The organism is Streptomyces harbinensis (assembly GCF_900116145.1).
Classification (GTDB): Bacteria; Actinomycetota; Actinomycetes; order Streptomycetales; family Streptomycetaceae; genus Streptomyces; species Streptomyces carpaticus.
The window spans coordinates 57672-115342 of the sequence record NZ_FPAB01000012.1; the positions used below are offsets into that span (position 1 = coordinate 57672).

Consider the following 57671-nt stretch of genomic DNA (forward strand, 5'->3'; position numbering starts at 1 on the left):
CGACTGGACGGTGGAGTGCGCCGTGTACCTGGACGCCGGACACCACGGCCGCGGCCTGGGCAAGGCGCTGTACCGGCGGCTGTTCACGCTGCTGGCCGAACAGGGCTTCCACAGCGTCATCGCCGGGGTGGCCCGGCCCAACCCGGGCAGCGAGGCCCTGCACCGCTCACTGGGCTTCCGGCACGTGGGAACGTTCCGGGAGACCGGCTACAAGAAGGATGCCTGGCGCGATGTGGGCTACTGGCAGCGGATGCTGAGCGAGGACAGCGGCGCGCCGGCCCCGACCGGTCCGGTACCGGGCCTTCAGGACGCCGTGTAGAAGGGGCGGGCCCGGGCCCGCAGCCACATGGCCACCGGATCGTACGCGTCCGCCATCGCCACCGTGGCCACCGCGAGCCCGGCCGGCACCGCCTCGACGGCCCGCGCCATCATCCGGCGCACCGCCTCGGCGGCGGCCTCCCCCGGATCGGCCACCTCCAGGCCGATCACCAGGTACGCGGCGCCCACCGCCGGCCGCACCCAGCCGCGCCGCAGGCTGCGCAGCACCGGGGTGCGGCGCGCCTCGGCGGTCAGCCGCCGGTAGAACGGACCGGCCGGCACCGCGGGCTCGGTGATCACCAGCGGGCCGGCCGGCAGCCGGTCCAGACCGCCGGCGATCCGCCGCAGGTCGGCCCACGGGACGCCGAGCCCGCCGCCCGGGGCGTGCGGATTGAGCCACAGCCCCCAGTGGTCGGGGTAGAGCGCGGCGGCGATGTCCCGGCCGCCGATCACCTCGTGGTCCCGGGGCCAGCCGCTGGCGGCCAGCTCGGCCGGCGAGGTGACGGCCGGCGCGTAGCCGTGCCCGGCGACCTCGACGCTGCCGTACTGCGCGTCCGGGTCACCGGGCCGGCCGTGCCACAGCAGCATCCACACCTCGCCGCCGGCCAGCCCGGCCAGCAGTCGCTCGTAGAGGTCCGGGCGGCCGGCCGTCACCCGGGGGAGCAGTTCTTCGATCGCCCGCTGGGCTGCGCTCATGCGTCCCGCCGGTAGAACGGCTGCACGCTGTGGCGCAGCCAGTCCACGACGGGGTCGGCCACGGCGTCCAGCAGCACCAGCTGCACCGGCCAGGAGACAGCGGCCCGCGCCAGCGCCCGGCCCAGCGCGTCGTGGGCGCCCACCCGGTACTCCTCGGCCAGCTCGTCCAGCTCCACGCCGATGAACAGCGCCGGGGCCCCGCCCTCGGCGCTGGCCAGGCCGCGCCGCGCGGTGCGCACGTAGGGCAGCGCGGACAGCTCGCCGGACGCCGCCGCCAGGAAGTCGACCGGCTCCTGCTGCCAGTCCGGCTCGAAGAGCCGCATCCGCGCCCCGGACGGCGCCCCCGGGATCCGCTCGCCCGGCGTGTCGCGGCACAGCTGCGCCACGCCCTCCGGCGGCACGGGCAGGCCGACGGTGCCGCCGGGGTTGATGGCGATCCCGGCCTGCGGCGGCAGCCCGCGCGCGAATTCCTTCACCGGGGCGACGGTGAAGGACAGGTGCGAGCCGACCACCAGCTGGAACTGTTCGGCGGAGCTGAAGACCGGGACGTACACCCCGCCGTCCAGGTCGATGGTCGGCAGGTCCAGGCTGCGGCTCTCCGGGCCGCCGCCCTCCGGCAGCGGCACCCACACCGCGCTGCGGCCCAGGACCTGGAGCAGCCGGGGCGCCGCGTCCGCCACCCCGACCGAGGCGGCCAGCGCCTCCTCCAGCTCATTGCCGGGCCATCCGCCACCGCCGTGCCCGGGTCCCTGCCAACGCTCGTTCATCTCGTCCCACCACCATCTGATCCGGTCTGTAGGGCACCCTAATGGCTCAGTGCGGGCCGTCATGCGATGATGAGCCGCACAACAACCGCAGGACAATCGAACAATGGCCGTTCGACCTCGCGCGGGAGAGTTCCCGGTGTACGGCACCGGGGCGCCGAAGGAGCAAGTCCTCCCTTGAATCTCTCAGGCCCCGATACCGCGCGCGGGAGGCGAATCTGAAAAGCGGGCCCCCGAACGGGCCCCACCCACGGTGCAAGCCGCAAGGCGAACCTCTCAGGTGCCGATGACAGATGGGGAGGGCGAGCCGTACCCGCGCGACCGCGCCCACCGCCCGCCGCCCGTACCCCCTGGAGCCACCTCATGACCTCCCGCACCACCGCGCTCGACGCCGTCCACCGCGCCCTCGGCGCCACCATGACCGACTTCGCCGGCTGGCAGATGCCGCTGCGGTACGGCAGTGAGCGGGCCGAGCACCAGGCGGTGCGCACCGCGGCCGGGCTCTTCGACCTCTCGCACATGGGCGAGATCGCGGTCACCGGCGCGCAGGCCGGGCCCCTGCTGGACCACGCGCTGGTCGGCAAGCTGTCGGCGCTGGCGGTGGGCCGCGCCCGTTACACGATGATCTGCGACGCCGAGGGCGGCATCCTCGACGACCTGATCGTCTACCGGACGGCCGAGGAGGAGTACCTGGTCGTCGCGAACGCCGCCAACGCCCAGGTGGTGCTGGACGCGCTCACCGAGCGCGGCACCGGGTTCGACGCGCGGGTGCGGGACGACCGGGACGCGTACGCGCTGCTCGCCGTGCAGGGGCCGAACGCGCCGCTGATCCTGGGCGCGCTGACCGACGCCGACCTGGCCGGGCTGAAGTACTACGCGGGCCTGCCGGGCACCGTCGCCGGCCGCCCGGCGCTGATCGCGCGCACCGGGTACACCGGCGAGGACGGCTTCGAGCTGTTCGTCGCGCCGCAGGACGCCGAGCCGCTGTGGCAGGCACTCACCGAGGCGGGCGCGGCGCACGGGCTGGTCCCCTGCGGGCTGTCCTGCCGCGACACGCTGCGTCTTGAGGCCGGGATGCCGCTGTACGGGAACGAGCTGACCACCGCGACCACGCCGTTCGACGCGGGTCTTGGCCGGGTGGTGAAGTTCGACAAGGACGGCGACTTCGTGGGCCGGGCGCCGCTGGCGGCGGCGGCCGAGCGGGCGGCGCAGGAGCCGCCGCGCCGGCTGGTGGGCCTGGTCGGAGCGGGGCGCCGGGTGGCCAGGGCCGGCTACCCGGTGGTGGACGCGGCGGGCACGGTGATCGGCGAGGTCACCTCCGGCGCCCCCTCCCCCACCCTGGGCACGCCGATCGCCATGGCGTACGTGGACGCCGCGCACGCCGAGCCGGGCACCGAGGGGGTCGCGGTGGACATCCGCGGCAGCCGGGAGCCGTTCTCGGTGGTGGCGCTGCCGTTCTACCGGCGCGAGAAGTAGCCTCCGGCACACGGCGCGCCCGGCGCCCGGGGCACCGCGTGCCGCGCGCTCCTTTCACCTCTTCCTCCCCCTGCCGTTCCCTCCCTTTGCTCCCGCATTGTCACCATCGAGGAGAATCGATCCCATGAGCAATCCTGTCGAGCTGCGCTACAGCAAGGAACACGAGTGGCTGTCCGCCGTCCAGGACGGTGTGGCCACGGTCGGCATCACCGCCTACGCCGCGGACGCGCTCGGCGATGTCGTGTACGTCCAGCTGCCCGAGGTGGGCGACACGGTCAGCGCCGGTGAGACCTGCGGCGAACTGGAGTCCACCAAGTCGGTCAGCGATCTGTACTCCCCGGTCACCGGCGAGGTCACCGAGGTCAACGCCGCGGTGGTGGAGGAGCCGGCGCTGGTGAACTCCGAGCCGTTCGAGGGCGGCTGGCTGTTCAAGGTCCGCATCGACGGCGAGCTGCCCGGCGACCTGCTGGACGCCGACGGCTACACCGCCTTCACCCAGGGCTGAGGGGGGCCGCCGTCATGTCGTCCGTACTGAACCGTTCCCTGCACGAGGTGGACCCGGAGGTCGCCGCCGCCGTCGACGCGGAGCTGCGCCGCCAGCAGTCCACCCTGGAGATGATCGCCTCGGAGAACTTCGCGCCGGTCGCGGCGCTGGAGGCGCAGGGCTCCGTCCTCACCAACAAGTACGCCGAGGGATACCCGGGCCGCCGCTATTACGGCGGCTGTGAGCACGTCGACGTCGTCGAGGATCTGGCTCGCGAGCGGGTGAAGGCCCTGTTCGGGGCCGAGGCCGCGAATGTGCAGCCGCACTCGGGCGCGTCCGCGAACGCCGCCGCGATGGCCGCGCTGCTCCAGCCGGGCGACACCATCATGGGCCTGGACCTGGCGCACGGTGGCCACCTCACCCACGGCATGAAGATCAACTTCTCCGGCCGGCTCTACAACGTGGTGCCCTACCACGTCGCCGAGGGCACCGGCCTGGTGGACATGGACGAGGTCGCCGCCCTCGCCGCCGAGCACCGGCCGCGCCTGATCATCGCGGGCTGGTCGGCCTACCCCCGGCAGCTGGACTTCGCCGCGTTCCGCCGTATCGCGGACGAGACCGGCGCGCTGCTCATGGTCGACATGGCGCACTTCGCCGGCCTGGTCGCCGCCGGGCTGCACCCCAGCCCCGTCCCGTACGCCGACGTGGTGACCACGACCACGCACAAGACGCTGGGCGGCCCGCGCGGCGGGGTCATCCTCTCCCGCAAGGAACACGCCAAGAAGATCAACTCGGCGGTGTTCCCCGGGCAGCAGGGCGGCCCGCTGGAGCATGTGATCGCCGCCAAGGCCGTCGCGTTCAAGATCGCGGCGGGCGAGGAGTTCGCGGAGCGGCAGCGCCGCACCGTCGAGGGCGCCCGGCTGCTCGCCGAGCGGCTGGTGCAGGCGGACGTGGCCGGCGCCGGGGTCTCCGTGCTGACCGGCGGCACCGACGTCCACCTGGTCCTGGTCGACCTGCGGGACGCCGCGCTGGACGGGCAGCAGGCCGAGGACCGGCTGCACGGCATCGGCATCACCGTCAACCGCAACGCGATCCCCAACGACCCGCGTCCGCCGATGGTGACCTCCGGGCTGCGCATCGGCACCCCGGCGCTGGCCACCCGCGGCTTCGGCGCCGACGACTTCCGCGAGGTCGCCGACATCATCGCGCAGGCCCTGCTGCCCGGGTACGACGCGAGCACCGCCGAGAAGCTGGCCGCCCGGGTGAGCGCGCTGGCCGACCGGCACCCGCTGTACCCCGGCCGCTGAGCCGGGCGACGGGACGGGCCGGGAGCATGCCCGGTCCGGTCCGTCCCGTCCCACCCACCCGGAAAGGAGTGGACCCCATGGCACTGTCCGCCTTCGACCTCTTCTCGATCGGCATCGGCCCGTCCAGCTCGCACACGGTCGGCCCGATGCGGGCGGCGCGGATGTTCGCGCACCGGCTGAAGAAGGAGGGCGTGCTGGCGCCCACCCACGCGGTACGGGCCGAGCTGTTCGGCTCGCTCGGCGCCACGGGGCACGGGCACGGCACCCCCAAGGCGGTCCTGCTGGGCCTGGAGGGGTACGCGCCCGACACGGTGGACGTGGCCGGCGCCGACGCCCGGGTGGCGGACATCCGCGCCGGCGGCCGGCTGCGGCTGCTGGGCGCCGACATAGGGGACACCCACGTCATCGCCTTCGACGCGGACGAGGACCTGGTCCTGCACCGGCGGACCTCCCTGCCGTACCACGCCAACGGCATGCGGATCACCGCCCGCGACGCCGCCGGGTCCGTCCTGCTGGAGAAGACGTACTACTCGGTGGGCGGCGGCTTCGTCGTGGACGAGGACGCGGTCGGCGCCGACCGCATCAAGCTGGACGACACCCGGCTGCGCCACCCGTTCCGCACCGGGGACGAACTGCTGCGGCTCACCCGCGACACCGGCCTGTCGGTGTCCGCGCTGATGCTGGAGAACGAGCGGGCGTGGCGCGAGGAGGCCACCGTCCGCGCCGATCTGCTGCGCATCTGGGACGTGATGGACGCCTGCGTGACGCGCGGCCTGACCCAGGAGGGCATCCTCCCCGGCGGCCTCAAGGTCCGCCGCCGGGCGGCGAGCGCGGCGCGCAAGCTGCGCGGCGAGGGGGCGCGGGCGGAAGCCGCCATGGAGTGGGTGACGCTGTACGCGATGGCCGTCAACGAGGAGAACGCGGCGGGCGGCCGGGTGGTGACCGCCCCCACCAACGGCGCGGCCGGCATCATCCCGGCGGTGCTGCGCTACTACCTGGACTTCGTGCCCGGCGCGGACGAGGACGGCGTAGTGCGCTTCCTGCTGGCGGCGAGCGCGATCGGCATGCTGTTCAAGGAGAACGCCTCGATCTCGGGCGCCGAGGTCGGCTGCCAGGGCGAGGTCGGCTCGGCCTGCTCGATGGCGGCGGGCGGCCTCGCGGAGGTGCTGGGCGGCACCCCGGAGCAGGTGGAGAACGCGGCGGAGATCGGCATCGAGCACAACCTGGGCCTGACCTGCGACCCGGTGGGCGGCCTGGTGCAGATCCCGTGCATCGAACGCAACGGCATGGCGGCGGTCAAGGCCATCACGGCGGCCCGGATGGCGCTGCGGGGGGACGGGCGGCACCACGTCTCGCTGGACAAGGCGATCAAGACGATGAAGGAGACGGGGGCCGACATGAGCGTCAAATACAAGGAGACGGCACGCGGCGGCCTCGCGGTGAACATCATCGAGTGCTAGGGCCCGTCCGCTGGAGGCCGCCGGGCGCCGGGCGGAGCGGGCGGGAGGCGTCCATCTCGTCGGAGAAGGCCGCGGTGAGCCGGTCGAGGCGGTAGGTGCCGGGCGCGGTCCGGTGCAGCAGATGGACCTCCGCCAGCGCGTCCAGCAGGACGTGCGCCTCGTGCACCCCGGTACCGAGCAGGCCGGCCGCGGTCGCCGGCGAGACCGTCTCGCAGCCGCCGGCCGCCAGGCGTCGCAGCGCCTGCGCCGCGGCGGGCGGCACCGTGCGGTAGGACCACGACAGAACCGTACGCAGGGTGGTCGCCTCGTCCGCCCCGCCGCCGGGGCCGTCGAACGGCGAGCGGTGCCACCCGGCGATGTCCTGGGCGGCGACCCGCAGGGCCAGCGGCACACAGCCGCAGGAGTGCGCGATGTCCGGTGCGGCCGACCGGTCGAAACCCGGTCCGGCAACGGCCTCGAGCAGCCGTAACGCCTCGTCCTCGGCCATCGGTGGCACCGTGACCCGCTCCGCGCCGTCCCGGACGACCAGCCCGGAGAGCCGGTCCCGGCTCGTCACCACCACATGGCAGCCGCCGGCTGCCGGCAGCAGCGGCCTGACCTGGCCCGCGCCGGCCGCGTTGTCCAGCACGACCAGCGCCCGCTTACCGGTCATCAGGCTGCGGTACCGGGCCGCGAGGTGTTCCGCGGGGACGTCCGTGCCCGCCTGCGCGCCCAGCGATGCCATGAAGTGCCGCAGGACATCGCTTACCTCGGCCGGCCGACCGGGCCCGAAACCGCCCAGATCGGCGAACAGGACGCCGTCGGGGAAGCGCCGGGCCACGCCGTGGGCCCAGTGCAGCGCCGTGGTGGTCTTGCCGATGCCCGCCGGTCCGTCGACCACGACCACGGTGCACTGCGCCGCGTCCCGGCGCGTACCCGCCGCTTGGAGCGTACGGTCCAGCGCGGCCACGGTCTCCGCCCGCCCGACGAAGCCGGGTGCCGTCCTGGGCAGCTGGTTGAGCGAGGGGCCGCGGCGGCCGGGCCTGCCGGCGTCGACGAGACCGCTCAGCCTGCCGCCGGTGCGCAGGGCCTCGTCGCACCGCCGGGCCAGCATGTCGGTCGGCGCCTTGCCTCCGGTCTCCACCCGGCTGAGGTGGCTCTTGCTGTAGTTGACGAGCAGGGCCAGCTGTCCGAGGGAGAGCTGCTGGTCACGTCGTGCGGCCCTGAGGGCCGGCCCGAACGACCGCGGGGGGCTCGTATCGATCTCCATGCGCGACTGCTCCGGTTTCCTGTGGTCGGCTGGTCTCCCCTGCGCGGGTCGTCCGGAACGGACCGCGCGGCACTCCCCCGATCGTCATGAACACCCGTGGGTCCGGCCCGCGCTACACGGGCTGGGTCCATTCACCGGGCAGCAGGGGCGGCAGGCCGAGACGGTCGACCGTGTCGGTCCAGCCGCGCACCAGCCTGAGCCCGCCGAACATCCCCTGGGGGGAACGCAGCTCGGGCAGCCGCTCGCCGGGGCCGTGCCCGTCCTGCACCGCCCTCGTCCACGTCTCCAGCCGGGTCAGCCACGGGCCGGCCGCCGAGGGGTCGGCCGCGAGCCCGTTCGCCTCGCGCAGCAGCTCGTAGCCTTCCGTCCTGAGCTGCTCCGGCGCACAGGTGACCGGGTCGAAGGCGCCGCCGTTCTCCAGCCAGTACGGCTCTCCGCCCCGCTCCAGACCGCTCACCTGGAGGCCGGCCAGCACCAGCTGACGGGTCTGTGCGGCCACCATCCGCCACTGGCCGGCGCGTACGCCGCCGCCGATGTCCTCCAGCGCTCCCTGGATGACCAGCAGCGTGATCACGGAACCGTGGCCGACCCGGGAGACATAGGACTGCAATCCACTCGTGCTTCGGACGTTCACAGAACACCTCGGAATCCGTCGGGACAGATGATGAAGGGACGCCGGCTCGCGCCGTCCGGTCTCCCGCGGGCACCGGGAGACCCCGGTCAGGCCGCCCGTTGCACGCCGAGCCAGAGCATGTCCTCGCAGAACAGCGCCTCGACGTCGGGGTCCCACGGCTCCGACAGCGAGTAGGTCCAGGTGCCGGGCTCGGCGGCCTCGCTCTTCTGCGGGACCACCGCCGCCCGCAGCCCCCACCGGGACACCAGGCGTTCCTGGCCGAAGGACTCCCAGGAGGTCCCGGTGGCCGGCCGCAGGCACAGCCGCCAGGAGCCGGTGTCGGCCTCGCCGAGGTAGGCGGGGAGCGCGTCCGTCACGCGTGCCAGGTAGGCGGGTACCTCGGCGGCGGACAGCGGCGGGACGATCGCCTGCTCGTACGCCGCCAGCGCCTTCCGGTCCCCCAGGCGTTCCAGCTTCTCCCCCAGCCACTTCCCCTTGAAGTACGGTTCCCCGCGGACCGCGGCGTGCCGTTCGAGTGCCGCCAGGAGCGCCTCGCCGGCCCGGATCCCGGCCACCAGCGGCTTGTGGGCGAGCAGCGCCCCGGCCGCCGCGTGCAGGCGGTACGCCTCCACCGTGTGCCAGTCGGCGATCCACTCGCCCGCCTCGGCCTCCAGGCGCCGCTGCCAGGCCGGCCACGGCCCCGTACCGGACAGCGGGAGGCCGAGACCGTACCGGGTGACGACATCGATCGCCTTGCGCCGCGTCCCGATGTCGCCCGGCCCCACCTCTTCCGGGGGCCAGCTGCTCGCCGTCATCTCCCGGTGCCGGTCCGTCAGCTGCCGCGCGCCACAGGTGATCCCGTCGACGCGCGCGCCGTTCGGATAGGACATCAGCGGCAGTGTGCTGGCCACGTCGTCCTCCACCACGGCGTAGATGTCCAGGTCGCTGGTGTCGTTGCCGAATCCGGCGATGACCGATCCGGCGGCGACGATCAGCAGCGGCTCACCGAACGTGGTGTCCACCTGATCGAGTATCTGTCGCTCCGTGAGCCCAAAGCGTTCGATGTAGCGCTGGAATCTGCCGCGCCTCGGATCGTTCATCGGGCCGCCCCCTTTTCCTGCGGTGCGTGGCTGAGCATGGTGTCGGTTACGGATCGTCCGGGCCCCGTTGGGTCCACCGGCCGCCTCAGGCCCGCCAGGGGCGCGGCACCCGGCGGGCCGAGGTCGCGTGGGTCTGCGCCCAGCGCCGGATCGACCGGTACAGCACCTCCCGTGTCGGCGGCACCCGGACGGTGACGTCGAAGGGGTCGGTCACCGACAGGTAGCCCTGGTAGGCGCGGAACGCGGTCACCCTCAGCAACTGGACCCGGTCCAGGTACTCCTCCGCGAACGGCAGGTAGAACCGGTTCCACTGCTGGGGTGTCACATGGGGCAGCGGGTCCAGCTGGGGCACCCCGTGCTCGGCGCGCCACGTGTTCAGGGCCTTGAGGACCGTGTCGAAGGCGTCGCCGACCCGCTGGGCGCCGTCGCCCCGGCCGAGAACGGACAGCCGGTGCCCGTCCGGCGGGCCGCCGTCGAGCAGCTGGACGACGTGGGTGGCGACATCGTCGCTGCTGACGATGTCCAGCAGGCCCTTCTCCTCCACGACGAGCGCGGGCACGGCGCCGTTGCACATCGCGGCGGGCAGCCAGAAGAAGCCGCTGTAGCGGTCGAGATGGCCGTCCGCCCTGGCGCCCATGACGATGGGGAAGCGGACGATGTCGGCGTGGCCCCGCTCGGCGTGGACCAGCCGCTCGGCGGTCGCCTTGGACCACTCGTAGGAGTTCCGGTAGGCGTCGCGCGCGGGTGAGGAGACGTCGCCCTCCAGGCCCGTGGCGAAGGACGAGGAGAGATGGACCAGGTGGGTGTTCCGGCCGGCCAGGGAGAGCACCGCCCGCAAGGGGCGGACGTTGGCGTCCTCGGCCTCCGCGTCCGGCAGGTTGAAGCGGGTGTCGGCCACGCAGTGGACCACGGCGTCCCAGGGGCGGCGCAGTTCCGCCGGCGGCTCCTCCTCGCCCATGCGCCACACGGAGTGGTCCCGGCCCGGCACACCGCCCCGGCTGACACCGTGCGCTGGGCGGCCTGCCGCGTTCAGCGCACGGAGGACGGCGCTGCCGACGGCGCCGGTGGCGCCGGTGACCAGGGTGCGGGCGGGCCCGGTCACGAGAGCGCCGTGATGCGCCGCTCGATCGCCTGGAGCATGTGCTCGGCGTTCTCGCGCAGCGCCTTGGTGGCGACCGGGTTGAGCATGTCCGCGAGCAGCGGAATACCGATCTCGAACTCCACCGAGAAGGTGACCACCGAGGTGTCGTCCTCGGCGCGGTCGACGCGCCAGTAGCCGGTGAACACGTCGAGATCGCCGGAGATCTGGTCGAAGGACATGACCCGGGAGTCGTGGTCGAGGGTGTCCACCTCGACCCACTCCAGGACGGAGCCCTTGAGCAGGACGGACCACTCGCTGGTACGGGTCCCGCTCGCGGTCTCCCCGATCACGGTGACCGATTCGACATTCTCCATGTAGCCGGCGTAGTCCTCCAGGCGGGTGACGGCCGTCCAGGCCTCGGCGGCTGGTGCCTTGATCGGCAGATTGACCTCGACATGCGGCATGGTGGGGTGCCTCCTCGGTTGGTCCTGTGCAGGGTGGGCGCGGTGCCCCGCGGACGGGGGCGGGGTCAGCCGGCCGGGTCGAAGGTGAGGGCGCGCCCCGTGCAGAAACTGCCGACGACCTCGTCGCAGACCAGGAGGGACGGCGGGTGGTGGTGGGCGGCCAGCGAGTCGAGGGCGAGCCCGGCCGCTTCCTGTCCGCGGCCGTAGAGGCGGCTGCCGACGACCGGGGTGACGGCGGCCAGTACCCGGTCACGGGTGTCGCTGAGGGTGGCGCGCAGGCCCACCGCACAGGCCATGGCCGCCTCCCCGGCGAGCGCGCCGGTGTCGATGTCCGCGGCGAGCTGGCGGCAGGCGCCGCCGAGGGTCAGCAGTTCGCGGGCGGCCCGCCCGAGCAGGGCGGTGCGCGGGCCGAAGCGCTGCGACGCCGTCACTCCCCGACAGGCCGCGTCCAGCAGGCCGCTGAGCACACCGTGGTAGGTGGCGGTCAGCAGGACCGAGAACCAGGCCATGCCGGCGGTGACGTTCTCGTCGATGACGTCGGCGGGGCCGCGGTGGAAGACGAGCCGGTCATCGACCTCGACGTCCCGCAGGACCAGCCGGGCGGTGTCGGACTCCCGCATGCCGAGCGAGGGCCACTCTCCCTCGGCCCCCAGTCCCGGCGCGTTGCTCGGGATCAGGGCGAGGATGGTCTCATCGGTGCCGGTGACGCGGGCCGTCAGGCACACCAGGGTGGCGGTGGTGGCCAGCGAGCAGGGGTACTTGACGCCGCTGACGCGGTAGCCCTTCCCGGTCGGGACGGCCTCGGAGCGGCTGGTCATGAAGTTGGGGCTGCCGCCCGGCTCGGCGAACGCGGACGCCACGAGGGCGCCCGAGGCCGCGATGCCCTCCAGCAGCATCCAGGTGGTGTCACGGTGCCGCTTCCAGTAGTCGACCATCAGGCCGACCGTAAAGGCGTGCATGTTCAGGGCGACGGCGGCGGAGGGATCGACCCGGCCGAGGGCGCGCTGCGCCCCGGCCATCTCGGTCAGGCCGGCGCCCGCGCCGCCGAGTTCCTCGGCGATCGGCAGCGCGGCGTAGCCGCCCGCGGCGAGGTCCCGGATGCGTTCCGCTCCGGTGGCGCCCTCACGCGGTCGCGCCGGTGTCCAGGCCGTGCTCCAGCCGGCGTCCAGCAGCGCCCGGTGCGGCGCTGCGCCGTACCCGGGGTTTCCTGTCGCGTCTTCGGCAGCCGTGCCCATGGTTCTCCCTTCGCCGGTCACGGGAGCGGCCGGCCCGGTGTTCGGTGTGCTCGGCGCGGTGTGACGGACCGACTCTAGGCAGCGGGGGCACGGTGGTTCAGGGAGTGTTCCTTTGTGCGGAACACGAGATCGCGCGGGCTCCGGGCGGGGCCGGGCGAGCGGTGGGCGGGCACCCCCGGGCGCGCCGGATCCGGCCGCCTGCCGCTCAGGACCAGGAGAGTTTGCGGTCCTCGGCCCGGAAGAAGACAAGGGTGACGGCGGCGAGACCGGCCGCGAAGAGGCACAGGACCCCGGCGGGCAGCAGGACGTCCGGGACGCCCCCGCCGTGCAGGATGGCCTCGTTGAAGCCGCGCATCGCCCAGTGGCTGGGCGCGAAGGGGGCGAAGGGGACCGCCCAGTCCGGCATCGCCGACTGGGGGGTCAGCGCGCCGCCGAGCCCGGCGAAGACCAGGGCGAGGATGTTGGCGACGACGCTGAGCTGGGAGATCGTACGGCACAGCACGACGAGGGCCATGCCGAGCATGACGACGCTGAGCGCCAGCGGCAGCGCCACCACCACGAGGGCGAGCCAGGAACCGGAGACCCGCAGGCCGAACAGCAGTCCGCCGGCCACGAAGATGACGGTGAGCTGGAGCACGGCGGCGGCCAGCAGGACGACCAGGCGCGCGGCCAGCAGTTCGACCGGGCGGGCGGTGCCGGCGCGCAGCCGGTCCCAGGTGTTCCAGCCGTGCTCGCGGAACATCGCGAAGCCGACGACGTTCATCATGAAGAAGAGGAACATCACCGCCATTCCGGGGACGCCCTGTTCGGCACCGTTGACATCGGTGCCCGCGCCGCCCGCCTGCAGAGCGGCCCGGAACAGGGGCTGCATGAAGCCCATGATGACCAGCGGCATGACCGTGCGGATCAGCAGCGGGGCGGGGTCGCGCAGCAGCAGCCGGATGTCCTGCCGAACGAGGGCGGTCATCCGGTTCAGCGCACTGTCACCCATGGCGCACCGCCCCGGTCCTCTCGTCCCGGTTCCGGTCCTCGCCGGCGTCCGGCCCGGGGGTGCCCGCGGTGAGGCGGAGGAAGACGCTGTCCAGGGTGGGTTTCACCACGCGCAGGGCGGACAGGCCAGCGGCGGCGTCGCCCAGGGCGGCGAGGATCCGGCCGGTGACCAGCTGGGGCTGTTCCACCCGGACGCGGAGCCGGTCGCCGTGCCGGGTCACCGGCCACGGCAGGTCGAGCGCGGGCGGTTCGCCGGAGAAGACCAGTTCCACGGCGCTGTCGCCGTGCCGCCGGACGAGTTCGTCGACACCGCCGCGGGTGAGGACGCGCCCCCGGTGCAGGACGACCACGTCCGCGGCGAGTTCCTCGATCTCGGGGAGGTAGTGGGTGGAGTAGCAGACCGTGGTGCCCTGCGCGGCCAGTTCCCGCACATGGGCGAGGATGCGGGCGCGGGTCTCCACGTCGACGCCGGCGGTGGGCTCGTCCAGGAGGACCAGCCCCGGCCGGTGGACCAGCGCCATCGCGGTGTGCACGCGGCGCTGTTCTCCTCCGGAGAGGTGGGCGGCGCGCCGGTCCATCAGCGCGTTCAGGGCGAGGGGTTCGGCGACCTCCTCGATCCGCTGCCGGGCGGCCCGGCCCCGGAGCCCGGCCAGCTCGGCGAAGAACCGCAGGTTCTGGCGTACCGTCAGCGGCGGATAGATGCCGAGCTCCTGCGGGGCCAGGCCGAGTTCCCGGCGCGCGCGGCGCGCGTCGCGCGCCATGGAGCGGCCCAGCACCTCGATCTCCCCGGCGTCCGGTCGCCGCAGGCCCGCGACCAGGGACATCAGCGTGGTCTTGCCGGCGCCGTTGTGCCCCAGCAAACCGACGATCGTGCCCTGGGCGATCTCCAGATCGACCCGGTCCAGCGCCGTCGTGTCGCCGTAGCTCTTGCGCAGTCCGCGTACGGACAGGGCGGGTGTCCCGGGCGCGGCGCCGCCGGCCGGTCGCCGGTCAGCGGGCACGAGGGGCCCAGGCGTCCGGACCGGGGAACGCCACAGCGCCGGGGGGAGTCATCTCCATGCGTCGGTGCACCTTTCCGCGTCGGACGGCGACAGCGGTCACCCTGTCAAGCGCGCCGTTCCCGGTTCAACGCACGTTCCGGTAGCCGGAACACCACTTTCCCGCGGCGGACGCGGGCGGCTAGAACTGGTCCCCGACAGCTGCGGACCGCCGCTTCCGCCGCCGGGCGGCGCACGCGGGGAGGACACCGCCTCGTGCGGTTCCACGGTCCGCCGGACCAGGGAGAGGACGGCCCCGGACATGACCGCGAACGTCGGGGCGGGGACGGCGAGGGAGACACTCACCGCGATCCGCCGGCATCTCTCGCCGCAACTGGCCCTGCTGTACGGCATGAACGGCTCCGACGCCATCGAGGCATACGGCGAGGGGGCCCGGGTGCGGCGCTCCGACGGCCGTACCCTGATTGACTTCGGCAGCTACGCGGTGACCTTGCTGGGGCAGCGGCATCCGGCCGTGGTGGCGGCGGTGCGCGCGGAACTGGACGCGATGCCGGTCTCCAGCCGGGTGCTGGGCAACCGGGCGACGGCGGCGTTCGCCGCGGCGCTGGCCGGCTGGGCCGACCCCGGCCGCCTGACGAACGTGTGGCTCGGGCTCAACGGCAGCGACGCGGTGGAGGCGGCGCTGAAGCTGGCACGCCGGGCCACCGGCCGGCGGCGGGTCATCGCGGTCGAGGGCGCCTACCACGGCAAGTCCATGGGTGCGCTGGCGGCGACCTGGAACGCCCGCTACCGCGAGTCCCTGGAGCCGCTGCTCGGCGGCGTGACCCACATCCCCGCCGACCCCCGCGCGGTGCCCGGCGCCTTCGAGGGCGAGGAGGTGGCCGCGGTCCTGGTGGAACCCGTCCAGGGCGAGGGCGGAGTCCGCCCCCTGGACCCGGCGTTCCTGACGGCGCTGGCCGGCGCGGCACGCGCGCACGGCGCGTTCGTCGTCGCCGACGAGATACAGACCGGCATGCGGCGCTGCGGCCCCCGCCTGGTCAGCGTGGACCTCGGGCTCGAACCCGACGCCGTCCTGCTCGGCAAGGCGCTGGGCGGCGGGGTCCAGCCGGTGTCCGCCGTGGTGGCGACGCCGGAGCTGTACGCCCCGCTGGCCGCGGATCCGTTCCTGCACACGACCACGTTCTCCGGGCACCCGCTCGGGGCGGCGGCCGGTGTGGCGGCCCTGCGGACGGCGGAAGCGCTCGCCCCCCGGGGCCGGCACCTGGCGGAGGTCTTCGGCTCCGGCCTCAGCGGGCTGGTGGCACGCCATGCCCCGCTGGTCACCGCGGTGCGCGGCCAGGGCCTGCTGTGGGGCCTGGAGTTCGCGACCCCCGCGGCGGCGGGCGAGGTGCTGATCGAGCTGGGGCGCCGGGGCCTGATCGTCTCCCCCTGTCTGGGCCGCCCGGAGACGCTGCGGCTGCTGCCGCCGCTGGTCGCCACGGACGAGGACGCCGGGGAGGCGCTGGACCTCCTGGACGCCGTCTGCGCCGCGGTGCCCGACGACTTCCGCACCCCGGCCGCCGCGGCCACGACCTGACCCGACCCTCCGGGCCCGCGCCGGAAGGTCACGGCCGGGACCGGCGACGCCAAGGAGGACGATATGAGCGCGGAGCCCGGCGCCGCGGCCGGAACGCGGGACACGCACGAACAGACCCGCGCCCAGTACCGCTACCACCGGGACCTGTTCCCGGCGCTGCACGACTGGGAGAACACCGAGCGGGCCATCACGGACTTCACCGGCCAGGACGGGCCCGACGGGCTGCTGGGCCTGGACCAGATGGGCCACTTCGGTCCGCAGGGCTGCGACCTGGTGGTCCGCGCCGTGGCCGCCGGCGCCGGGTCGGGCCGTGCCGTGGAGCTGTGCGAGCTGGGCAGCGGTTTCGGCGGTGCGCTGCGCTACACCGTCGACAAGCTCACGACCGCCGGCGTCGGGGTGTCCCGGTCCTACGGCGTGGACATCGTCGCCGAGCACTGCGAGGTCAGCGCCCGGATCAACCGTGCGCAGGGCCGGACCACGACGACCGATCTGTGCGCCTCGGCGACCGCGGTGCCGCTTCCCGACGCCTCGCTCGACGTGGTGCTGGTCACCGGCTCGATGCCGCACTTCCCCGACCCGGGCGCCATACTGCGCGAGGCGGCCCGGCTGCTGCGGCCGGACGGACTGCTGGTGCTCACCGAGGAGGTGAGTCTGACGCCCGCCGGCGAGGAACCCTCGGACGCCTTCCGGGTGACCCACCCGCGCGGAATCTTCTTCACCACCCCGCTGGCCGGCCGGAGGGAGCAGCTGGCACGGGCCGGCTTCGGCGAGGTGCGGCAGGAGGATCTGACCGCGTGGGCGGTGGCGCTGCTCGCCGACCGGCTGAAGGTCGTCCGCATCTTCCGCGGGAGCGTCGCGAACATCTACGGGGGCCCGTCGGCCGATCTGATCCGGGACACGCTGAGCGCGGCCCGCGAGGAGTACCTCGCCGGCCGGCTGCTGCCCACTCTGTTCACCGCCCGGAAGGCCCCCGCTCCGGTGGGCTGAGCGGCCTCACACGGCACTCATCAGGGCGGGGCTGCGCCGCAGTTCGCGGGTTACGGCGGCGCAGGCGGCCCTGAGATGGGCGGCGGCCCGGCCCGCGTCGAAGCCGGACGGGGTGCCGGCGACGGCCAGCGCCCCGGCCGCCGTACCGGACGCCGCCAGCACGGGTGCGGCCAGACCCGTCACCCCGTTCGCGCCGCGGACGACCGCGAAGCCCTGGTCCCGGACGCGGTCCGCCTCGGCCGACCGGGCGGGTGCGTCGCGGTGCGCGACCGCCCCGGTGCCGAAGGCGCGGAAGACGCCGGTCGCGGCCCACTCGGAGGCCCGGGCCTCCTCCGCACGCTGCCGGCGGCCGGGCCGGTGGGGGTGCCGTACGGTGTCCACCAGGGCCGGGTCGGCGCCGGTGGGGTCGGCGATGAAGACGTAGGCGCTGCCCCGGGTGAGCTGGTACAGCTGCTGCGCGTGGGGCAGGGCGATGTCGCGCAACATGAGCTGGCGGGGCACCCGGGCCCCGAGCAGGAACAGTCCCATGCCGAGCCGCAGTCCCTTCTCGCCGCGCTCCAGCATGCCCTCCTTGACCAGTTCGGTGGTGATGCGGTGGGCCGTCGCCTTGGGCATGTCGGCCCGGCGGGCGATCTCGGAGAGGGGCAGTTCCAGCTCGCCGGGCCGGAAGGTGCGGAGGACGCCGAGACCGCGCGCGAGCATGGAGCGGGAGTTGTTTCCTGCGGGCAAGGGAACTCCTCTGGGTCGTGACGGGGCCGGGAACGGTGCCGCCGTACGGGCCGGCGCGAGGGGTGCTGTGGTGCGCCGGTGCGCGGACGGCCCCGGTCGTGCGGGAGGAGAGGGCCGCCGGCGTACCGGGCGCGTGGATCCTCCGGCGTGGACCGGGCGTGCACCGGCGCGGACCGCCGGCGGGGGCGGGCGGCAGCGGTGGACGCGGTGGGGCGGGGTCTCCCGGGTGCTGCGGGGCCCGGTGCCGGGCCACGTCGTACGGGGCTCCGCCGCCCGGCGCGGGGCGGCGGGGCAGCCCGGGGAGCTATGGAACGCCTTCAGGCCCGGCGGCAGGCCGGACGCGGGGTTCTTCGGCGTCGCGGGGCACCGGATCGGGCGGCAAACGGGCACGGATTCCCGCCGGTGAGGCAGCATCGGCCACCGGGGTGCGCCCGGACTTCGGGTTTCTTCCGGCGGAGCCGTATTTCTCGGTCACGGTCACGCCGCATTGTTCGGGTCTCGCCGCATAATGCCAAGACACAATCCCTTCGTGATGCAGAGAGGTTGCCGTTCCGCTCCGGAAGAGCTCTGCTTTCCACGCGGGGAGGGTCCATGGTCACCTTTGAATGCATAGCGGCCCGTTCGACGGCCGGTGGGGGGAAGTGCTTGGCGTCCAGGCGGCTTCTCAGCCGGGGGCTGATCGTCTCAGACTCTTTCACTGATCTCAATACGCACGGGTGCGGCTGATTCTTCACCGGAGATCCCCGGTCTTGTGTTTTCCGTGACAGCGGCCGGGGCCACCGCCGGCGGATCCGCGTGACGGGGAACTCCGCCCCGATCGTGCCAAGGGGGCCCATCAGCGAGCTGACGGACCCTCCCGCACGATCGGGGCTAGAAGGGCAGAAAGTCGCCGGACCGGGGCTCGGAGACGACCTCGGGCAGCCGCAGGGCCCGGCAGCGCGGCACGGACCCGCCGCCCGCGTCGTCGCCCAGGCGACGCCAGGTCCCGGCCGCGAACGGGTCGGGAAGCGCGGTCCAGCCCAGATTCACTTCGAAGTAGTGGGCGGCGGTGCGGACCGAGGGCTTGTCGTCGTCGTCGAGGATCACCAGCCCGCCCGGCTTCACGACCTTGCGCAGGTAGTACAGGTCGAGAAAGACCTCGTGGAACACGTGACTGCCGTCGACAAAGGCGGCGTCGGCGACCAGCCCTTCGGCGATGAGCTGGGGAAAGGCGTCCGAGGACCGTTCCGGGACCAGCGTGGAGATGAGGTCGAGACCGGCGGAGCAGAGCAGGTCCCACCCCGTGTTGGCCCACATGTCCTTCTGGAACGGATCGATCAGGATGTGCCGGGGTTCGGCATGGCCCTGAGAAACGAGGGCTTCTCCCACGGCGAGCGCCGAACTTCCGTAGGCGAGGCCGACCTCGACGACGGTCCGGGCCTGCTCCGCGATCAGGAGATCACGAAGAAGGTCGCAGTCGCGCTCGGGAAGAGTGATGTACTCGAAATCCCCGTCGAAATCACGTGTTCTGGCAGGCCCGTTACGCGCCAACTGACGCCGGACTTCCCGGACTCGAATCGCACGGTCGTCTGTTTTCATGGAATCGATCGTAGGCTCTCTCCATGCATAGGACAAGAGTCCTTTTTCGCTTTGTACGCAGGCATGGGAAAGGCATGTTCCGCTCTGTTTCAGGACAGGCGGAAGCCAGCGGCCGGCGACAATAGCCGACCGCTGGAACGAGCGCCTCCACCGAATTCCACAGCCTTTCCCGAAAGGCTTCCCTTTCCGGGCGGGATCGGCGGAGTCATCGAGAGGAAAATACGGCGGTGTCATGCGGCGCGGGTGGAATGCGCAAGGCAGCGGCACCAGCGCGCCGGCACGCCGCCCGGACCACCGGACCCACCGGGGAAAGCCGCTCCCTCACTGCTCCGCGAGACGCGCCAGCACGCGCTCGCGCACCGCGGGATCGAGCATGTCGGCGTTGACGGAGAACCGCCGCGCTCCCCGGACGAGATCGCCCATGCGGCGCTTCATCGCCAGGAACGCGGCGCTGTACCGGTGCACGTCGTTGTCCAGATGGGCCAGCATGTCGTCCTTCAGCCCGTAGGTGCCGGGCGCGCAGGCGAACAGGTCCAGGAACGCCGTGAATTCCTCCTCGCCGACCTCGTCGAAGGAGGGGGCCCGGTCCGGGTTGTAGTCGATGATGCACAGGTTGCGGACCGTGGCTTCGTCGACCGATGCCCGGCCGAAGATCGTCTCCGGGTCGAGCCGGTACTCGGATGCCTCCAGGTGCTTCTCCAGCCGGCCGGACGCGATGAGCCGGTCGAAGCCCGGACCGTTCCGGATCCGCATCGCGGACGGCACGCCGTACACGGTGGTCCCGCGCGTGAGGACATGCGTGTTGCTGACGAACCGCGCCCCGGCGGCACAGGCCTGGGTGAGGAAGACGGTCTTGCCGCCCTTCTGACGGCCGAACAGCAAAGTGGCGCCCGAGGGCTGGACGAAGGCGGCGGCCTTGAGGTGCACCAGGTCACGGTCGACGGCGAAGTCGGTGAGCAGACGCTTGGTGAAGTACGGCCACAGCGTGCGCTCCAGCTCACGGCCGAAGACATAGATCCGGTTGCCCCGGGTCACCAGGTGGGCGGGCGGGCCGAAATGGTGGGTGATGTACGAGCCGCCGCGGAAGCGGTCGGCGCGGTATCCCCGGTCCGCGAGGGGTTCGATCAGCGCCGGATCGATGGGGTCGTGGTCGAGATCCACGAGGACCAGCTCGTACGCACAGGACCGCTCGGGAGGGGCGAACCGGGAGAAGAAGGCGTACCCGGCGAAGTCCGTGATGTTGCTCAAGACGCGTACCGTGAACACATTGAGGTCGATCACCCGGGATGACCTGATGGTGTAGTGCGGGCCGAGAGCCGCACGCACATCGTCGTCGGTGTCCGGTCCGGCCGAAGCCGGGATGATCGGTGACGTCACGCTGCCCTGCCTTTCACGAGTCTCACGAATTCTTCCGGCCGCCCGGAACGAACGGCCGCAACGGCCGCGCCGCCGCGATACGGGCGATGGCCGGTCCACCCGGGACGTGCAGCGTGTGCGGGACGTCCGGAGGATTCCCGGGCCGCGGCGTCCTCGGCCGCGCACGGCGCCGTCGCGCCGGATCCGCGCACGCCGCTCCGCTATCCGCCGCCCGGGTCGACCGGGACGGCGGGGATCCGGTCCCCCGCCGGGACGGGGGAGCCGGGCGACCAGAAGGACCGGTTCACATCGGGAATGACGGGTTCGGCCGCCAGGTGCCGGGCACTCAGCTGAGCCGCCACCGCCACCCGGTCCCAGTGCGACCACCGCAGCCCCAGCGCGTCCGCCAGGGCGAGCAGCGACCGCCAGTCCTTGCTCCGGCCGGAGCGCACCCGCTGGAGCAGCGTGGCCAGTTCCGCGCCGTCCGGACGGCCGGACAGCTGCGCTTCCAGCCGGTCCAGCGCCGGCTGCCAGCACAGGTCGGACGCCTCGGTGCCCGCCTCGACGTCCGCCAGGGCCGCCCGCACCTGCCGGGTGACGTCCTGTCGGCTGTCGAGGGCGGCGAGGAGGCGTCTGCGTTCCGGCCCGTCGAAGAAGACGCCCAGCTCCCGCAGGATGTCGGCGGGCTCGTCCGACACATGGATGTAGGTGAGCACCGATGCCCGCGCCGCTCCCGGGATCCACCGCAGGTGGTGGGGTTCGCGGTCCTCGGGGCGCGTCGGTCCCTTCATCTCGCTCAGCCGGGCGGTGGCCGGCACCTCCGACTCCACGGTGTCCCTGAGCAGGATGTACAGCGACTCCCCCACCGGCATGATCATGTCCATCACGTCGATGCGCTCGCGGGTGGCGATGTTCAGCTGGTACCGCCACAGCTCACGGGTGATGTGCCGGTTGAAGCGGAACCTGCTCCAGGCGACCGGGACGAAGCCCGCGGCACGCACCGCCGGCAGCAGCCCCGCTCCGCCCCGGACGGCGACCATGTCCGCTTTCACGATCAGCGGGGCGACGCGGTGCAGCCGCTCGGCGGTGTCCCTTCCGGCCCCGAGGAGGGTGGTCAGATCATCCCAGGCGTCCCGGTAGTAGGGGTCGCCCGGGTAGATGTCGCGCTTGCGCCTCTCCCGGCTCAGCCATTCCGGTACGACGCAGGCCGCCTCGGGCCGATCCCCGGTCAATGCGCCTCCCGGGACGTGCCGCCGCCCGCCGGCACCCGTGGAGAGGCCGCTCTCCCCGGCACGACCGCCGCCCGTGGGCTCCGCCGCGTGCTGACGCCGGGCCGCGGCGCGGCCCCGGCGCAGCCCACCGGAGCGAACGGCGGGGGAACGGTGCGGGTGACGGACGGCGAAACAAATGTGCCGGTGGTGTGCGACGTCATGGATCAACTGTGGGAGGAGCCGCCCTCCGTCTCAAGGCGTTGTCCATTGTCCGCCCCAGAGGCACCGGGCAACCTCCGCCGTCACCTCCGCTTCTTCTCCCCCGCCCGGCGGCGGTGACGGGCCGGGCCCGCCCGTACCGGTGGCCGGGCCCGCGGGCGGGGTACGGCCGCGCCGCTCACCATCGGTACCAGGTGGTGCGGCGGCCCTCGCCGGTGAGGGGGCGGACGATGAAGCCCAGGAGCCACACCAGCAGCACCAGGACCGCGATCCACCACAGGACCTTCGCGGCGAAGCCGACTCCGAAGAGGACCACGGCCAGCAGCAGCACGAGAAGCATCGGAACCATGACGTGTACCTCCTTGACCGTGTCGGGTCGCCGGGATCGGCCGGGTTTAAACACCGCTGATCACGGTCAGGCGGGGGATACGTTGCAGTCGAGCACGACAGGACGTGAGCGCCGTGAGCGAGAGGACCGACAGGACCAAGCAGAAGGCCCGTGGCATGGCCGAGCAGGCCGGCGGCAGGACCAAGGAGCTCATGGGCCGGGCCCGCAGCCGGGTGGCGGACGAGCGGGCCAAGCGGGCCCGGGGTTCCAAGGGTGAGGGCCGTCCGCTCAAGGAGCGGTTCAAGGACGCCAAGGACGCGTTCAAGGACTGACGCGCCGCCGCCGTCGCCCAGCACGGGCGGCCGCACCCGGACGCGAGCCGCGCACCGTCCCCGCAGGGGAGCCGGTGCGCGGCTCGCGTTCGTGTGCCGCCGGGGCCGTCCGGCGCGTACGGGCCCGGGCGGCGCGGCGGCTACCCGCCATTCGCCGAGCGTTCATCACCTGCCCCCAACGGGCAGGAGTTTTCTTGTTGTTGAGCGACCACCGTCATAGTTTGCGCCCTTACCCTGAGACCAGGTCTCCTCATGTCCCCCACACCAGGAGGTTCAGTTGTGCATGCCCACGAGATGGCGGTCTTCGGAATCTCCGCGGCGGATGAGACCGTGTACCGGCATTTCCTCCGCAACCCGGACACCACGCCCGGCCATCTCCACCGGCTGCTCGACCTCGGCGAGGAGACCGTACGCTCCGCCCTCGACCGGCTCGCCGGGCTCGGCCTGCTGAGACCCGGGACGGCCCCGGGCCGGATCACCCCCGCCACTCCGGAGACCGCCGTCGCCCGGCTCGCCGAACTGCGGCTGCGCGAGCTGTATCTGGAGGTGCAGCGGCTCACCCAGAATCAGCACATTCTGGCCACACTACGCGCGGAGACCACGGTCAGGACGAATGCCCCACGCGGCATCGAACAGCTCGACGGCTGGCCGGAGATCCGGGACCGGATCGACGATCTGGCGTTCTTCACCCGCCGGGAGGTGCTGTACGCCGAGCCGATGGGCGAGGTGCCGGCCGAACGCGTCGCCTACTGCGAGCCGCTGGCCCTGCGCGCCCTGCGTCGCGGCGTGCGCATCCGCGCCGTCGTCCCGGCGTCCGCGCTGGAGTGCCGGCCGACCGCCGCCATGCTCAGCAAGCTCGTCTCGCACGGCGCCCGCATCCGGGTGGCCGACACCGTCGTCGAGCACGTCCTGGTCTTCGACGGCCACTCGGCCCTGATGCCGCTCGACCCGTGGGACTCGATCCGCGGCGCGCTGCTCACCCGGGGCACCACCCTGGTGGCCAATCTCGTCGGGCTGTTCGAGAAGACCTGGGAGGGCGCCGAGGACATCTCCGTCCGGCTGGAGCGCCCCGGGGAGGAGGGTGCTCCGCTGTCGGACGGTGAACTGCGCGTGCTCCAGCTCATGTGCACGGTCGGCAAGGACGAGGCGGGGGCCCGGGGGCTCGGCGTGTCGGTCCGTACCTACCGCCGCTACATCGCCGATGTGATGCGCAGGCTCGGCGCGACCAGCCGCGCGCAGGCCGCCCTGCTGGCCCGCGAACGCGGCTGGATCTAGGACACGCTCCAGCCGCTGCGCTACTCCTGGGCCCAGCCGCGCAGTGCCGTGTCCGCCAGCGCCCGCCGCACCGCTTCCCGGGCCGCCGCCGCGCCCACCTCGAACCGCAGCCGTACCCGGTCCGGCTCCACCCGCACCGCGTGGCAGGGCAGCTGGGCGGGCAGCAGCCACAACAGCCGCAGGGCGGTCGTCTCGCCGCCCGGCACCCGTGCGTCGCGGCGGACCGCGGTGATGTCCACGGGGCGATCGTGCCCGTTCCGGCGCTGTTCGTACTCACGGATCATGCGCTTCGATGCCTCCGACCGTCTCCCGGGAGTGCCGCAGGGCACACCGGAACGCCGCGGTCATCGCCTCGATGCCGGTCGGCAGGGCGGTACGGACGTCCGGGGCGAACCGCGGCGAGTGGTTGGGCGGCAGTGCGGGAGGCTCTTCCCCCTCGCCGGCCGGGGCGTGGGCGGCGCGCCACGCGGCGGCGCCGACCGTGCCCAGCATCCAGTAACCGCACCGGATGCCCCGTCCCCCGTGCAGTCCGGCGTCCGCTCCCGCGGGGCCGAACCACGGGAAGTCCTCGGTGGCGGTGCCCGGCGGCAGGCCGGACACCCGGGACTTCCCGAACAGTTCCCCGTGCGCGGCGCGCAGCGCCGCGGTCAGCCCCGCGTCGGGGGCCAGCACCGGTGACCGTGAGGTCTCGGTGAACTCCGGAGGCCGGGCCGCGCCCGACGCCTCGCTCTCGGCGCGCACGATGCGCCGTACCGCCGCCGTCATCCGCTCCAGCACCGGTTCGCGGAACGCCCGCAGGCTGATGCCGAGTTCGGCGCGGTCGGGCACCACGTTGGCGCGGTCCCCGGCCCGCAGCCTGCCGACCGTGAGGACGGCGGGTTCACCCGGGGCGATCTCGCGTGCCACGACGCTCTGGAGCCGCAGGACGGCCGCCGCCGCGGCCACCACCGGGTCCACCGTCAGCTGCGGCGTACCGGCGTGTCCTCCGCTGCCGTGCAGGACCGCGTCCAGGGTGCGGCTGCCGGCCAGGACGGGTCCGCCCGGATGGGCGGCGTGTGCGAGGTGCCCGGCCGGCAACGGCGCGGCGTGCTGGGCGAGTACGGCGTCCGGCGGGCCGCCGATCCGCTCGTACAGGCCGTCGGCGAGCATGGCGCGGGCGCCGGTCAGGGTCTCCTCGGCGGGCTGGCCGACGATCACGGCGGTGCCGCCGTGCCAGGGGGTGCGGGCCAGGGTGCGGGCGGCCCCGGCGAGCGCGGCGAGGTGCAGGTCGTGGCCGCAGGCGTGCATGACGCCGGGGACCCGGCTGGGGTAGGCGAGGCCGGTGTCCTCGGTGACGGGCAGCGCGTCGAGTTCGGCGCGCAGGACGACGACGGGGCCCGCGCCGCGGCGCAGTACGCCGGCCACGCCGTGTCCGCCGATGCCGCGGGTGACGGTGTAGCCGTCCTCGGCCAGCCGGTCGGCGAAGAGCGCGGCGGTGCGTTCCTCGGCGCCGGAGAGTTCGGGGTGGGTGTGCAGGGCGAGATACAGCTCCAGCGCGGGGCGGAGCACGTCCGGGGTGACGGCCACGGCGGCTCCCTCCTCACTCAGCGGGGCATCGATCATCGCGGTGCGGCACCCCAGCGGCCGGTCAGGGCGCCGACAGCGGGTGTCAGCGTTCTGACAGCGGTTGAGGGGGCCATCTGTCGGCGGCCGGGGCTGGAATGAGCGTCGGGTTCCCCAGCGTACCGCCGGACGCGGCGGTGGCCGGATCCCCAAGCGCCCTTTCCCTGAAGGAGATTGCCATGTCGAACAAGCCCGAGCTGGCCACCCTCGCCGACGAGATCCTGGAGCTGGAGTCGGAGACCTTCGAGATCTCGGACTACTCGGACGAGGCCGAGGTCGTGCTGGCCGGTTCCACGTCCTCCTCCTCGACCTCCACCTGCTCCAGCACCACGAGCACCACCTCCTGCTCCGCCTGATCCCGGGCACCGAGCACACGGCGGGCGGTCCCCGGACGGGGGCCGCCCGCCGTGCGTCCGGGGCGGGGCAGGGCGGGCGGGGCGGGGGCGGCGGAAATCCGGTCGCGCCGGGCCCGGCGGGCGGGCAGACTGCCCCGATGGCGGACCGACAGTTCGAGGATCATGAGATCGCCCAGTGGTACGACCTCTTCTGCCCGTGGGACCCGCGCGGCGACTTCGCCTACTACTTCCCGCTGGTGATGGCGGCGGAGCGGGTGCTGGACGTGGGCTGCGGCACCGGGATGCTGCTGCACCGGGCCCGTGAGGCCGGGCACACCGGGCGGCTGACCGGCCTCGACCCGGCCGCCGGCATGCTGGAGGTCGCCCGGCGGCGCGCGGACGTCGAGTGGGTGCACGGTGATCTGTCCACCGTGTCCTTCCATCAGGAGTTCGACCTGGTGGTGATGTCCGGTCACGCCTTTCAGGTGTTCGTCACGGACGAGGCGGTACGCACCAATCTGGCGGCGATCCGCGCCGCGCTGCGCCCCGGCGGTCTCTTCGCGTTCGACACCCGCAACCCGGCCTACCGCGCCTGGGAGCGCTGGACGCCGGAGTATCCGCGCGAGGTGACCGCTCCGGACGGCCGGCGGATCCGCTCCGAGCACCGGGTGACCCGGGTGGGCGGCGGCACGGTCAGCTTCACCACCACGTACACCACCGACGGGGCCGACCCGCAGGTCAGTGACAGCACCCTGCGCTTTCTGGAACGCCCGGAGCTGGCCGGTTTCCTGGACGGCGCCGGGCTGGAGATCGTCCACCAGCACGGCGACTGGGACGGCTCGCCGGTGACCGAGGACTGCATGGAGATCATCACCGTGGCCCGCCCCGCCGCCCGGGAGTGACGGCCGCTACGGGAAGGGGTGCGGCGCCGGGTTGAGGCCGGTGGTGCCGGCCAGCCGGTGCAGGCGGGGCAGCAGCGGGGCGCGCTGACGGCGGTGGCCGAAGTCCAGCGGAAGCAGACCAGGAACGAGAGTGGCGACCGTGTGCAGGCCGATGGCGGCCTGTTCCGGAGTGGTCTGGTCGACCGCGATGACGTCGTGGCCCGCCGCCGTCAGCGCGTCGCGCACGGTGTGCAGGTCGTCCAGCAGATCGCCGGTGCGCGGCCGGGCCGCCTCCCAGTCGGCGAACGCCGCATGGACGGCGGTGGCCGGCGAGGAGGCGAGGAAGTGCGCGGCGTGCCGCGCCATCTCCGGCAGGCCGTAGAGCTGGGCGTGGTCCTTGAGGTGCTCGACCCTGTCGTAGTCCTCGGCCATCGCCCGCAGTTCCGGCAGCCGCTCCCCCACCTGGTAGGGCAGATGCGGGATGTAGGTGAGCACTTCGGAGAGGGCGCCGTCGACGGCCGCCTCGGCATCCAGGCCGGCCGCCGCGCCGAAGGACAGGTGACCCAGGCCCCCGTCGCGCCGTACCGCCACGCCGGTGACCACCGGGACCGGCAGGTCGGCGCGGGTGTCGAAGGCGTGGACGTCGTAGCCGAGCAGCGCGGCCCGGTCCAGGGCGGTGCGGATGGCGGGGTCGCGGCAGGTGCCGAGGTCGAGGCGGACGGGCGGCCTGCGCCCGTACCAGGCGACCAGGAACGCGTCGCGTTCGATCAGTTCCAGCAGTCCGAAGAGGACGGCCTCGGTGAGGGTGCCGCCGGTGGCGCAGCCGTTGGAGCATTCGAAGACGAAGTTGTCGGACCGCTCCCCCGCCCCGTAGTGCGCGAGCCGGGCCGGCACCAGCACCGGGCGCTCCGCGCGCAGCGAGTACCCCCACAGCCAGGGCAGTTCGCGGTCCGGGTCGAACGGGGACAGCAGCGGGTCGCTGCGGTAGGTCTCCGCCGGGTAGAAGCCGCAGGCGGCCGGGTCGAGGACGGCCGCCGCGCCCTCGGTGCGCAGCAGCCGATGGTAGGAGGCGCGCACGGGGGCGGTGCCGCGCCGTGCGTGGGTGCCGGCGTACCGTTCCAGGCCCTCCAGGTGGGCGAGGCGGCGGCTGGTGTCGTAGCGCGTGGCCTGGCCGCTCCAGGTGACGTCGTTGAGCCCGGCGTAGCCGCGCACGAAGTGGCTGCCGGAGACGGGGGCGGTGGTGGTGGAGACGGGGTTGAGTTCGGTGCGGGAGCCGAGGGCGCCGCACACCGGGTTGGCGAGCGCGGTCTCGGGGAGCCGGTAGGAGTCCAGCGGGCGGGTGCGGTGTCCGGCGGTGCGCGGTGAGGGGGAGAGCCGCATCCGGGCGGCCTCGGCGGTGCCGGGGGCGGGGTGTACGCAGTGCGGGCACAGCGGTTCGGGCAGCAGCGGGAAGGTGGCCAGGGCGAGGGTGGCCAGGTCGAGGCGGGTGACGCGGGCGGGCTCGCCGGGTGGCAGGGTGCGGCCGGTGAGGGCGGCCCGGGTGGCGCGGATCGCGTCCAGCGCGTGGTCGGTGAGGACGGGCCAGCCGGTGGCGCCGGCCGGGTCGAAGCCGAGTTCCAGCGCCTCGCGTTCGGAGCGGGTGCGCAGCCGCTGCCAGCGCATGGCGAGGCACTGCCCGCAGCCGGTGCCGTCCGCGGTGGCGCCCCAGGGGCCGAGCAGCACGGCGCGGGAGCTGAGGTGGACGGTGGCGGCCGGCCGCCGGCCGGCGTACGGGTCGGGTGCCGCGCACTGGAGGGCGTCGGTGGCCCCGAGGGTGACGACGGTGGTGTCCAGGGCGTCCGCCAGCTGTGCGCGGGCCGCCTCCAGGGGGGTGGCGGTGGTGACGAGCATGGGGGCCCTTTCTCAGGTCCGGTCGCTCCAGCGGAAGGTCTTCAGCGCGACGGCGCCGAAGACCAGGGCGAACGCCGCGAGTCCGGCGGCGCCCAGGGCGATGTCGGCGCCGCTGCCGGAGCCGGTGAGGGCGGTGGAGACGCCGTTGTTGAGGTACTTCAGCGGGAAGATCCAGGACAGCGTCTGCATCCAGGACGGCATGGCGTCCAGCGGGAAGAACGAGCCGGACAGGAACGCCATCGGCACCATCAGGCAGTTGGCGATCGCGGCCACCGCCTCGGGGGTGCGGGCGTAGGTGCCGACGATGGCGCCGAGCGCCAGGAAGGCGGTGACGCCGAGCACCAGCAGCGGGACGGCCAGCCACCAGCCGGCGGCGAGTTCGAGGCCGAAGGCGGGCAGCAGGGCGACGGCGACGAACAGCACCGCCTGGACCAGGCCGATGCCGACGGCCAGGACGTAGCGGGAGCCGAGGACGGAGGTCAGCGGGGTGGGGGTCATGCGGATGACGCGCAGCAGGTCGTCGCGCCGCCACTGCATGAGGACGAAGCCGACGCCGAACACGGCGGCGTTGGCCACGCCCCAGGACAGGACGCCGGGCGCGATGTACGCGATGTAGGGCCGGCCGCTCTCCTCGACCGTCTGGCCGCTGAAGATCAGGCCGAAGACCACCAGGAAGAGGAGGGGGAAGGCGAAGGTGAAGAAGAGGGTGGTCTTGTCGCGGGTGTAGGCCCGGTAACCGGCCGCGCTCAGGGCCGCGTAGGCGCTCATGGTGTCGTGCTCCGTCGCTTCAGGGCTGGTTGGTCAGCTGGAGGTAGACGTCCTCCAGGGTGGCGGTGCGGGTCTGGACGCCGTGCAGGCCGCCGGCGGCGCGTTCCACGGCGGCCAGCAGCGGGCCGGCGTCGGCGGTTTCCAGGATCACCGCGTCGCCGTCCAGCGTGGCGGTGGTGACGCCGGGCAGGGCGCGGGCGGCCTCCAGGGTGAGCCGGTCGGCGGGGACGACCAGCCGGGTGGCGGCGGAGCCGGCGGCGATCAGCCGGTTGGGGGTGTCGAGCGCGGTGACCTTGCCGTCCACCACGATGGCGACGCGGTCGCACAGGGCCTCGGCCTCGTCGAGATGGTGGGTGGTGTAGACGATGGTGCGGCCGGCGCCCTTGAGTTCGCGCAGCACCTGCCACAGTTCGCGGCGTGCCTGCGGGTCGAGGGCGGCGGTGGGTTCGTCCAGGAAGATGAGTTCGGGGTCGTGGACGAGGGCGGAGGCGATGGCCAGGCGCTGCCGCTGGCCGCCGGAGAGGTCCTCGACGCGGACGCCGGCCCGGTCGGTGAGGCCGACCCGGGCGAGGGTACGGTCCACCGCCGCCGGCTCGGCGCGGTAGAGGGCGGCGACGGTGGCCAGGTGTTCCCGGGCGGTGAGCCGGACGAAGAACGCCGAACTCTGGGTCTGGAGGCCGATTCTGGGCAGCAGGGCGGTGTCGCGCGGCCAGGGGCGGTGGCCGAGGACGGTGACGGTGCCGCGGTCGGCGCGGCGCAGTCCTTCCATGATCTCGATCAGGGTGGTCTTGCCGGCGCCGTTGGGGCCGAGCAGTCCGAAGAACTCGCCCCGGGCGATGGTGAAGGAGATGCCGTCCACGGCGCGTTGCGTGCCGTAGTTCTTGTGGATGTCCGACAGTTCGACGGCCGGGTCGGCGGTGGGCACGGGGGGCTCCTTCAGCGGGTGAGCAGGGTGTGGACGAGGGCGGCGAGGGTGGCGAGCAGGGCGGCGACGGTGGTGGCGGCGAGCGCGGTGTACGCGGCGTACACCCGGCGGGCGCGGCGCGGGTAGCCGGCCAGCGCGGTGCGGTCGCGGCGCAGGGTGGCGGCGAGGTGGGTGCGGCTGGAGGTGGCGAGGGCGGCGGCGCCGGCGGCTTGGCTGACGATGGTGTAGCCGTCCAGTGGGGGGAGCGGGATGAGCATGGTGAAAGCGTGCAGGGAGCCGAGGAACAGGAGCCCGGCGAGGGCGTTGCTGGTGCCGCCCGCCGGGGCGAGCAGCCACCACAGGAAGAAGGGCAGCAGGACGAGGGCGTTCATCACGGCCCCGGCCGCCGCGATCTGGATACGGCGCCAACGCGTCGCCAGGTAGCGGTAGTTGTCAACCGTGCAATACATGATCACCATCGGTAGCCGCCAGCGCAACCCGATCGCGGAAACCGTTCCGCCGTGGTGGTGGGCGACGACGCCGTGGGCGAGTTCGTGCAGGGCGGTGCTCAGCCACAGCAGGGCGAAGACGGCGGCGAGGAGGACCGGGTGGCCGAGGACGGTGGCGGCGCCGTCCAGCAGGGCGCCGAGGTGCAGGGCGAGGGTGAGTTCCATGGCGGCGATCAGGCCGAGCAGCGGCAGCACGCAGCGGGCGGTCAGCAGCGGGCGCACCGCGCGGTGCAGCCGGGCGGCGGTGGCGGCGGCGTCGGCGACCAGCGGCAGGCTGCCGCGCAGCAGGCGGTTGGCGGGGCGCGCGGCGTCCGGCGGCGGGGCGGCCTCGCCGGCGGGTTCCGGGGCGTCCGCCAGCAGGCCCTTGGTGCCGAGCAGGGCGAGGAGCTGCCGCCAGTTGGCATCGCCGAGCCGCCGGCCGTACGCCTCGGCGTACGCCGCGCCCAGGTCGCCGAGGGTGCGCCGGCCGTCCATCCGGGCGAGCAGGAAGTGTTCGCGGACGCCGATCTCGAACGACTGGCCGCTGCCGGGGTGCCGGACCAGGTGCACCGTGCGCGGCCCGTGCAGCAGCGGCTCGCTCAGCAGGACGCCCTCGCGCAGGACCGGGCGGTAGTCGGCCGGGGCGGCGGCGGTCACGAGGTCATCACCCAGCCGCGCAGGGCGCGTCCCAGGACGTGGGAGAGGTACGCCTCGTCCTGGATGGTGACGTGCAGCCGGTTGTTCGTCATGTGCATGTAGGGGGACAGCAGCCGGACCAGCGCCGCGTCCGGGTCGGTGATCCGCTCGTCCCGGTCGCCGTCCCAGGACCGGAACACCAGCCGCCCGTCCACCGCCAGCGCGTGCGCCCGCTCCCGCAGCGCCACGCAGTGCTCCGCCCAGCCCGCCAGGAACCCGGGCAGCCGCCCCGGCTCCCCCGCCGTGAGCGCGGCCCGGATCCTGGCGTACCAGCGGGCCAGCTCCGGGCCGACCTCGTCGGCCTTGCGCTCGTACTCGGTGGAGCCGATGAACCCGGTGCCCGGGAACGCCCGGTGCCAGAACGTGTAGTAGCTGTCCAGGTAGTCGGCCAGCTCCCGCTCGCCCGGGATGAACGCCGCCGCCATCACCGTCATCAGCTGCGCCGAGGTGCCCAGCAGCACGGTGCGCAGATGCAGGTTCTTGGTGCGGAAGGCGTCGATGACCAGTTCGCTGGAGTGCCGGAAGTGCCACTCGGCCAGCTCGATACCGGCGGGGCCGCCGTACTTGCCGTACTCCGGCTCGTAGGGCATCGGCGCGTGGCTGTTGTTGGGCCGCAGGTTCATCCGGCCCTCGGCGTCCAGGTATCCGGCGCGCTCGTCCGCGCGGAACTCGATCTCGAAGAGCTGGTTGTAGAAGTCCTTGAGGAACCCGGCGTCCACCTCGTACAGCGCGGGCCGTTCGGCGAGGAACGCGTCGACCGCCGCGCCGGTACGGCGGCGCACCTCCGGCCCGGCGGCGGCGTCCACCGGCTTCAGGCGCAGCCGGACGTGCGGGCCCTCCAGCCAGTAGTTGATGAAGAACCAGCCGGCCAGCAGCCCGTCCGCCTCCAGTTCCGCGACCAGCGGGCGCACACAGTGCAGCAGCAGCGGGCGCGGGTTGGCGGCGTAGTGGATGTGGGTGGCCTGCCAGGCGCCGGACGGGGCGGCGGGTGCGGTCATCAGAAGGTCTCCACGGACAGCTCGGCGACATGGGTGCCGCGTTCGGTACGGGTGTGGGCCGCGTCCTCGTCGGGCAGCGCCTCGCGGAAGACGGCGCGGGCGGCCGGGGACTTCAGCAGCGCCTCGAAGGCGGCGAGCGACAGCGGGCTGTCGAAGTCCAGGTACTGCGGCTTGGCGCCGGTGGCGCCGCGCGCCCCGCTGTCGGCGACGGTCACGAACACCCGCGCCGGCAGCCGGTGCCGGCGTCGCCAGCGGTGCCAGCCGAGGAACCACTCGGGCTCGGCGGTGCCCGGGGCGCGCAGCGGCAGGACGGCGGCGGGCGCGCCCCAGCTGCGGCGGGCCAGCACCAGGTCGCCGTGGCGCACCCGGGGGCGCCGGGTGACGCCCTCGTCCGGCTCGGCGGCGGGCACCCCGCCCCACACGTCGACCGGGGCCATGGAGCTGGGCGAGAGCAGCAGCAGGGTGCGCGGGATCTCCGGCAGGGCGAGCGGCACCAGATACCCCAGGTAGACGGGGATGACCTCGGTGCCGCCCAGCCGTGCGGAGCGCAGCGCGAGCCGGTCGGCGGCGGTGTCGTGCTCCAGGTAGAGGTCGTCGAGGTGCAGCCGGTCCGCTTCCGGTACGCCGCTGGTCTCGCCGGGGCAGACGATCTCGTAGTCGGTGAGCCGGGCGTGCAGATTGAGGTTGGAGGTGACCGGACCGCCGGTGACCTCGGCGAAGACCGCGCCCTCCGGGGTGAGGGCGCGGGTCCGCTCGCGCAGCGCGGCGGTGGTGGCCTCCCCCAGGCAGTGGGTGAAGCGGCTGAACGGGAAGGACAGGCCGCCGTAGGAGCGGTTGAGGACGGCCAGGTCGCCGGCGAGCTGGACGTGGTGGCTGTAGAGCGGACGGGCGGGGGCAGCGGGCGCGAGCGCGGCGGCGACGTCGTCGAGCAGGGCGGCGTCGAGGACGAGTTCGTCCCCGTCCCCGGCACCGGGCCCCGTACCGGTGCCGGTCCCGGTGTCGGTGGTGTGCCGCTCCCAGCGGGCCCGCATGCCGTCCGCGAAGGCGCGGCGGGCCGCGTCCACGGCGGTGAGGGCGGGCAGCCCCAGCCAGTTCGGCTCCGGGACGTAGCGGCCCTGCTCGTCGAAGGCGGTGCGGCGGGAGGTGAAGGAGAGATACTGGTCGAAGAAGTCCTCGTGGAAGTCGTGCACCAGCTTCAGCAGATCGTCGCAGCGCCCGCCGCGCCCGTACCGGGCCAGGAAGAAGCCCTGGAAGGTGATGCGCTGGGGCAGCGTCAGATCGAACGCGGGCAGGACGCGTTCGACGGCGCGCAGCCCGGTGGCGACCGGCCGCTCCCAGGCGGCGCGCGGGGTGCGGACGTCCGGGGCCAGCGCGTCCTCGTACAGCAGGGTGCGCGGGACGCGGGGCGTGGTGGCGCCCAGCTCCCGCTGGAGTCCGGCCAGCTGTCCGCGCAGTTCGGCCAGGAGCGTACGGCGCTCGGCGGGCGCGGCGTGCGGGTAGCGGTCCAGGGCGGCGGCGGGCGCGTCGAGCGCGGCGGCGACGCGGTCCGCCCACGGGCGGCCGAGCGTGCGCAGGGAGTCCTGGAAGGCGCGCAGCGGGTCGGTGTCGTGCACCTGGGTGCGCAGCGCGGGGATCTGCACCATGCCGACGTCGAGGAGGGCACCGAGGTACCGGTCCACCTCGGCGGGGCCGGCGCCGCTGACCTCGGTGAGCCAGGCGGCGAGTTCGCCGTGCCGCAGGACGGGGCGGCGCTCGAAGAGGCCGAGCATCCGCTCCAGGGCGCCGCTGCGGCGCAGGAAGAACAGCCGGTCCTTGACGGTGTCGAACGTGACGGCGGTGTCGTCGTCCCCGGCGGTCACCCAGCGCCGTACGTACCGCACCCGGTCCTCCTCGCGGCCCCAGCCGGAGGCGAGGGTCACCGGCAGATCGGCGCGGCGGGCCGGGTCGGCGGCGATGGCCTCGGCGACGCGGCCGAGGGCGAGCACGTTGAGGCGCGGGTGGCTGCGCCACGGCCCGGCGGCGTCCAGGACGCGGCCGGTGGTTCCGGCGGCGCGGTCGGTGCCGTCGGTGCCGTCGCCCCCGGCCGGGCCGGTGAACTCGCCGAGCGCGACGCCCGTGAAGGTGGCGAACGGGCTGGTCTTGGCGGCGGTGCGGTACAGGTACGCGAGCAGGGACCGTTCGATCTTGCGCGCGCGTTTGTCGTCCTTCGGGTTCCGCAGATGGCCGTCCAGCTGCCCGTCGAGCGCCGGTGAGGCGAGCAGCAGCCCGGCGCGCAGCCGCTCCTCGGCGGCGAGTTCGCGCAGCGCCGCGCGGGCGGCGGCGGTCTCCTCGCGCAGCAGGTCCTCGCCCTCGGCGGTGCGGCGTTCCAGCTCGCGGCGGGCGGTGAGCCAGCCGGCCAGTGCCGCCCCGGTGGCCGGGTCGAGCCCCTCGACCAGCGCCAGGCCCGTCCCGGCCGCGTGCGGCAGCCGGTTGTTGAACACCTCGCGCCGCAGCCGCAGCAGCGTCCGCCGGGCGGCGGCGTCGGTGTCGGCCGTGCCGGTCCGTCCGACCAGCTCGTGCAGGAGATCGCCGACCCGCTCGCCCTCGGCGGCCAGCCGCGCGGTGCGCTCCAGTACCTCGTCCGCCCACGCCCGGGCGCCCGGAGCGCGCAGCCGGCGCACACTCTCCACCGGCAGCCCGCCGAGGCGCAGCATGAAGTGCCGTCCCAGGGTCATCGTCCGCACCTCCCGCCGGGACGGGCAGCGGGGCGCCCGGCAGGTGCCGCACGGCGCGCCCCCGCGCGGCCCGGCGCGGCGGCGGCCGGGTGTGCCCGCCCGTCTCCGCCCCGGGCGCCGCGCACCGCGCCGGTGCCGGGCCGTGCGGCAGCGGCGACCGGACCGACCGCCGATGGACGCGCCGCTCCCGCGGCCCGGACGGCGCCCGGTGACGCCGGAACGCCGGGCCTGCCGGAAGCACCCGGCAGCCCGGGGCGGTTGCTGCCGGAACCGTCCACCGGCGGTGGGGCCGGGGCCGGGGCCGGGGGGTGGGGGTTGCTCCGCACGGTCTGGTCTCCTTCGGGCGGCGGTCAGGCGATCTCGTAGCGGAAGTCGGCGGGTGCGGGGCGTTCGTGGCCGAGGAGCATGATCAGCAGCGGGGCCTCGTCCGTGCCCTCCAGGTCGAGTTCCTCGCGGTAGGAGAGGTTGTCGAAGCCCAGCGCGACGCCGCAGCCGATGCCGAGCGCCGCCGCGGCCGTGTAGGTGGCCTGGGCGATGGCGCCCACCGTGGCGTTCACCAGCCGGTACCCCCGGTCGCCGACCGCCTCCAGGACGGCGCGGGTGCGTACGGTCGGCACCAGGACGACGCCCGCCTGCTCCAGGTTGTAGTTGGACAGGAAGTAGTTCTTCTGGAGGAAGGGGCCCGGCGCCCCTGCGCTCACCAGCCGCAGTGCGCGCCGCTCGGGGTCGTAGGCGTACGCCCCGGGCTCGACGCCGTCGACGTGGTTGACGAAGGCGTACAGCGTGGCGAGGCGCGCGCCGCCGCCGGCCGCGCCGCTGTCGCCGCCGAGTTCCGCGCCCGCGTGGGCGGCGGCCAGCGCCGCCGTCAGCTGGGCGGCGCTCAGCCGGCGGTGCGCCGCGAACCGGCCGAAGCTGCTGCGCCGGGCGCGCAGGGCCCGCCGTACGTTCATGGTCAGCGGCGCGGGTTCCGGCAGGTCCTGTGCGGCGGCCGGCCGCCGGGCGGGCGGGTGCGCCGCGGCCGGGGCCAGCGCGCCGGGGGCCGGGCGGTCGGTGGCACCGGCGGCGGTGGCCCGCTGCATCGCGCGCAGCGCATCGAAGGTGAGGACGCGGCGGGAGCGTTCGGCATCGGTACGGCGCACCGCGACCGGCGCGGCCTCCGCCGCCCGGCCCGCCGCCCGGCCCGCCGCCGCGCGCGGCTCCCCCGCCCAGGCCAGCGGCACCACGGCGAAGACGCCCTCCGCCTCCGGCTCCACGCCCAGCAGCCGTTGCAGCCGGGCCTCGTCGAACCACAGCGCCGGCTCGATCTCCAGCCCGCGCGCCCGGGCCCACAGCCGCCAGGTGCCCAGCAGCGCGCCCAGGTCCATGCTCACGGCGTGGAAGGAGAAGCTGTTGTACTTGAACGCGTTCTGCCAGTACTTGATGCCGAGCACCAGGTACTGGTCGGTGGCGGCGGCCCCCGGCGCCTCCGCGCCCAGCGCCGCCCGGATCTCGCCGGTCACATCGCCGGTCAGCAGCCGCCGCATGCCGTGGTGGCGCGCGGAGTAGTAGTGCAGTCCGGGCAGTCCCGGGCCGGCGGCACCCGACGCCCAGTACACGGCCACCGGGTAGAGGCCGCCGCCGGAGGCGGTGCCGCGCGACCAGTTCGCCATCGGGTAGTTCGGCAGCGCGCTCAGATCGGTGTTGGCCTGCACGCCGAGCCGGCGGCCGGTCAGCCCGTACGAGTCGCGCAGCAGCCCGGAGAGCGCGGCGAGGTCGAACCGGCCCGGGGCCGCCTCCGTACCGCCGCCGAACAGCCCGTGGGCGACGGTCGCGCCCGCCGGCACGCCGCCGTCGTCGGCGGGCAGCGGCACCGTCCCGGTCCCCGGGTAGAACTTGGTCTTGCGCGGCCCGTCGCTCCAGTCGGGCACGAAGTCCACCGGCTCCATCGGGACCCGGCCGCGCGCCATGATCGCGTCCGCGTAGGTCTGGGCGTACCCCATGGGTTGGCTCCGATCAGGGGAAGGGGTGGGGGGCGGGGTTGAACTCGGCCGGGGTGAGGTCGGTGGTGCGCAGCCCTGCCTCGCGCAGCGCGGTGCGCAGCCGGGGCATGCCGAGCGCCCGCTGTCTGGCCCAGCCGAAGTCGATGGGCAGCAGCCCGGGGACCAGCACCGAGACGGTGGTCAGGCCGAGATCGCGCTGTTCCGGCATGGTCTGGTCGACGACGATCACATCGAAGCCGGCGGCGGTGACGGCGGCCGTACAGGCGGCCAGGTCCTCGCGGATGTCGCCGGAGACGGCCGGGACCGTACCGTCCCCGAACCGGTCCGCCAGCGGATGGCGCCGGCCGCGCGGTCCGTCCAGCAGGAAGGCGGCGTGCTCGCCCATCTCCGGGACGCCGTACACCAGCGGGTGGTCGTGCAGGGCCCGCACCAGGTCGAAGTCGGCGGCCATGGCGCGCAGCCGTGCCTCGTCGCGCTCGGTGCGGCCGGTGAGGTTGACGGCGTCGGTGGCGATCTCGCACAGCGCGGAGGCGAGCGCGGACTCCGGGTCGAGGCCGGCGCCGGCGCCGAAGCACATCCGGCCCATGCCACCGTCTGGGCGGGCGGCGACGGCGGTGATCACCGGGACGGGGAAGCTGATCCGGGTGTCGAAGAACCGCGCCTCGTAGCCGTACATCGCCAGCCGGTCCACCATGTGCCGGGTGGCGGGGCGGGTGCTGGAGTACGGGTCGAGTTCGGGGAGGGCGGCGCGGCCGTACCAGGCGAGCAGGAACGCGTCGCGCTCGATGACCTCCATGAGCCCGAAGTAGACGGCCTCCTCCAGTGAGCCGCCGGAGGCGCAGCCGTTGGAGGACTCCTGGACGAAACGGTTCTCCAGGCCGGGCGCGTGGTAGTACGTCAGCACCTCGGGCACCAGCAGCGGGCGGTCCTCGCGCAGCGAGTGGCCCCACACCCAGGGCACGACGCGGTCCGGGGCGAACGGCGGGATGTGCGGGTTGGCGCGGTGGAACGCGTCCGAGTACAGCCCGCAGAGGCGCGGATCGAGCGCGGGCACGCCCCGGGCGCGCAACCCGTCGAGGCTGTCGCGGACGGCGGCGGTACGGGCCCGGGCGCGCATGCCCGCGTACCGTTCCAGTCCCTCCAGGATCCCGATGCGCACGCTGTGCCCGAAGGTGTCGGCGTGCCCGCCCCAGAACGTTTCGCGCAGGTACGCGCCCGAACGCAGCGAGAAGCAGCCGATGGTCGCCGAGGTCGAGGTGGAGGAGATGTCGTGGACGACGCCGGGCCCGAGCGCCCCGCACACCGGGTTGGCGTAGGCAGCGGTGGGCAGGTCGTAGGAGCCGATGTCCCGGACCCGGAAGGTGCCGGGCCGGTGCTTGGGCGCGGGGCGCAGGGTGAGCGTGGCGGCCTCGGCGGTGTCGGGTTCGGTACGGCCGCAGGCGGGGCATTCGGGGTCGGGCAGCAGCGGGTAGCGGCGGACGCCGAGGGTCTGGAGGTCGATGAGGTGGACGGCGGCGCGCGGCCCGCCGGCCGCCTCGCGTGCGGCGATGAGCGCGGTGACGGCGTCGGCGGCGAACGGCGTGGCGTACGGGGAGGGGCCGGCGGCCCGGGTGGCCGGCGGGGCACCGGGGGCGGCCGGGTCGGTGGGCAGTTCCAGGGCGTCGCGCAGGGCGACGGACCTGACGGACTGCCAGCGGCGCTCCAGGCAGCGGGCGCACGGGCGCGTCGTGCCACCGTCCGGGGCGGGCAGCGGGCCGACGACCGCGTAGCGGCCGTAGAGACGGACGGGGACCCGCCGCCCGTCGACCGGGCTGGTGTCGGTGAGCGCGTCGCGGAGGCCGAGCGGCGCCACGTCGGTGCCGGGGCGGGCGCGGTCGATGAGGGCGGCCAGGTCAGCGGTGGGCACGGGGCACCTCCGGGGCGCCGGGGCGCGGGGCGTGGCGACGGGCCGGGGCAGTGGGACGGGGACGGTGGCGGCGGCGGTCAGGGGCGGGCATCGGCGGCCTCCGTCAGCAGGATCCGGGCCGTGTGCAGGCCGCCGGCCGCGAGGTCGGCGGGAGTGGTGTCGGCGTACAGGACGTCGCGGCCCGCCGCGCGCAGCCGCTCCAGCACGGTGTCCGGGGTGGTGTCCGGGGCGGCCGGGGCGGGGGTGTCGGTGACGGCGAGGGCGCCGGGGGCGAGGTCGGGCAGCAGCGGGTCGCCGGAGTCGGCGTCCGGCAGCTGGGCCTGGCCGAGCAGATCGCGCAGCGCGGTGACCGCCGCCGCCCGGCGGCCGAGGTCGGCACCGATCGCCCACCGGCCGTCCGCCGCGCGGGCCAGCACCACATGGGCGCCGGAACGTTCCGCCTCGCCGAGATCGAGCAGCTCGACGGCGAGATCGAGCCGCCGCGCCGAGGTGTACAGGAACGTCAGCTCGGCGTCGTCGGCGTCGGCCACGCCGCTCCCCCCGGTCTCGCCCGCGCCGTCGCCACCCGCCGCGCCGTCGCCCGCCGCGTCAGCGGCTCGCGCGCCGTCGCCCGCCGCCCCCGTGCCGTCCCCGGTCACCGGCTCCAGGGGCCGGATGCGGGTGGTGCCGCGCAGCGCGTGGGTCAGTGCGTCCAGTGCCAGCGCCGACAGCAGCGCGTGCCCGGCCGCCTCCGCCGCACTCTCGCCCGCGCCGGTGCCGCCGCTGCCCACCACCTGCCGCCCGTCGCGGTTGTGCGGGCCGTAGGGGCGCAGCGCGGCGGCGGGGACGGCGGTCCGTTCCTTGGTCAGCAGCGAGGTGGCGGCGCTCCACGCCGCGACCTGCTCCGTCCGCCCGGCGAGCGCCACCGGCAGGGCGCCGGGTCCGCCGGGCAGCAGCGGCGCCGGGACGACGCGTTCCACGTACACGGCCGCCGCCGTGCGCAGCGCGCGGAGCCGGGCGCCCGCCAGGTGGTGCACGTCGAAGGCGGCGAGGGTGCGGCGACCTCCCGCGCTGCCCAGCGGAAGTTCCAGCCGGGCCACCTTGAGCGGCAGCTGGGTCAGCGATTCATCGTCGTAGCGGGCGAAGACCCCGGCGTGCGGCCGGACCAGGGCGGTGGCCAGGGTGTTCAGCCGGTCCACCAGAGCCTCGGCGTCGCGTGCCGAGGCCACTGTCGCGGTCCGGGCCACGCTCAGCGCGTCGGGCAGCGGCGCGGCCGTGGCGCCGGTCGTCTCCGTGCCGCCGCCCGGCACGCTGCCGGGGCCGCACAGCTGGCAGCGCGGGTGGGGGCGCAGCGGTTCGGCGACGACGTCCAGCGAGTCGAGATCCTGGATGAGGATCTGACCCTCCGTCTCGGCGGGCAGCGCGCCGGTCGCCGTGCGGAAGACCTCGTAGCCGAGCAGGTTCCCGGTCATCGCGGCGATCGGCCCGGTGAGCGGTCCGCCGTCCGGCGCGCCGGGTTCGGTGACGGCGCCGGAGGCGATCTCGCTCCAGCGTTCGGCGGCGGCCTGGGCGTCCACCGAGGCGCCCAGCCGCAGCAGGGCGCAGGAGACGCAGCCGCTGCCGCCGGGCACGGCGGCGGGGCCGGTGACGACCCGCTCGCCGAAGGTCCACACCGGGATGACGCGCTGTCCGGCGGGCAGTCCGGCCGACAGCAGCGCGTGGGTGCGGATCAGCGCGTCGGCGCCGGTGACCAGGACCACGTCGGCGTCCGCCGCCCCGGCCCCGGCGGTGACCCGCGCCCCCGCCTCGGCGGCCTCCTCCCGTACCCGCTCGGTGACCTGCTCCGCCGTGACGGCGGCGGCGCCGTTGCGGATCAGGCTGAGCTGCGCCCACTCGGCCGTCTCCCCGGTGCCCAGGACCAGCACCCGGGTGTCGCGGAACCGGGCGAACCGCCGCCGCGCGTCGTCCGCGTAGTGGTCGACGTAGGCGATCTGGGCGGCGAACCGCTCGGCGACCTCCGCCGTCAGCACGTCCGCGTCGCCCGCCGCCGGTTCGCGGGCGTCGCGCGCGAAGTCCCGTTCGAGGAGCTGGCCGACGAGCGAGGCGACCATCGCGCGCTGCTGGTCGCCCATGCCGGCGCAGATCTCGCGCAGCGGCGTGCCGCCGTCCAGGTGCGGTACCAGCAGGGTGGCGAACTTGTAGGCGGTGCGCCCGGTCAGGTGGAAGCCGCCGTCGGCGTTGTGGAACAGGACCCCGCCCGGGGTCCGGGTGTACAGCACGTCGCGCCGGATGCGCGGACGGGTGCCGGCGAGGTTGTCGAACGCTGCGGCCATGCCTGTCTCACACCTTCTGTCGGTCTCGGGTTCTGGCGTAGCCCCGCAGCAGTGGATGCATGCGGTACGGGCCGGGCGGCCCGTCCTCCAGCAGGCCGGCGTCGGCCAGGCGCTCCAGGGCGGTCTCGGTCTCGGACTCGGTCAGGTCGAACGGGCCGGCCACGGCGCCCGCCGCGTCGGCGGGGTGGAAGCGCTCGCGGCCGAGCCGGCCGAGCGCCGCGAACACCTCGGGCAGCGGCGGGGCGAGCCGGGCCAGGGCGCCGTCCAGTACCCGGGGGACGGACAGCCGCGGGTCGTCGGGGAGGGCGAGCCGGGCGAGCGGGTCGTCGGTGAGCCAGCCCACCGCGTCGGCGAGCCGCAGCGCGGGGCGGGTGAGCAGCCGGGCGGCGGCGATGCGCAGGGCGAGCGGGTGACGCCCGCACAGCAGGGCGAGTTCGGCGGCGGCGCCGGGTTCCGCGGCGACCCGTTCGGGGCCGAGGGCGGCGCGCAGCAGGTCGTGGGCCTCGGCGGGGGTGAAGGTGTCGAGCCGGGTGACCCGGCCGCCGTGGGTGGCGACGAGGGCGGCGAGGTGGCGGCGGCTGGTGACGAGGGTGGCGGCGCCGCGCCGGGCGGACAGCAGCGGGCGGACCCGGTCGGGGTCGGTGACGTCGTCGAGGACGAGCAGGGTGTGCGGGTCGGCGTCCGCCCGCGGTTCGGTGGCGGGGTCGGCCAGGTCGAGGAGCCGGCAGCCGCCGGGGAACCGGTCGCGGACGAGGTCGGCGACGTGCCGGGCGAGTGCGGTCTTGCCGATGCCGGGGGCGCCGCAGATGAGTTCGGTACCGGGGCGGTCGCCGGTGAGCCGGGCCACCAGGGCGGCGGTCTCGGTGGCGCGTCCGGTGAAGGAGGGCACCGGTGTCCAGTGGCCGGGGGCGGTGCTGTCGGCGGCCGGCGGCGCGTCGGCCGCCGCACCCGGTACGGGCAGGGCGGGCGGTACGGGCTGCCGGGGCCGGGCCGGGGCGGCCGGCGGCAGCGCGGCGGTCTCCGGCGCCGCGGGCAGGGCGGGTGGTGTGCTCGCCGGGGCCGGGCCGCCCAGGTCCTCGCCGCGCAGGATGGCGAGTTCGAGTTTCTGGAGCGCGGGCGAGGGATCGACGCCGAGTTCGTCGCGCAGGTACTCCTTGAACTGCCGGTACTCGCTCAGCGCCTCGGACTGCCGCCCGGTGCGGTACAGGGCCTCGATCAGCTGTTCGCGGAACCGGCCGTGGCTGGGGTGGTCCCGGGTGGCGCTCCACAGTTCGACCAGGGCGGCGCCGCAGTCGCCGAGCGCCAGTTCCAGGTCGCACACCCGCTCCACGGTGCGCAGCCGCTCCTCCACCAGGCGCGGCACCTCGTCGCGGTGCATGGTCGGGGAGCGGACGTTGGCGAGCAGCGCGCCCTGCCACAGGGTCAGGGCGTGGCGCAGCGCGGCGAGTTCGGCGGCCGGGTCGTCGCCGAGCGCGGTGGCGTGCCGGACGCGGGCGCGGAACTCGATGAGGTCGAGCGTCCGTTCGTCGGCGGTGATGCGGTAGCCGCCGGGCGCGGCCTCGATGGGGGTGTCCAGCACGTGCTGGCGTTCGAAGAGCCGGCGCAGCCGCAGGACGCAGGTCTGGAGGGCGGCCTTGGCGGTGGCGGGCTGGTCGTCGCCCCAGATCATCTGCTGGAGGTAGCCGGCGGAGACGATGGTGTTGGAGCGCAGGAGCAGGGCGGCCAGCAGGTTGGTGGGTTTGGAGGGACCCAGGACGACGGTCTCGGTGCCGTCGGTGATGCTGAGGGGGCCCAGGAGCTGGAAGCGTACGGCCACCGCGCTCCCCCTCCCCGTTCCGTCCTGCCTGTTGTTCGGTGTCCCGAACGGTACGGACGGCGTGTGCGGCGCGGGGAGGGGCGGCGGCGTCAGCTTCTTGCAGGGGTGCTGCTCAGGTTGCTGTCAGAAGTGGCACAAGCGGGTCAGTTCCGCCAGGGCGCGTAGTGCGGGTTGTCCACGCAGTCCGACATGATCTCGGTGTTGGTGGTCTTGTCGATGGGGCAGGCGCCTGCGATGAAGGCGGGGTCGATGCCGCCGGGGAAGGCGACTTCGGCCTGGTGGGCGTACTTGTGGTCGTCGCCGATGGTGGCGTTGACGTCGATGCCGCCGGGCGCGTCGATGTAGTAGTTGTAGGCGGCCTTGCGCCAGTCCTTGTACAGGTCGTGGTCGTAGGTGGTGCTGACGAACGGCGAGGGCTGGTTGTTGAGCACGTACGCCTGGAGGTCGTACTGCCCGGTCGCGGTGTCCCAGGGCAGGAAGCCCTCTTCGAAGATGATCTCGGGGCCGCGGGATTCGGCGCGGTACAGCTGGCGGCAGTTGTCGCGGTAGGACGGCTCGGGGGTGATCCGGTCGAGGTCGACGTCCTGGACGGCGGCGGCGTGCAGCCGGTCCTCGACGACGGGGCAGACCACGGCGGTGGCGGTGGCCGCGCCGGTCGTGGCGCCGGCGGTGGTGAACAGCAGGGCGAGCGGCAGCGCAACGGCCGCCGCGCGGCGGGTGATCCGGGTGGTGATCCGGGTGGTGAAGGTCATGCCGCACACCTTGGCGCCGCACCGCGCGCCCGTCCCGCAACGTCACCCGATCGGGGGCGTGTCGGCGCCCGGCGGCAACGCCCGCAGCAGCAGCACGGAACGGGCCGGCAGCCGCAGGGCGGTGCCGCCGTCGTGGTGGCTGCCGGGCGGGGTGCTCTGCTCCTCGCGCGAGGTATCGACGAGGAGTTCGTACGCGTGCGCCCAGGGCGGTCCCGGCAGCGGGAAGGTCGCGGGTTCGGCGCCGGCGTGCAGCAGGACGAGGAAGCTGTCGTCGGTGACGGGCCGCCCCTGAGGGTCGCGCTGCGGGATGTCGCGGCCGGAGAGGAACATGCCCAGGGTGCGGCTGGGCCGGTGCCAGTCCTGCTCGGTCATTTCGGCCCCGTCGGCGGTGAACCAGCCCAGGTCGCGCATGCCGCCGGGGCCGTGCCGCCGGCCGGAGAAGAAGGCGCGGCGGCGCAGGACGGGGTGGGTGCGGCGCAGCCGGATCAGCCGCCGGGTGAGGTCGAGCAGCGGGCGCCAGGCGGGGTCGCGGGCCAGGCTCCAGTCGATCCAGCCGAGTTCGTTGTCCTGGCAGTAGGCGTTGTTGTTGCCGCGCTGGGTGCGGCCCATCTCGTCGCCGGCCACCAGCATGGGCACGCCGGTGGAGAGCAGCAGGGTGCTGATCAGGTTGCGCAGCTGGCGGCGGCGCAGGGCGGTGATCTCCTTGTCGTCGGTCTCGCCCTCCGCCCCGCAGTTCCAGGAGCGGTTGTCGTCGGTGCCGTCGCGGTTGTCCTCGCCGTTGGCCTCGTTGTGCTTGCGGTCGTAGGAGACGAGGTCGCGCAGGGTGAAGCCGTCGTGGGCGGTGACGAAGTTGACGGAGGCGTACGGGTGCCGGCCGCCCCAGGCGTACAGGTCGCTGGAGCCGGCGAGCCGGGAGCCGAGGTCGCGGACGTCGGGGAGCGCGCCGCGCCAGTAGTCGCGCACGGTGTCGCGGTAGCGGTCGTTCCATTCGGTCCACAGCGGGGGGAAGGCGCCGACCTGGTAGCCGCCGCTGCCGATGTCCCAGGGTTCGGCGATGAGTTTGACGCGGCGCAGTACCGGGTCCTGGGCGATGACGGCGAGGAAGGGGGAGAGCATGTCGACGTCGTGCATGGAGCGGGCGAGGGCGGCGGCGAGGTCGAAGCGGAAGCCGTCGACGCCCATTTCCTGCACCCAGTAGCGCAGGGAGTCCGTGATCAGCCGCAGCACCTGGGGCTGGACGACGTGCAGGGTGTTGCCGCAGCCGGTGTAGTCGGTGTAGTGGCGGGGGTTGTCGGCGAGCCGGTAGTAGCCGGGGTTGGCGATGCCGCGCAGCGAGAGGGTGGGGCCGCGCTCGTCGGCCTCGGCGGTGTGGTTGTAGACGACGTCGAGGATGACCTCGATGCCGGCGGCGTGCAGGGCGGCGACCATGTTCTTGAACTCGCCGACCTGCTGGCCGCGGGTGCCGGTGGCGGCGTAGCCGGCGTGCGGGGCGAAGTAGCCGATGGAGTTGTAGCCCCAGTAGTCGCGCAGTCCGCGTCGCAGCAGGTGGTCCTCGTGGGCGAACTGGTGGACGGGCAGGAGTTCGACGGCGGTGACGCCGAGCGAGGTGAGGTGGTCCAGGGCGGCGGGGTGGGCGAGTCCGGCGTAGGTGCCGCGCAGTGCGGGCGGGATGCCGGGGTGGCGCCGGGTGAAGCCGCGGACGTGGAGTTCGTAGACGATGGAGTCGGCCCAGGGGGTTTTGGGGCGGCGGTCGTCGGCCCAGGGGTCGGTCCACGGGGTTTCGCGGTCGTCGGTGATGACGCCCTTGGGGACGTACGGGGCGGAGTCGCGGTCGTCGCGGACGGTGTCGGCGGCGTCCTGGCGGTGCCAGTCGCGGGCGTGGCCGTACACCTCGGGCGGCAGGGCGGCGAATTCGCCGTCGACGGCGCGGGCGTAGGGGTCGAGCAGCAGTTTGGCGGGGTTCCAGCGGGCGCCGGCGGCCGGGTTCCAGGGGCCGTGCACGCGGTAGCCGTAGCGGGTGCCGGGCCGGACGCCGGGGAGGAAGCCGTGCCAGATCTCGTGGGTGACCTCTTCGAGCGGGTAGCGGGTCTCGTGGTCGGTGGCGTCGTCGAAGAGGCAGACCTCGACGCCTTCGGCGCCGCCGGCCCACAGGGCGAAGTTGGTGCCCTCGGTGCCGCCGGGTCCGGTGTGGAAGCGGGCGCCGAGCGGCTGGGGGCGGCCGGGCCAGACCTGGGTGCGCCGTTCGTCCTGGGGTGTCCTGGACACGTCCGGCCTCCTGAAGTCGGGTGGGGCTGTGGGGTGCTGACGGTTCTCCCGGTGCGGGGGAAGACCACCGCGGCAGGTCCCCTTTGCCGGGATTAGGGCATTTTGCCATGGCGGTCGTCAGGACTGTTGACATCGGGGCGCGGAACTGCGACGGAACGGTGACAAACGGCGGCCGTTCCCCCGCGCACGGTGTGATTACCTGGCCGGAGAGGGGATTTCCCGCGGGCTGGACGTCCCCGGGCGTGTGGGTTGAGTGAGGGAGAACGTGAGCATGGTGCGCAAGCGGCCAGGTGGCAGACGTGCTTCCGGCGGGGTCGCGGCACTTCTCGGTGTGGTGCTGCTGGCGGTGTCGGCGTGCAGCGGCAGCAGTGCCGCGGACGACAAGGGCGGCGACGAGGGCAAGGGCAGCGGTGACGGCAACGTCATAGCCCTGTCCATATCCCCCGAGGACGGCGCCACCGACGTGCCCACCACGGGCGAGATCGCGGTGTCCGTCGAGCACGGCACGCTCACCGGGGTCACCGTCACCGACCCGGAGGGCGAAGAGGTCGAGGGCGATCTGAAGGACGACAACTCCGGCTGGCAGGCGAAGGACCACCTCGCCAACGACACCGCCTACGAGGTGACCGCCACCGCCGAGGACGCGGACGGGCAGACCGCCTCCGAGTCGGCCACCTTCACCACGGTCGCCGCCGGTACCACCTTCTCCACCTCCTGGACCGTCAAGGACGGCTCCGAGTACGGCGTCGGCATGATCTTCTCGGTCACCTTCGACACCCCGATCGCGAACACCGCCGCGGTCGCCGACGCGATCCGGATCACCACCGAGCCGGCCGTCGAGGTCAAGCCGCACTGGTTCGGCAACCACCGGGTCGACTTCCGCCCCGAGGAGTACTGGGAGCCGGGTACCGAGGTCGGCGTGCAGCTGAGGCTGCGCGGCGTCGAGGGCGCGGACGGTGTGTTCGGCACCGCCAGCCAGGACGTGAACTTCACCATCGGCCGCAGCCAGATCAGCCTCGTCGACGACGACAAGCTGACCATGGAGGTCGTGCGCGACGGTGAGACGCTGAAGACCATCGACGTCACCACCGGCGCCCCGGGCATGGAGACCTGGAACGGCAAGATGGTGATCTCCGAGAAGTACGAGGAGATCCGGATGGACGGCGCCACGGTCGGCTACGACGGCGACTACGACATCCCGGACGTCCCGCACGCCATGCGGCTCAGCCAGTCCGGCACCTTCATCCACGGCAACTACTGGGGCGGCAACATCTTCGGCAACGGCCGCGCCAGCCACGGCTGCATCGGCCTGAAGGACGTCCAGGGCCGCGGCGACTCCGGTACCGACGGCGCCTGGTTCTACGACAACTCGCTGGTCGGCGACGTGGTCGAGGTCGTCAACTCCAACGACGACATCATCGCCCCGGACAACGGCCTCAGCGGCTGGAACATGAACTGGAGCGAGTGGGGCGCGGGCCAGTAACCGCCTTCCCCGCCCGTGTGGGCCCCGGCCGGACGGCCGGGGCCCACACGCGTTCCGCTGCGCCTACTGTGGCGGGCATGACTGTGGACACTGCGCATCTCGCTGTGACGGACGGCGTCGGCACCATCACCCTGGACCGGCCGCCGCTGAACGCCCTCGACTCCGCCCTCCAGGAACGGCTGCGGGAGCTGGCCGGGGAGATCACCGCGCGTCAGGACATCCGCGCCGTGGTGATCCGGGGCAGCGAACGGGCGTTCGCGGCCGGCGCCGACATCAAGGAGATGCGGGCCATGGACCACGCCGCGATGGTGGAGCGCGCCCGGGGACTCCAGGACGCCTTCACCGCCGTCGCCCGCATCCCCAAGCCGGTGGTGGCGGCCATCACCGGCTACGCGCTGGGCGGCGGCTGCGAACTGGCGCTGTGCGCCGACGTCCGGTTCGCCGCCGAGGACGCGAAGCTCGGCCAGCCGGAGATCCTGCTCGGCCTGATCCCGGGCGCCGGCGGCACGCAGCGGCTCGCCCGGCTGATCGGCCCTTCCCGCGCCAAGGACCTGATCTTCACCGGCCGCCAGGTGACGGCCCCCGAGGCGCTGAGCCTGGGCCTGGTCGACCAGGTGCACCCGGCCGGCGAGGTGTTCGACCGGGCCCACGCCTGGGCCGCCCGGCTGGCCAAGGGCCCGGCGATCGCGCTGCGCGCCGCCAAGGAGGCGGTGGATGGCGGCCTCGACGCCGGCATCGACGCCGGACTCGCCCTGGAACGCACCTGGTTCGCGAGCCTGTTCGCCACGGCGGACCGCGAGGAGGGCTTCCGCAGCTTCCTGGAGGACGGCCCCGGCAAGGCCCGCTTCCGCTGAACCGCCCCCGGCCGCCGGTGCCCTCCCCGCGCCCCGGAGGGCACCGGGCCCCCGCACCCCGCACCCCGCACCCCGGCTCAGGGTGCCCGCCGGCACCGAAGCCACCGATCGCCGCCGCCCCACCCGTCACACCGGCCGCCGTACCCGCGTCGTCCCTGGTCACCGCGGCCGTACGGGGTTCACCTGCCCTCGGCATATGTGGGCCGCCACCGCTGGATCACTCACCCCACCAGGGACACTTACCCCGGAACCCCCCACGCGCCCGGCATATGCGCGTCATGATGGGCCCATGGCAGCGACGGCGGACACCCCGATGCGGGACGTCATGGGCGTGAGCGGACCGGGCGGAGCGACGGTGGACACAACCTCCGATCCATCGGCCGGCGAGGTACGGCTGCCCGCCCGCCCCGAATCCGCCGCCACCGTGCGGCGGCTGACCCGCGACCTGCTCCGCGATCACTGGCTGCTGCCCAGGCAGCTCACCGAGGACGCGGTGCAACTGGCCGCCGAGCTGGCCGCCAACGCCGTCCAGCACGCCGGGGCCCACAGCTTCGGCCTGCTGGTACGCCGGCGGCGCGGCTGGATCCGGGTGGAGATCCGCGACCCCTCCCGCGCCCTGCCCTGCCTGCTGCCCCCCGGCCGCGAACTGGACCTGAACGGGCGCGGGCTGTTCCTGGTGGACGCCCTGGCCGACCGCTGGGGGGTGGACCTGCTGCCGCGCGGCAAATCCACCTGGTTCGAACTGCGCCTCAGCGGACGCTAGGGACCCACCCGCACCGCCCCTACGCCACCACCCCCCGCCGCCGGGTGCCCGCCCGGCGGCGGCGGTCGTTGCACAACAGGCACTTCCCCCAGCCCGGCGGCAGCGGATCGTCCCGGTCCCCGTACAGCGGATCGACCGCGCCGCGCGGATGCTCCCGGCAGCCCGTCTCCCCCGGCCCGTCGCTCAGCGCCTGCGCCGCCACCAGCGCCCGCCGCAGCGCGTCGACCAGCACCTCGGCCTGCTCCCCGGCCGGGCTCTCCTGGTCGAAGGCGATGTCATAGGCGGTCCGCAGCGCCGCCTGCAGCTCCCGCACCTCGATTCGACTCATGCCCGCCACGGTAGCCGCCGCCACTGACAGCACCGCCCCGGTCCCGGCGACGCACCCGGCGACCTGCGCCGCCACGCCTCCGCCCCGGGTCGTAGGACCAAAAACCAGGTGGGCAGTGTCAGTGGCGAAACGTAGGCTCAAGGGTGATGTCTGCCACCGACCCCGCCGCCGCCACGCCCGCACCGCCCGCCGCCGCCAAGCGATCCGTCGTCCGCTCCCTGCTGCGGCTGTGGCCCTATGTGCGGCCCGTGCGCGTACGGCTCTTCGGCGCCGCGGCCGTCGCCATCCTGGCGGCCTCGCTCGGGCTGACCATGCCGCTGATCCTCAAGTGGATCGTGGACGGCCCGGTCGCCGACGGGGACACCGCGGGGGTGTGGCTCGGCGGCATCGTCCTGCTGGTGGTGGGCCTGATCGAGGCCCTGCTGTTCGGGCTGCGGCGCTGGCTGGTGGCCCGGCCGCTGACCCGCGTCGAAGCCGCCCTGCGCTCGGATCTGTACCGGCACGTCCAGCGGCTGCCGGTCTCCTTCCACGACCGCTGGCCCACCGGCCAGCTGCTCTCCCGGGGCACCGGCGACCTCCAGCTGCTGCGCATGTGGCTGGCCTTCGGCCTCACCTTCCTCATCGTCAACAGCGCCACCATCGTCATCGGCTGCGTCATCCTGCTCGCCCAGCAATGGTCGCTCGGCCTCATCCTGATGGCCCCGGTGCCGGTGCTGATCATCCTGTGCATGGTCTTCGAGACCCGGTACTCGGTGGTGGCCCGCCGGGCCCAGGACCAGATGGGCGACCTGACGACCCTGGTGGAGGAGTCGATCCTCGGCATCCGGGTCATCAAGGGCTTCGGCCGGCACCGCAGCCAGGCGCGGGCCTTCCAGGCGCTGTCCCAGCGGCTGGTGGACACCGAGATCCGCAAGGCCAAGCTGCTGGCCTGGATCTGGACGTTCATCATGACGCTGCCCGAGCTGTTCATGGGCGCCGTGCTGGTGGTCGGGGTGCTCCAGGTCGCGGACGGCGGGCTGACCGCCGGCACCCTGGTGGCGTTCATGGCCACCGCGATGGCCCTGCGCTGGCCGGTGGAGTCGATAGGCTTCCTGCTGGCCATGACCAACGACACGGCGGCGGCCACCGACCGGTTCTTCGAGGTCATGGACGTGCCCGTGCCGCCGGACCGGGCCAGGGAGCCGGAGCCGGCCACCGCGGACGGCACCGGTACGGACGAGGGCATCCGCTTCGAGCGGGTGGTGTTCCGCTTCCCCGACGCCCCGCCGGACGCGCCCGCCGTGCTCGACGGCATCGATCTGCACATCCGCCCCGGCGAGACCATGGCCCTGGTGGGCGGCACCGGCAGCGGCAAGACCGCGCTGACCGCGCTGGTCCCCCGGCTGCACGAGGTCACCTCCGGGCGGATCACCCTGGACGGCACCGACATCGCCACCCTCCCGGTGCACGAGGTCCGCGAACGGGTCGCGGTCGCCTTCGAGGAGCCCACCCTCTTCTCCGCCTCCGTCCGGGAGAACATCCTGATGGGCGCCCCGGACGGCGACGGGACGGACGGCGACGCCCAGGACGGCAGCGGGAGCCGGGACCGGGACGCCGAGCTGGCGCGGGCGCTGGGCATCAGCCAGGCCGACGGCTTCGTCGGCGCGCTGCCGCAGGGCGCGGCCACCGAGGTCGGCGAACAGGGCCTGAGCCTGTCCGGCGGCCAGCGCCAGCGCCTCGCGCTGGCCCGCGCCGTCGTCGGCAGACCCCGCTTCCTGGTGCTGGACGACCCGCTCTCCGCGCTCGACGTGCACACCGAGGCCCGGGTGGAGGCGGCGCTGCGCGAGGTGCTGGCCACCACCACCGCGCTGGTGGTCGCGCACCGGCCCTCCACCGTCCAGCTCGCCGACCGGGTGGCCCTGCTGTCCGGCGGCCGGATCACCGCCGTGGGCACCCACACCGAGCTGCTGCGCGAGAACGCCGAATACCGCCTGCTGATGACCGGTACGGCCCAGCCGGGACCGTCCGAGCCCGAAGAGGTCACCGTCCCATGAGCACCACCACCGCCACCACCGCCGAGGAGAGCGCCGGCGAAGCCCGGCCCGGCGAGCCGGCCGCGCCCGACCCGATCGCCCAGGACAAGCTGCCCGCCCCCAAGGGCGCCTCCCGCGAGCTGCTGTTCTCGCTGCTGCGCCCGCACCGCGCCCGGGTGGCCCTGGCCTCCCTGCTGCTGCTCGCCCAGCAAAGCGCGGTGCAGGGCACCCCGCTGCTCGTCGCCTACGCCATCGACCGGGGCGTCCCGGCCGTGCGCGACGCCGGCAACTACGGCCCGCTGATCGCGGTGGCCGTGGCCTACGTGATCTGCTCGGTGGGCGGCGGCGCCCTCCAGCACGTCTTCATCCGGGTGGTCGCCCGGATCAGCCAGCGCATCCTGCTGGAGATCCGCGACCGCATCTACCGGCACGCCCAGGCGCTCAGCCTGGACTTCCACGACCGCTACACCTCGGGGCGGCTCATCTCCCGGGCCACCACCGATGTGCAGTCGCTGCGCGAACTCCTGGACGAGGGGCTCCAGGAGATGCTCATGGTGCTGGTCTCCGTGGTGTACATCGGGGCGCTGCTCTTCTATCTGGACCTGGGCCTGGGCGGGGCGGCGCTGGTGACGTTCGTGCCGCTGCTGTTCCTCGTGCAGAACTACCGGCGGCGCTCGGCCGAGCGGTTCAGCCGCCGGTCCACCGCGATCGCCAAGGTGATCGTCAAGTTCTCCGAGACGCTGAACGGCATCCGCCCGGTGAAGGCGTTCCGCCGCGAGGCCGCCAACGACGCCGGGTTCGAGACGCTGAACCGGCAGCACGAGCGGGTGAACGGCGACACCATCCTGGAGATGGCGCGCTTCGTGCTGCTGTCCCGGATGATCGCGGCCACCGGGGTGGCGGCGATCGTGATGTGGGGCGCGTACCGGGTGGCCTCCGGCGAGCTGGAGCTGGGCGCGCTGGCGGCGGGCGCGCTGTACATCCGGCGGCTGTACGACCCGATCGACCGGTTCGCGATGATCCTGAACAACTACCAGTCGGCGGTCGCCTCGCTCGACAAGATCGCCGGGCTGCTGGCCCAGCGGCCCGATGTCCCCGAGCCGGAGCGGCCGGTGACGCCGGCGCCGAGGGCGGCCGGACAGCCGGGGCGCGAGGTGGTGTTCGACGGCGTGCGGTTCGCGTACCGCACCGGCGGCGAGGTGCTGCCCGCCTTCGACCTCACCTTGCCGGCCGGGCAGACGACGGCGCTGGTGGGGGCCACCGGGGCCGGGAAGTCGACGCTGGCGAAGCTGCTGGCGCGGTTCTACGACCCGACCGAGGGCCGGGTGCTGCTGGACGGCACGGACCTGCGCGATCTGACGCTGGCCGAACTGCGGCGCGGGGTGGTGATGGTGACCCAGGAGGCGTTCCTGTTCTCGGGCACCGTCGCGGAGAACATCGCGATCGGCAAGCCGGACGCGGACCGGGAGGAGATCGAGCGGGCGGCGAAGGCGATCGGCGCGCACGACTTCATCACGGCGCTGCCGGACGGCTACGACACGGACGTGCGCAAGCGCGGCGGCCGGATCTCGGCCGGGCAGCGGCAGCTGGTGGCGTTCGCGCGGGTGCTGCTCGCGGATCCCTCGGTGGTGATCCTGGACGAGGCGACCTCGTCGCTGGACATCCCGGGCGAGAAGGCGGTGCAGGACGCGATGGAGACGGTGCTGCGCGGCCGGACGGCGATGGTGATCGCGCACCGCCTGTCCACGGTGGAGATCGCCGACCGGGTGCTGGTGATGGAGGGCGGTCGCATCGTGGAGGACGGCCCCCCGGCCGACCTGATCGCGGGCACCGGCCGCTTCGCGAACCTGCACCGCGCCTGGCGCGAGAGCCTGGCCTGAGGGGCCCTTGCCGGGCCGGACGGCGCGAGGCGGGCGGAACGGGGTCCGGGGCGGGCCACGCGGTGTGTGGCCCGCCCCGCCCCGCCAGGGAAGGGCTACCGCAGGAGGATGCCCGCCTCCTCCGTGCCGTTGTCGCGGGGCAGCGCCGTCAGGCCGAGTTCCGGTCGGGTGGCCAGCAGGGGGTGGGACGGCAGGACGCGGACCGTGTAGCCGAACGGGCCGGGGTGCGGCAGCGGGATGTCGGCCGTGTACGTCCAGCGGCCCTCCAGGTCGGGGCCGCCGTCCGGCTTCAGCGGGATCGGTGCCCCGTCCACCAGGTGGTCGCTCTCGTCGACGCGGCCGGTGATCGCCTGCACCTCGACCTGTGCCGGTTCCAGGTCGCCGAGCCGGATCCTGGCCCGCAGCGGCAGCGCACCGCCCAGGACCGGGGGTTCCTCGCCGGTCTCGACGTGGTCCACCGCCACCTTGGGCCACTCGCCGCGCACCCGTTCCGCGTACGCCGCCAGCTCGCCGGCCGCCGCCGCGTCCATCGCCCGGTGGGCCCGCGCGGCGGGCGCGTACAGCCCGGTGACGTACTCCCGTACCATCCGGTCCGCCAGCACCTTCGGGCCGAGCCGGTCCAGGGTGGCCCGCACCATCTCCAGCCACCGGCCGCGCCCGCGCGCGTAGAAGCACGGGGCGACCCGCTCCTCGATCAGCCGGTACAGCGCCGCGGCCTCCGCCGCGTCCCGCCGCTCGGGGTCGCCGCCGGCGAGCCCGTCGGCGGTGGGGATCTCCCAGCCGAAGTCGGGCTCGCACCACTCGTCCCACCAGCCGTCGCGCACCGACAGGTTGAGGCCGCCGTTGAGCGCCGACTTCATGCCGGAGGTGCCGCACGCCTCCAGCGGGCGCAGCGGGTTGTTGAGCCAGACGTCGCAGCCCGCGTACAGGCCGCGGGCCATCGCCATGCCGTAGTCCGGCAGGTATACGATCCGGTGCCGGACCCGCGGGTCGTCGGAGAACCGCACCAGTTCCTGGATCAGCCGCTTCCCGCCCTCGTCCGCCGGGTGGGCCTTGCCGGCCACCACCAGCTGGATGGGGCGTTCGGGGTGCAGCAGCAGCGCCTTGAAGCGTTCGGGGTCGCGCAGCATCAGGGTGAGCCGCTTGTAGGAGGGGACGCGCCGGGCGAAGCCGAGGGTGAGGACGTCCGGGTCGAGGACGTCGTCGATCCAGCCCAGTTCGCCGTCGTCCGCGCCGCGCTGCCGCCAGGAGGCGCGCAGCCGGGCGCGTACCTCGTGCACCAGGTTCTCGCGCAGTCCGCGCCGCAGCTCCCACAGCTCGGTGTCGGTCAGCCGCCCCGGGTCGCCGGCGCGCAGCAGCGCGTCGGCGGTCCAGGTGGGGGCGTGCACGCCGTTGGTGACGGAGGTGATGGGTACCTCGTCCGGGTCGAAGCCGGGCCACAGGCCGGCGAACATCTCCCGGGCCACCGCGCCGTGCAGGGTGGAGACGCCGTTGGCGCGCTGGGCGGTGCGCAGGCCGAGTACGGCCATGTTGAACTGCGGCTGGTGCCCGGGCTCGGGCTCCTGCGGTTCGCGGCCGAGGGCGAGCAGGGCGGCGGGGTCGAGGGCGGCGAGTTCGCCGCCGGGGCCCAGGTGCTGGGCCACCAGTTCTTCGGGGAAGCGGTCGATGCCTGCCGGGACGGGGGTGTGGGTGGTGAAGACGGTGCCGGCCCGCACCATGCGGGCGGCGGCGTCGAAGCCGATGCCGAGGGCGTCGAGTTCGCGGATGCGCTCGGCGCCGAGGAACCCGGCGTGGCCCTCGTTCATGTGGAAGACCTCGGGCTCGGGGTGGCCGGTGAGACGGCAGTAGGCGCGCAGGGCGCGCATGCCGCCGATGCCGAGCAGCATCTCCTGGAGCAGCCGGTGTTCGCTGCCGCCGCCGTAGAGCCGGTCGGTGACGTCGCGTTCGGCGGGGGCGTTGCCGTCGACGGCGGAGTCGAGCAGCAGCAGCGGCACCCGGCCGACGGCGGCCTGCCAGACCCGGGCGGCCAGGGTGCGTCCGCCGGGCAGCGCGAGGGTGACGCGGACGGGGCTGCCGTCGTGCTCGGTGAGTTCGGTGAGCGGCAGTTCGCGGGGGTCGAGCACGGGGTAGCTCTCGCGCTGCCGTCCCTCGGCGTCCAGGGTCTGGCGGAAGTAGCCGTGCCGGTAGAGCAGGCCGACGCCGATGAGCGGGGCGCCGAGGTCGCTGGCGGACTTGAGGTGGTCGCCGGCCAGGATGCCGAGCCCGCCGGAGTACTGGGGCAGGGCGGCGGTGATGCCGAACTCGGGTGAGAAGTAGGCGACGGCCCGGGGCAGTTCGCCTTCGGCGCGCTGGTACCAGCGGGGCTCGGTGAGATAGTCGCGCAGGTCGGCGGCGGCGACGTCGAGGCGGCGGACGAAGCCGCGGTCGGCGGCGAGCGCGGCGAGCCGGTCGGCGGTGACGGACGCCAGCATCCGTACCGGGTCGGCGCCCGAGCGCCGCCAGCCGTCCGGGTCCACGGATCTCAGCAGGTCGCGGGTGTCGGGGTGCCAGGACCAGCGCAGGTTGAACGCCAGTTCCCGCAGCGGTCGCAGTGGCTCGGGGAGGACGGCGGTCACGGAGAAACGACGGATGGCCTTCACGGTCCGAAGGTATCCGGGCATCGGGGGTGGTTGGGGTGGTTTCCGGCGCATGACGCAGGAAACCCCCACCAAACCACCCCCGGGGACCATCAGGCGGGGGTGCCGGCGGCTGTTTCCTTCCGCTCCGTGCCCGGGTCCGTGTCCTCGCCCGCGCCCGGGTCCGTGCCGGGCTCCCCGTCCGTGCCGGTGTCGACCAGCACCGGCGGCGCCAGCTCGGAGGTGGGCCGCAGCGAGCCGTCGGCGATCTCGGCGGCCCAGTGGCAGGCCACCCGGTGGCCGCCGCCGATGTCGGCGAGCGCGGGGCGCTCGGTGTCGCACCGGGTGGGCTGCCGCCACGGGCAGCGGGTGTGGAAGCGGCAGCCGGCCGGCGGACTGGCCGGGGAGGGCAGGTCGCCGCGGAGCAGGATGCGCTCGCGCCGGTCCTCCACCTCCGGGTCGGGCACCGGCACGGCCGACATCAGCGCGCGGGTGTACGGGTGGCGGGGCTCGGCGTACAGCGCGTCGGAGGGGGCCTCCTCGACCAGCGAGCCCAGGTACATCACGCCGATGACGTCCGAGATGTGCCGTACCACCGCCAGGTCGTGGGCGATGACCAGATAGGTCAGGCCCTCGGACTCCTGGAGCTCCTCCAGCAGGTTGATGACCTGGGCCTGGATGGAGACGTCCAGCGCCGAGACCGGCTCGTCGCAGATGATCACATCGGGCTGGAGCACCAGGGCCCGGGCGATGCCGATGCGCTGCCGCTGCCCGCCGGAGAACTCGTGCGGGTAGCGGGAGAGCGCGCTGTGCGGCAGCCCCACCTTGGTGAGGATCTCCTTGATCCGCTCCCGCCGCTCCGCGCGGTCGGCGCCGATGCCGTGCGCCGCCATGCCCTCGGCCAGGATCGATTCGATGTTCTGCCGGGGGTTCAGCGAGCCCAGCGGGTCCTGGAAGACCATCTGGAGCCGGCGCCTGGCGCGCCGCATCTCCTCCTCCGGCAGCTGGGCCAGGTCGGTGCCGTCGAAGACGACGGAGCCGGAGGTGATGTCGGTCAGCCGCAGTACGGCCCGGCCCAGGGTGGTCTTGCCGCAGCCCGATTCGCCGACCAGGCCGTAGGTCTGGCCGGCGGTGACGGACAGCGACACGCCGTCGACCGCGTAGACGTGGCCCACGGTGCGGTCGAAGAGGATGCCGCGTTTGACGGGGAAGTGGACTTTCACGTCGTCGAGTTCGAGCAGGCTCACCGGTCCGCTCCTTCCTTGCTGGGCGGCGCCACCGGGTGGACGCAGCGCACCCGGTGGCCCGCCGTGTGCGGTTCGGTCAGCTCGGGGGTACCGCTCAGGCACCGCTCGGAGTAGAAGTCGCAGCGCGGGGCGAAGGCGCACCCTTCCGACCAGGCGATGGTGTCCTGGATGGAGCCGCGGATGGGGTTGAGCGGTTCGCCGCGCGGGGCGTCCAGGCGGGGGATGGAGCCGAGCAGCCCGTGCGCGTAGGGGTGGGTGGGCGCGGCGAAGAGCGGCTTGCGCTCGGCGGCCTCGACCACCTTGCCCGCGTACAGCACGTTGACCCGGTCGCACAGTCCCGCGACCACACCCATGTCG

The 57671-nt window shown here is 74.1% G+C and carries 49 protein-coding genes and 2 riboswitches (2 of these 51 cut by a window edge); of the genes, 16 read left to right on the top strand and 33 right to left on the bottom strand.

What is annotated here, in order from left to right:
* A protein-coding gene (locus BM385_RS24325) for a GNAT family N-acetyltransferase (protein WP_093844374.1) crosses the window boundary here: on the top strand, positions 1-319 show its 3' portion. 236 nt of this gene lie to the left of the window's left edge; only the last 319 of its 555 coding nucleotides appear in the window; its start codon lies off the left edge, out of view; its stop codon occupies positions 317-319.
* Here the strand turns inward: BM385_RS24325 and BM385_RS24330 are convergent.
* Positions 304-1014 (bottom strand): enhanced serine sensitivity protein SseB C-terminal domain-containing protein, encoded by a 711-nt coding sequence (locus tag BM385_RS24330; RefSeq protein ID WP_093844375.1) that lies wholly within the window; start codon positions 1012-1014, stop codon positions 304-306. The two genes, BM385_RS24325 and BM385_RS24330, sit on opposite strands and share 16 nt — an antisense overlap.
* Positions 1011-1781: an enhanced serine sensitivity protein SseB gene (locus BM385_RS24335; RefSeq protein WP_093844376.1), complete on the bottom strand. Its 771-nt coding sequence runs from the start codon at positions 1779-1781 to the stop codon at positions 1011-1013. The genes BM385_RS24330 and BM385_RS24335 overlap by 4 nt, the downstream gene beginning before the upstream one ends.
* 112 nt (positions 1782-1893) lie before the next feature.
* Positions 1894-1990, top strand: a riboswitch (glycine riboswitch).
* Positions 1991-2081: riboswitch (glycine riboswitch) on the top strand.
* A gap of 60 nt (positions 2082-2141) precedes the next feature.
* On the opposite strand from BM385_RS24335, the gene gcvT reads away from it, so the two are divergent.
* From gcvT to BM385_RS24355, 4 genes are all read left to right on the top strand, one after another.
* Complete coding sequence (gene gcvT / locus BM385_RS24340) at positions 2142-3254, top strand: glycine cleavage system aminomethyltransferase GcvT (protein ID WP_093844377.1); 1113 nt, start codon at positions 2142-2144, stop codon at positions 3252-3254.
* A 124-nt stretch (positions 3255-3378) separates the two neighbouring features.
* Entirely contained in the window at positions 3379-3759 is a 381-nt protein-coding gene (gene gcvH, locus BM385_RS24345; RefSeq protein WP_093844378.1) for a glycine cleavage system protein GcvH, read from the top strand.
* 14 nt (positions 3760-3773) lie between these two features.
* Entirely contained in the window at positions 3774-5045 is a 1272-nt protein-coding gene (gene glyA / locus BM385_RS24350) for a serine hydroxymethyltransferase (protein ID WP_093844379.1), read from the top strand.
* Between the two features lie 77 nt (positions 5046-5122).
* Positions 5123-6505: an L-serine ammonia-lyase gene (locus tag BM385_RS24355; RefSeq protein WP_093844380.1), complete on the top strand. Its 1383-nt coding sequence runs from the start codon at positions 5123-5125 to the stop codon at positions 6503-6505.
* Here the strand turns inward: BM385_RS24355 and BM385_RS24360 are convergent.
* The 8 genes from BM385_RS24360 to BM385_RS24395 all read right to left on the bottom strand — a co-directional run bounded on the left by BM385_RS24360 (position 6492) and on the right by BM385_RS24395 (position 14238).
* Positions 6492-7754: a helix-turn-helix domain-containing protein gene (locus tag BM385_RS24360; RefSeq protein ID WP_093844381.1), complete on the bottom strand. Its 1263-nt coding sequence runs from the start codon at positions 7752-7754 to the stop codon at positions 6492-6494. The genes BM385_RS24355 and BM385_RS24360 overlap by 14 nt on opposite strands.
* A gap of 112 nt (positions 7755-7866) precedes the next feature.
* A complete protein-coding gene (locus BM385_RS24365; RefSeq protein ID WP_202803453.1) occupies positions 7867-8388 on the bottom strand; it encodes a hypothetical protein in 522 nt (173 codons plus the stop codon).
* Between the two features lie 86 nt (positions 8389-8474).
* Positions 8475-9389 carry a hypothetical protein gene (locus BM385_RS24370; protein ID WP_202803454.1) on the bottom strand — a complete coding sequence of 305 codons (915 nt, stop codon included), beginning with the start codon at positions 9387-9389 and terminating at the stop codon, positions 8475-8477.
* Between the two features lie 163 nt (positions 9390-9552).
* Positions 9553-10569, bottom strand: coding sequence for an NAD-dependent epimerase/dehydratase family protein (locus BM385_RS24375; protein WP_019434290.1), 1017 nt, complete (start codon positions 10567-10569; stop codon positions 9553-9555).
* Positions 10566-11012, bottom strand: a complete 447-nt coding sequence (locus tag BM385_RS24380) for a type II toxin-antitoxin system RatA family toxin (protein WP_019434291.1) — start codon at positions 11010-11012, stop codon at positions 10566-10568. Before BM385_RS24380 ends, BM385_RS24375 begins: the two co-directional genes overlap by 4 nt.
* Before the next feature lie 65 nt (positions 11013-11077).
* Positions 11078-12247, bottom strand: coding sequence for an acyl-CoA dehydrogenase family protein (locus BM385_RS24385; RefSeq protein WP_019434292.1), 1170 nt, complete (start codon positions 12245-12247; stop codon positions 11078-11080).
* 205 nt (positions 12248-12452) lie between these two features.
* Positions 12453-13214 (bottom strand): ABC transporter permease, encoded by a 762-nt coding sequence (locus tag BM385_RS24390; RefSeq protein ID WP_246338007.1) that lies wholly within the window; start codon positions 13212-13214, stop codon positions 12453-12455.
* A gap of 16 nt (positions 13215-13230) precedes the next feature.
* Entirely contained in the window at positions 13231-14238 is a 1008-nt protein-coding gene (locus BM385_RS24395) for an ABC transporter ATP-binding protein (protein WP_093844382.1), read from the bottom strand.
* Positions 14239-14536: 298 nt separating this feature from the next.
* On the opposite strand from BM385_RS24395, the gene BM385_RS24400 reads away from it, so the two are divergent.
* Together BM385_RS24400 and BM385_RS24405 are read left to right on the top strand one after the other, a co-directional pair.
* Complete coding sequence (locus BM385_RS24400; protein WP_019434295.1) at positions 14537-15811, top strand: aspartate aminotransferase family protein; 1275 nt, start codon at positions 14537-14539, stop codon at positions 15809-15811.
* 63 nt (positions 15812-15874) lie between these two features.
* Positions 15875-16798, top strand: coding sequence for a class I SAM-dependent methyltransferase (locus tag BM385_RS24405; protein ID WP_019434296.1), 924 nt, complete (start codon positions 15875-15877; stop codon positions 16796-16798).
* 6 nt (positions 16799-16804) lie between these two features.
* Here the strand turns inward: BM385_RS24405 and BM385_RS24410 are convergent, their stop codons facing one another.
* The 5 genes from BM385_RS24410 to BM385_RS24430 all read right to left on the bottom strand — a co-directional run bounded on the left by BM385_RS24410 (position 16805) and on the right by BM385_RS24430 (position 22240).
* Positions 16805-17527, bottom strand: coding sequence for an IclR family transcriptional regulator (locus BM385_RS24410; RefSeq protein WP_246338005.1), 723 nt, complete (start codon positions 17525-17527; stop codon positions 16805-16807).
* An 870-nt stretch (positions 17528-18397) separates the two neighbouring features.
* Entirely contained in the window at positions 18398-19105 is a 708-nt protein-coding gene (locus BM385_RS24415; protein WP_026047502.1) for a class I SAM-dependent methyltransferase, read from the bottom strand.
* Between the two features lie 321 nt (positions 19106-19426).
* Positions 19427-20482 (bottom strand): FomB family phosphonate monophosphate kinase, encoded by a 1056-nt coding sequence (locus BM385_RS24420; RefSeq protein ID WP_019434300.1) that lies wholly within the window; start codon positions 20480-20482, stop codon positions 19427-19429.
* A gap of 200 nt (positions 20483-20682) precedes the next feature.
* Positions 20683-21693, bottom strand: coding sequence for a nucleoside-diphosphate kinase (locus BM385_RS24425; protein WP_093844384.1), 1011 nt, complete (start codon positions 21691-21693; stop codon positions 20683-20685).
* Between the two features lie 376 nt (positions 21694-22069).
* Positions 22070-22240, bottom strand: coding sequence for a hypothetical protein (locus BM385_RS24430; RefSeq protein WP_019434302.1), 171 nt, complete (start codon positions 22238-22240; stop codon positions 22070-22072).
* 113 nt (positions 22241-22353) lie between these two features.
* Between BM385_RS24430 and BM385_RS26625 the strand changes: the two genes are divergently transcribed.
* Entirely contained in the window at positions 22354-22551 is a 198-nt protein-coding gene (locus BM385_RS26625) for a hypothetical protein (protein ID WP_026047504.1), read from the top strand.
* A gap of 279 nt (positions 22552-22830) precedes the next feature.
* Positions 22831-23826, top strand: a complete 996-nt coding sequence (locus BM385_RS24435) for a LuxR C-terminal-related transcriptional regulator (RefSeq protein ID WP_019434304.1) — start codon at positions 22831-22833, stop codon at positions 23824-23826.
* Between the two features lie 20 nt (positions 23827-23846).
* On the opposite strand, the gene BM385_RS24440 is transcribed toward BM385_RS24435, so the two are convergent.
* On the bottom strand, positions 23847-24065 hold the full coding sequence (locus tag BM385_RS24440; RefSeq protein WP_026047506.1) for a hypothetical protein: 219 nt from the start codon (positions 24063-24065) through the stop codon (positions 23847-23849).
* 34 nt (positions 24066-24099) lie between these two features.
* The gene (locus tag BM385_RS24445; protein WP_019434306.1) at positions 24100-25428 is read right to left on the bottom strand and encodes an amidohydrolase; all 1329 of its coding nucleotides are present in this window, start codon (positions 25426-25428) and stop codon (positions 24100-24102) included.
* A gap of 179 nt (positions 25429-25607) precedes the next feature.
* Here BM385_RS24445 and BM385_RS24450 point away from each other — a divergent pair, with 179 nt between their 5' ends.
* A complete protein-coding gene (locus BM385_RS24450; protein ID WP_019434307.1) occupies positions 25608-25784 on the top strand; it encodes a thiazolylpeptide-type bacteriocin in 177 nt (58 codons plus the stop codon).
* Positions 25785-25921: 137 nt separating this feature from the next.
* Entirely contained in the window at positions 25922-26665 is a 744-nt protein-coding gene (locus BM385_RS24455) for a class I SAM-dependent methyltransferase (protein WP_019434308.1), read from the top strand.
* 6 nt (positions 26666-26671) lie between these two features.
* On the opposite strand, the gene BM385_RS24460 is transcribed toward BM385_RS24455, so the two are convergent.
* From BM385_RS24460 to glgX, 12 genes are all read right to left on the bottom strand, one after another.
* Positions 26672-28534, bottom strand: a complete 1863-nt coding sequence (locus BM385_RS24460) for a TOMM precursor leader peptide-binding protein (RefSeq protein ID WP_093844385.1) — start codon at positions 28532-28534, stop codon at positions 26672-26674.
* A 12-nt stretch (positions 28535-28546) separates the two neighbouring features.
* A complete protein-coding gene (locus tag BM385_RS24465) occupies positions 28547-29302 on the bottom strand; it encodes an ABC transporter permease (RefSeq protein WP_093844386.1) in 756 nt (251 codons plus the stop codon).
* Positions 29303-29321: 19 nt separating this feature from the next.
* Positions 29322-30227: an ABC transporter ATP-binding protein gene (locus BM385_RS24470; protein WP_019434311.1), complete on the bottom strand. Its 906-nt coding sequence runs from the start codon at positions 30225-30227 to the stop codon at positions 29322-29324.
* 11 nt (positions 30228-30238) lie between these two features.
* Positions 30239-31351 carry a M50 family metallopeptidase gene (locus BM385_RS24475; protein WP_093844387.1) on the bottom strand — a complete coding sequence of 371 codons (1113 nt, stop codon included), beginning with the start codon at positions 31349-31351 and terminating at the stop codon, positions 30239-30241.
* Positions 31348-32388, bottom strand: coding sequence for a lantibiotic dehydratase C-terminal domain-containing protein (locus BM385_RS24480; protein WP_093844388.1), 1041 nt, complete (start codon positions 32386-32388; stop codon positions 31348-31350). Before BM385_RS24480 ends, BM385_RS24475 begins: the two co-directional genes overlap by 4 nt.
* The gene (locus BM385_RS24485) at positions 32388-35102 is read right to left on the bottom strand and encodes a lantibiotic dehydratase (RefSeq protein WP_019434314.1); all 2715 of its coding nucleotides are present in this window, start codon (positions 35100-35102) and stop codon (positions 32388-32390) included. Before BM385_RS24485 ends, BM385_RS24480 begins: the two co-directional genes overlap by 1 nt.
* Before the next feature lie 350 nt (positions 35103-35452).
* Positions 35453-37081 (bottom strand): nitroreductase family protein, encoded by a 1629-nt coding sequence (locus tag BM385_RS24490; RefSeq protein WP_093844389.1) that lies wholly within the window; start codon positions 37079-37081, stop codon positions 35453-35455.
* Between the two features lie 13 nt (positions 37082-37094).
* Positions 37095-39038, bottom strand: a complete 1944-nt coding sequence (locus BM385_RS24495) for a TOMM precursor leader peptide-binding protein (RefSeq protein ID WP_106438450.1) — start codon at positions 39036-39038, stop codon at positions 37095-37097.
* Between the two features lie 26 nt (positions 39039-39064).
* On the bottom strand, positions 39065-41299 hold the full coding sequence (locus tag BM385_RS24500) for a TOMM precursor leader peptide-binding protein (RefSeq protein WP_093844390.1): 2235 nt from the start codon (positions 41297-41299) through the stop codon (positions 39065-39067).
* 7 nt (positions 41300-41306) lie between these two features.
* Positions 41307-43115, bottom strand: coding sequence for an AfsR/SARP family transcriptional regulator (locus BM385_RS24505; RefSeq protein ID WP_093844391.1), 1809 nt, complete (start codon positions 43113-43115; stop codon positions 41307-41309).
* A 143-nt stretch (positions 43116-43258) separates the two neighbouring features.
* Complete coding sequence (locus tag BM385_RS24510) at positions 43259-43867, bottom strand: ADP-ribosyltransferase (protein WP_093844392.1); 609 nt, start codon at positions 43865-43867, stop codon at positions 43259-43261.
* A gap of 42 nt (positions 43868-43909) precedes the next feature.
* Positions 43910-46132 (bottom strand): glycogen debranching protein GlgX, encoded by a 2223-nt coding sequence (gene glgX / locus BM385_RS24515; RefSeq protein ID WP_019434320.1) that lies wholly within the window; start codon positions 46130-46132, stop codon positions 43910-43912.
* A 271-nt stretch (positions 46133-46403) separates the two neighbouring features.
* On the opposite strand from glgX, the gene BM385_RS24520 reads away from it, so the two are divergent.
* From BM385_RS24520 to BM385_RS24530, 3 genes are all read left to right on the top strand, one after another.
* Positions 46404-47615, top strand: a complete 1212-nt coding sequence (locus BM385_RS24520) for a L,D-transpeptidase (protein ID WP_093844393.1) — start codon at positions 46404-46406, stop codon at positions 47613-47615.
* A gap of 77 nt (positions 47616-47692) precedes the next feature.
* Positions 47693-48469, top strand: coding sequence for an enoyl-CoA hydratase/isomerase family protein (locus tag BM385_RS24525; RefSeq protein ID WP_037756086.1), 777 nt, complete (start codon positions 47693-47695; stop codon positions 48467-48469).
* Between the two features lie 289 nt (positions 48470-48758).
* Positions 48759-49232, top strand: a complete 474-nt coding sequence (locus BM385_RS24530; protein WP_019434323.1) for an ATP-binding protein — start codon at positions 48759-48761, stop codon at positions 49230-49232.
* Positions 49233-49251: 19 nt separating this feature from the next.
* On the opposite strand, the gene BM385_RS24535 is transcribed toward BM385_RS24530, so the two are convergent.
* Positions 49252-49560, bottom strand: a complete 309-nt coding sequence (locus BM385_RS24535; protein ID WP_037756117.1) for a hypothetical protein — start codon at positions 49558-49560, stop codon at positions 49252-49254.
* 146 nt (positions 49561-49706) lie between these two features.
* Between BM385_RS24535 and BM385_RS24540 the strand changes: the two genes are divergently transcribed.
* Both BM385_RS24540 and BM385_RS24545 read left to right on the top strand, forming a co-directional pair.
* The gene (locus tag BM385_RS24540; RefSeq protein WP_093844394.1) at positions 49707-51593 is read left to right on the top strand and encodes an ABC transporter ATP-binding protein; all 1887 of its coding nucleotides are present in this window, start codon (positions 49707-49709) and stop codon (positions 51591-51593) included.
* Positions 51590-53452 (top strand): ABC transporter ATP-binding protein, encoded by a 1863-nt coding sequence (locus BM385_RS24545; protein ID WP_093844395.1) that lies wholly within the window; start codon positions 51590-51592, stop codon positions 53450-53452. The genes BM385_RS24540 and BM385_RS24545 overlap by 4 nt, the downstream gene beginning before the upstream one ends.
* Positions 53453-53547: 95 nt before the next feature.
* Here the strand turns inward: BM385_RS24545 and glgP are convergent, their stop codons facing one another.
* The 3 genes from glgP to BM385_RS24560 all read right to left on the bottom strand — a co-directional run.
* Entirely contained in the window at positions 53548-56091 is a 2544-nt protein-coding gene (gene glgP, locus BM385_RS24550; RefSeq protein WP_093844396.1) for an alpha-glucan family phosphorylase, read from the bottom strand.
* An 89-nt stretch (positions 56092-56180) separates the two neighbouring features.
* The gene (locus tag BM385_RS24555; protein WP_093844397.1) at positions 56181-57314 is read right to left on the bottom strand and encodes an ABC transporter ATP-binding protein; all 1134 of its coding nucleotides are present in this window, start codon (positions 57312-57314) and stop codon (positions 56181-56183) included.
* Positions 57311-57671, bottom strand: the end of a protein-coding gene (locus BM385_RS24560; protein WP_037756118.1) for an ABC transporter ATP-binding protein. 650 nt of this gene lie beyond the right edge of the window; 361 of the gene's 1011 nt are visible here — the last part of the coding sequence; the start codon falls outside the window, past its right edge; it ends in the stop codon at positions 57311-57313. Before BM385_RS24560 ends, BM385_RS24555 begins: the two co-directional genes overlap by 4 nt.

Bases quoted from the DNA above. Each gene is read 5' to 3' on its own strand.
- BM385_RS24335 (WP_093844376.1), bottom strand. From the start codon at position 1,781: ATGAACGAGCGTTGGCAGGGACCCGGGCACGGCGGTGGCGGATGGCCC.
- BM385_RS24390 (WP_246338007.1), bottom strand. From the start codon at position 13,214: ATGACCGCCCTCGTTCGGCAGGACATCCGGCTGCTGCTGCGCGACCCC.
- BM385_RS24385 (WP_019434292.1), bottom strand. From the start codon at position 12,247: ATGGGCACGGCTGCCGAAGACGCGACAGGAAACCCCGGGTACGGCGCA.
- BM385_RS24360 (WP_093844381.1), bottom strand. From the start codon at position 7,754: ATGGAGATCGATACGAGCCCCCCGCGGTCGTTCGGGCCGGCCCTCAGG.
- BM385_RS24400 (WP_019434295.1), top strand. From the start codon at position 14,537: ATGACCGCGAACGTCGGGGCGGGGACGGCGAGGGAGACACTCACCGCG.
- BM385_RS24355 (WP_093844380.1), top strand. From the start codon at position 5,123: ATGGCACTGTCCGCCTTCGACCTCTTCTCGATCGGCATCGGCCCGTCC.
- BM385_RS24430 (WP_019434302.1), bottom strand. From the start codon at position 22,240: ATGGTTCCGATGCTTCTCGTGCTGCTGCTGGCCGTGGTCCTCTTCGGA.
- BM385_RS24465 (WP_093844386.1), bottom strand. From the start codon at position 29,302: ATGAGCGCCTACGCGGCCCTGAGCGCGGCCGGTTACCGGGCCTACACC.
- BM385_RS24455 (WP_019434308.1), top strand. From the start codon at position 25,922: ATGGCGGACCGACAGTTCGAGGATCATGAGATCGCCCAGTGGTACGAC.
- BM385_RS24490 (WP_093844389.1), bottom strand. From the start codon at position 37,081: ATGGGGTACGCCCAGACCTACGCGGACGCGATCATGGCGCGCGGCCGG.
- glyA (WP_093844379.1), top strand. From the start codon at position 3,774: ATGTCGTCCGTACTGAACCGTTCCCTGCACGAGGTGGACCCGGAGGTC.
- gcvH (WP_093844378.1), top strand. From the start codon at position 3,379: ATGAGCAATCCTGTCGAGCTGCGCTACAGCAAGGAACACGAGTGGCTG.
- BM385_RS24540 (WP_093844394.1), top strand. From the start codon at position 49,707: ATGTCTGCCACCGACCCCGCCGCCGCCACGCCCGCACCGCCCGCCGCC.
- BM385_RS24535 (WP_037756117.1), bottom strand. From the start codon at position 49,560: ATGAGTCGAATCGAGGTGCGGGAGCTGCAGGCGGCGCTGCGGACCGCC.
- BM385_RS24405 (WP_019434296.1), top strand. From the start codon at position 15,875: ATGAGCGCGGAGCCCGGCGCCGCGGCCGGAACGCGGGACACGCACGAA.
- BM385_RS24460 (WP_093844385.1), bottom strand. From the start codon at position 28,534: ATGCTCGTCACCACCGCCACCCCCCTGGAGGCGGCCCGCGCACAGCTG.
- BM385_RS24485 (WP_019434314.1), bottom strand. From the start codon at position 35,102: ATGACCCTGGGACGGCACTTCATGCTGCGCCTCGGCGGGCTGCCGGTG.
- BM385_RS24545 (WP_093844395.1), top strand. From the start codon at position 51,590: ATGAGCACCACCACCGCCACCACCGCCGAGGAGAGCGCCGGCGAAGCC.
- BM385_RS24380 (WP_019434291.1), bottom strand. From the start codon at position 11,012: ATGCCGCATGTCGAGGTCAATCTGCCGATCAAGGCACCAGCCGCCGAG.
- BM385_RS24480 (WP_093844388.1), bottom strand. From the start codon at position 32,388: ATGACCGCACCCGCCGCCCCGTCCGGCGCCTGGCAGGCCACCCACATC.
- gcvT (WP_093844377.1), top strand. From the start codon at position 2,142: ATGACCTCCCGCACCACCGCGCTCGACGCCGTCCACCGCGCCCTCGGC.
- BM385_RS24510 (WP_093844392.1), bottom strand. From the start codon at position 43,867: ATGACCTTCACCACCCGGATCACCACCCGGATCACCCGCCGCGCGGCG.
- BM385_RS24520 (WP_093844393.1), top strand. From the start codon at position 46,404: ATGGTGCGCAAGCGGCCAGGTGGCAGACGTGCTTCCGGCGGGGTCGCG.
- BM385_RS24330 (WP_093844375.1), bottom strand. From the start codon at position 1,014: ATGAGCGCAGCCCAGCGGGCGATCGAAGAACTGCTCCCCCGGGTGACG.
- BM385_RS24500 (WP_093844390.1), bottom strand. From the start codon at position 41,299: ATGGCCGCAGCGTTCGACAACCTCGCCGGCACCCGTCCGCGCATCCGG.
- BM385_RS24525 (WP_037756086.1), top strand. From the start codon at position 47,693: ATGACTGTGGACACTGCGCATCTCGCTGTGACGGACGGCGTCGGCACC.
- BM385_RS24415 (WP_026047502.1), bottom strand. From the start codon at position 19,105: ATGAAAACAGACGACCGTGCGATTCGAGTCCGGGAAGTCCGGCGTCAG.
- BM385_RS24530 (WP_019434323.1), top strand. From the start codon at position 48,759: ATGGCAGCGACGGCGGACACCCCGATGCGGGACGTCATGGGCGTGAGC.
- BM385_RS24450 (WP_019434307.1), top strand. From the start codon at position 25,608: ATGTCGAACAAGCCCGAGCTGGCCACCCTCGCCGACGAGATCCTGGAG.
- BM385_RS24445 (WP_019434306.1), bottom strand. From the start codon at position 25,428: ATGATCGATGCCCCGCTGAGTGAGGAGGGAGCCGCCGTGGCCGTCACC.